Source organism: Blastomonas sp. 34TW, from assembly GCF_059803595.1.
Window position 1 is genome coordinate 1 of record NZ_JAPFGW010000013.1, and the last position, 55238, is coordinate 55238.

General features: G+C 63.8%; 55 protein-coding genes and 2 tRNA genes (1 of these 57 running past the window's edge). 29 read left to right on the top strand and 28 right to left on the bottom strand.

Annotation, left to right across the window (positions count from 1 at the left end; all coding sequences use genetic code 11):
- Nucleotides 1-278 precede the first annotated feature (278 nt).
- Nucleotides 279-355: transfer RNA gene (locus OPU69_RS15575), tRNA-Met, on the top strand.
- A gap of 71 nt (nt 356-426) precedes the next feature.
- Here the strand turns inward: OPU69_RS15575 and OPU69_RS15580 are convergent.
- From OPU69_RS15580 to OPU69_RS15590, 3 genes are read right to left on the bottom strand one after another with little or no spacing between them, the layout of a single operon-like run.
- The gene (locus OPU69_RS15580) at nt 427-1083 is read right to left on the bottom strand and encodes a response regulator (protein ID WP_066043808.1); all 657 of its coding nucleotides are present in this window, start codon (nt 1081-1083) and stop codon (nt 427-429) included.
- 53 nt (nt 1084-1136) lie between these two features.
- Nucleotides 1137-3017, bottom strand: a complete 1881-nt coding sequence (locus tag OPU69_RS15585; protein ID WP_498512270.1) for a sensor histidine kinase — start codon at nt 3015-3017, stop codon at nt 1137-1139.
- The gene (locus OPU69_RS15590; protein WP_498512272.1) at nt 2993-3169 is read right to left on the bottom strand and encodes a hypothetical protein; all 177 of its coding nucleotides are present in this window, start codon (nt 3167-3169) and stop codon (nt 2993-2995) included. Before OPU69_RS15590 ends, OPU69_RS15585 begins: the two co-directional genes overlap by 25 nt.
- Nucleotides 3170-3185: 16 nt before the next feature.
- On the opposite strand from OPU69_RS15590, the gene OPU69_RS15595 reads away from it, so the two are divergent.
- From OPU69_RS15595 to OPU69_RS15625, 7 genes are all read left to right on the top strand, one after another.
- Nucleotides 3186-3569, top strand: coding sequence for a lysozyme inhibitor LprI family protein (locus OPU69_RS15595; RefSeq protein WP_156439003.1), 384 nt, complete (start codon nt 3186-3188; stop codon nt 3567-3569).
- A 10-nt stretch (nt 3570-3579) separates the two neighbouring features.
- Nucleotides 3580-4602 (top strand): DUF4424 family protein, encoded by a 1023-nt coding sequence (locus OPU69_RS15600; protein WP_498512274.1) that lies wholly within the window; start codon nt 3580-3582, stop codon nt 4600-4602.
- Between the two features lie 106 nt (nt 4603-4708).
- On the top strand, nt 4709-5026 hold the full coding sequence (locus OPU69_RS15605; RefSeq protein ID WP_498512276.1) for a hypothetical protein: 318 nt from the start codon (nt 4709-4711) through the stop codon (nt 5024-5026).
- A 17-nt stretch (nt 5027-5043) separates the two neighbouring features.
- Nucleotides 5044-5922, top strand: coding sequence for a hypothetical protein (locus OPU69_RS15610; protein ID WP_498512278.1), 879 nt, complete (start codon nt 5044-5046; stop codon nt 5920-5922).
- A gap of 122 nt (nt 5923-6044) precedes the next feature.
- The gene (locus OPU69_RS15615; protein WP_066043830.1) at nt 6045-6446 is read left to right on the top strand and encodes a copper resistance protein CopC; all 402 of its coding nucleotides are present in this window, start codon (nt 6045-6047) and stop codon (nt 6444-6446) included.
- Complete coding sequence (locus OPU69_RS15620) at nt 6446-6886, top strand: copper resistance CopC family protein (protein WP_498512280.1); 441 nt, start codon at nt 6446-6448, stop codon at nt 6884-6886. The genes OPU69_RS15615 and OPU69_RS15620 overlap by 1 nt, the downstream gene beginning before the upstream one ends.
- Nucleotides 6883-7278 (top strand): lysozyme inhibitor LprI family protein, encoded by a 396-nt coding sequence (locus OPU69_RS15625; RefSeq protein WP_498512282.1) that lies wholly within the window; start codon nt 6883-6885, stop codon nt 7276-7278. Before OPU69_RS15620 ends, OPU69_RS15625 begins: the two co-directional genes overlap by 4 nt.
- 461 nt (nt 7279-7739) lie before the next feature.
- On the opposite strand, the gene OPU69_RS15630 is transcribed toward OPU69_RS15625, so the two are convergent.
- Both OPU69_RS15630 and OPU69_RS15635 read right to left on the bottom strand, forming a co-directional pair.
- Nucleotides 7740-9125 carry an MFS transporter gene (locus tag OPU69_RS15630; RefSeq protein WP_498512284.1) on the bottom strand — a complete coding sequence of 462 codons (1386 nt, stop codon included), beginning with the start codon at nt 9123-9125 and terminating at the stop codon, nt 7740-7742.
- Complete coding sequence (locus OPU69_RS15635; RefSeq protein ID WP_498512286.1) at nt 9122-9859, bottom strand: hypothetical protein; 738 nt, start codon at nt 9857-9859, stop codon at nt 9122-9124. The genes OPU69_RS15630 and OPU69_RS15635 overlap by 4 nt, the downstream gene beginning before the upstream one ends.
- Before the next feature lie 270 nt (nt 9860-10129).
- Here OPU69_RS15635 and OPU69_RS15640 point away from each other — a divergent pair, with 270 nt between their 5' ends.
- The 3 genes from OPU69_RS15640 (at nt 10130) to OPU69_RS15650 (ending at nt 13458) form a co-directional block, all read left to right on the top strand.
- Nucleotides 10130-10513, top strand: coding sequence for a hypothetical protein (locus tag OPU69_RS15640; RefSeq protein ID WP_066043852.1), 384 nt, complete (start codon nt 10130-10132; stop codon nt 10511-10513).
- A gap of 35 nt (nt 10514-10548) precedes the next feature.
- Nucleotides 10549-12402 (top strand): M23 family metallopeptidase, encoded by a 1854-nt coding sequence (locus tag OPU69_RS15645; RefSeq protein ID WP_498512288.1) that lies wholly within the window; start codon nt 10549-10551, stop codon nt 12400-12402.
- 138 nt (nt 12403-12540) lie between these two features.
- Entirely contained in the window at nt 12541-13458 is a 918-nt protein-coding gene (locus OPU69_RS15650) for a hypothetical protein (protein WP_498512290.1), read from the top strand.
- A gap of 50 nt (nt 13459-13508) precedes the next feature.
- On the opposite strand, the gene OPU69_RS15655 is transcribed toward OPU69_RS15650, so the two are convergent.
- Together OPU69_RS15655 and OPU69_RS15660 are read right to left on the bottom strand one after the other, a co-directional pair.
- Nucleotides 13509-13853, bottom strand: a complete 345-nt coding sequence (locus OPU69_RS15655; protein WP_081096871.1) for an Arm DNA-binding domain-containing protein — start codon at nt 13851-13853, stop codon at nt 13509-13511.
- A 154-nt stretch (nt 13854-14007) separates the two neighbouring features.
- Nucleotides 14008-14097: transfer RNA gene (locus OPU69_RS15660), tRNA-Ser, on the bottom strand.
- A gap of 204 nt (nt 14098-14301) precedes the next feature.
- On the opposite strand from OPU69_RS15660, the gene OPU69_RS15665 reads away from it, so the two are divergent.
- The 10 genes from OPU69_RS15665 to mazG are packed head-to-tail and all read left to right on the top strand — an operon-like array spanning nt 14302 to nt 24018.
- On the top strand, nt 14302-15399 hold the full coding sequence (locus OPU69_RS15665) for a lytic murein transglycosylase (RefSeq protein ID WP_498512292.1): 1098 nt from the start codon (nt 14302-14304) through the stop codon (nt 15397-15399).
- A 25-nt stretch (nt 15400-15424) separates the two neighbouring features.
- Nucleotides 15425-16552, top strand: a complete 1128-nt coding sequence (locus OPU69_RS15670) for a septal ring lytic transglycosylase RlpA family protein (protein ID WP_498512294.1) — start codon at nt 15425-15427, stop codon at nt 16550-16552.
- Between the two features lie 57 nt (nt 16553-16609).
- Nucleotides 16610-17755 (top strand): D-alanyl-D-alanine carboxypeptidase family protein, encoded by a 1146-nt coding sequence (locus OPU69_RS15675; RefSeq protein ID WP_498512296.1) that lies wholly within the window; start codon nt 16610-16612, stop codon nt 17753-17755.
- A gap of 6 nt (nt 17756-17761) precedes the next feature.
- Nucleotides 17762-18388 carry a dTMP kinase gene (tmk, locus tag OPU69_RS15680; protein ID WP_060979103.1) on the top strand — a complete coding sequence of 209 codons (627 nt, stop codon included), beginning with the start codon at nt 17762-17764 and terminating at the stop codon, nt 18386-18388.
- 4 nt (nt 18389-18392) lie between these two features.
- Nucleotides 18393-19403 carry a DNA polymerase III delta subunit-related protein gene (locus tag OPU69_RS15685; protein ID WP_498512299.1) on the top strand — a complete coding sequence of 337 codons (1011 nt, stop codon included), beginning with the start codon at nt 18393-18395 and terminating at the stop codon, nt 19401-19403.
- A 47-nt stretch (nt 19404-19450) separates the two neighbouring features.
- The gene (gene metG, locus OPU69_RS15690) at nt 19451-21013 is read left to right on the top strand and encodes a methionine--tRNA ligase (RefSeq protein ID WP_498512301.1); all 1563 of its coding nucleotides are present in this window, start codon (nt 19451-19453) and stop codon (nt 21011-21013) included.
- Nucleotides 21013-21792 (top strand): TatD family hydrolase, encoded by a 780-nt coding sequence (locus tag OPU69_RS15695; RefSeq protein ID WP_498512303.1) that lies wholly within the window; start codon nt 21013-21015, stop codon nt 21790-21792. Before metG ends, OPU69_RS15695 begins: the two co-directional genes overlap by 1 nt.
- Nucleotides 21789-22568, top strand: a complete 780-nt coding sequence (locus tag OPU69_RS15700) for an MBL fold metallo-hydrolase (protein ID WP_060979107.1) — start codon at nt 21789-21791, stop codon at nt 22566-22568. Before OPU69_RS15695 ends, OPU69_RS15700 begins: the two co-directional genes overlap by 4 nt.
- A complete protein-coding gene (locus tag OPU69_RS15705) occupies nt 22565-23179 on the top strand; it encodes a retropepsin-like aspartic protease family protein (RefSeq protein WP_060979108.1) in 615 nt (204 codons plus the stop codon). The genes OPU69_RS15700 and OPU69_RS15705 overlap by 4 nt, the downstream gene beginning before the upstream one ends.
- Before the next feature lie 44 nt (nt 23180-23223).
- On the top strand, nt 23224-24018 hold the full coding sequence (gene mazG, locus OPU69_RS15710) for a nucleoside triphosphate pyrophosphohydrolase (RefSeq protein ID WP_060979133.1): 795 nt from the start codon (nt 23224-23226) through the stop codon (nt 24016-24018).
- Here the strand turns inward: mazG and hflX are convergent.
- The 7 genes from hflX to dusB all read right to left on the bottom strand — a co-directional run bounded on the left by hflX (nt 24013) and on the right by dusB (nt 33311).
- Nucleotides 24013-25320, bottom strand: a complete 1308-nt coding sequence (gene hflX / locus OPU69_RS15715; RefSeq protein ID WP_498512306.1) for a GTPase HflX — start codon at nt 25318-25320, stop codon at nt 24013-24015. The two genes, mazG and hflX, sit on opposite strands and share 6 nt — an antisense overlap.
- A 39-nt stretch (nt 25321-25359) precedes the next feature.
- Complete coding sequence (gene hfq / locus OPU69_RS15720; RefSeq protein WP_269454097.1) at nt 25360-25890, bottom strand: RNA chaperone Hfq; 531 nt, start codon at nt 25888-25890, stop codon at nt 25360-25362.
- Nucleotides 25891-26021: 131 nt separating this feature from the next.
- Entirely contained in the window at nt 26022-27386 is a 1365-nt protein-coding gene (ntrX, locus tag OPU69_RS15725; protein ID WP_060979110.1) for a nitrogen assimilation response regulator NtrX, read from the bottom strand.
- 2 nt (nt 27387-27388) lie between these two features.
- On the bottom strand, nt 27389-29650 hold the full coding sequence (locus OPU69_RS15730) for a sensor histidine kinase (RefSeq protein WP_498512309.1): 2262 nt from the start codon (nt 29648-29650) through the stop codon (nt 27389-27391).
- A gap of 147 nt (nt 29651-29797) precedes the next feature.
- Nucleotides 29798-31213 carry a sigma-54-dependent transcriptional regulator gene (locus OPU69_RS15735; RefSeq protein WP_060979112.1) on the bottom strand — a complete coding sequence of 472 codons (1416 nt, stop codon included), beginning with the start codon at nt 31211-31213 and terminating at the stop codon, nt 29798-29800.
- A gap of 5 nt (nt 31214-31218) precedes the next feature.
- Nucleotides 31219-32304 (bottom strand): two-component system sensor histidine kinase NtrB, encoded by a 1086-nt coding sequence (locus tag OPU69_RS15740; protein ID WP_060979113.1) that lies wholly within the window; start codon nt 32302-32304, stop codon nt 31219-31221.
- Nucleotides 32304-33311 carry a tRNA dihydrouridine synthase DusB gene (gene dusB / locus OPU69_RS15745; RefSeq protein ID WP_498512312.1) on the bottom strand — a complete coding sequence of 336 codons (1008 nt, stop codon included), beginning with the start codon at nt 33309-33311 and terminating at the stop codon, nt 32304-32306. Before dusB ends, OPU69_RS15740 begins: the two co-directional genes overlap by 1 nt.
- An 87-nt stretch (nt 33312-33398) precedes the next feature.
- Between dusB and OPU69_RS15750 the strand changes: the two genes are divergently transcribed.
- From OPU69_RS15750 to OPU69_RS15760, 3 genes are read left to right on the top strand one after another with little or no spacing between them, the layout of a single operon-like run.
- Nucleotides 33399-34613 (top strand): bifunctional 2-C-methyl-D-erythritol 4-phosphate cytidylyltransferase/2-C-methyl-D-erythritol 2,4-cyclodiphosphate synthase, encoded by a 1215-nt coding sequence (locus OPU69_RS15750; RefSeq protein WP_498512314.1) that lies wholly within the window; start codon nt 33399-33401, stop codon nt 34611-34613.
- Complete coding sequence (locus OPU69_RS15755) at nt 34610-35164, top strand: hypothetical protein (RefSeq protein ID WP_498512316.1); 555 nt, start codon at nt 34610-34612, stop codon at nt 35162-35164. The genes OPU69_RS15750 and OPU69_RS15755 overlap by 4 nt, the downstream gene beginning before the upstream one ends.
- A complete protein-coding gene (locus OPU69_RS15760) occupies nt 35161-35664 on the top strand; it encodes a CinA family protein (RefSeq protein WP_060979117.1) in 504 nt (167 codons plus the stop codon). The genes OPU69_RS15755 and OPU69_RS15760 overlap by 4 nt, the downstream gene beginning before the upstream one ends.
- On the opposite strand, the gene OPU69_RS15765 is transcribed toward OPU69_RS15760, so the two are convergent.
- On the bottom strand, nt 35622-36086 hold the full coding sequence (locus OPU69_RS15765; protein WP_116968511.1) for a type II toxin-antitoxin system RatA family toxin: 465 nt from the start codon (nt 36084-36086) through the stop codon (nt 35622-35624). The two genes, OPU69_RS15760 and OPU69_RS15765, sit on opposite strands and share 43 nt — an antisense overlap.
- A gap of 7 nt (nt 36087-36093) precedes the next feature.
- Nucleotides 36094-37035, bottom strand: coding sequence for a lipoyl synthase (lipA, locus tag OPU69_RS15770; protein ID WP_060979119.1), 942 nt, complete (start codon nt 37033-37035; stop codon nt 36094-36096).
- Between the two features lie 94 nt (nt 37036-37129).
- On the opposite strand from lipA, the gene OPU69_RS15775 reads away from it, so the two are divergent.
- Nucleotides 37130-37750, top strand: a complete 621-nt coding sequence (locus OPU69_RS15775) for a pyridoxamine 5'-phosphate oxidase family protein (protein WP_498512319.1) — start codon at nt 37130-37132, stop codon at nt 37748-37750.
- Nucleotides 37751-37788: 38 nt separating this feature from the next.
- Nucleotides 37789-38547, top strand: a complete 759-nt coding sequence (locus OPU69_RS15780; protein WP_060979121.1) for an NYN domain-containing protein — start codon at nt 37789-37791, stop codon at nt 38545-38547.
- A 3-nt stretch (nt 38548-38550) separates the two neighbouring features.
- On the opposite strand, the gene guaA is transcribed toward OPU69_RS15780, so the two are convergent.
- The 3 genes from guaA to OPU69_RS15795 form a co-directional block, all read right to left on the bottom strand.
- On the bottom strand, nt 38551-40116 hold the full coding sequence (guaA, locus tag OPU69_RS15785) for a glutamine-hydrolyzing GMP synthase (RefSeq protein ID WP_498512322.1): 1566 nt from the start codon (nt 40114-40116) through the stop codon (nt 38551-38553).
- 33 nt (nt 40117-40149) lie between these two features.
- Complete coding sequence (locus OPU69_RS15790; RefSeq protein ID WP_498512324.1) at nt 40150-41709, bottom strand: class I adenylate-forming enzyme family protein; 1560 nt, start codon at nt 41707-41709, stop codon at nt 40150-40152.
- A gap of 102 nt (nt 41710-41811) precedes the next feature.
- Nucleotides 41812-42342, bottom strand: coding sequence for a hypothetical protein (locus tag OPU69_RS15795; RefSeq protein WP_498512326.1), 531 nt, complete (start codon nt 42340-42342; stop codon nt 41812-41814).
- Nucleotides 42343-42495: 153 nt separating this feature from the next.
- On the opposite strand from OPU69_RS15795, the gene gyrB reads away from it, so the two are divergent.
- Nucleotides 42496-45009 (top strand): DNA topoisomerase (ATP-hydrolyzing) subunit B, encoded by a 2514-nt coding sequence (gyrB, locus tag OPU69_RS15800; RefSeq protein ID WP_498512328.1) that lies wholly within the window; start codon nt 42496-42498, stop codon nt 45007-45009.
- 16 nt (nt 45010-45025) lie between these two features.
- Nucleotides 45026-45493, top strand: a complete 468-nt coding sequence (locus OPU69_RS15805; protein ID WP_498512330.1) for an NUDIX domain-containing protein — start codon at nt 45026-45028, stop codon at nt 45491-45493.
- On the opposite strand, the gene dinB is transcribed toward OPU69_RS15805, so the two are convergent.
- Nucleotides 45494-46594: a DNA polymerase IV gene (gene dinB / locus OPU69_RS15810; RefSeq protein WP_498512332.1), complete on the bottom strand. Its 1101-nt coding sequence runs from the start codon at nt 46592-46594 to the stop codon at nt 45494-45496.
- A 91-nt stretch (nt 46595-46685) separates the two neighbouring features.
- Between dinB and OPU69_RS15815 the strand changes: the two genes are divergently transcribed.
- Nucleotides 46686-47939 carry a multidrug effflux MFS transporter gene (locus OPU69_RS15815; protein ID WP_066114828.1) on the top strand — a complete coding sequence of 418 codons (1254 nt, stop codon included), beginning with the start codon at nt 46686-46688 and terminating at the stop codon, nt 47937-47939.
- 60 nt (nt 47940-47999) lie between these two features.
- On the opposite strand, the gene OPU69_RS15820 is transcribed toward OPU69_RS15815, so the two are convergent.
- The 8 genes from OPU69_RS15820 to OPU69_RS15855 all read right to left on the bottom strand — a co-directional run.
- Nucleotides 48000-49547, bottom strand: a complete 1548-nt coding sequence (locus tag OPU69_RS15820) for an amino acid permease (protein WP_060979127.1) — start codon at nt 49545-49547, stop codon at nt 48000-48002.
- Between the two features lie 140 nt (nt 49548-49687).
- Nucleotides 49688-51241 (bottom strand): pentapeptide repeat-containing protein, encoded by a 1554-nt coding sequence (locus OPU69_RS15825; protein WP_498512335.1) that lies wholly within the window; start codon nt 51239-51241, stop codon nt 49688-49690.
- A 67-nt stretch (nt 51242-51308) separates the two neighbouring features.
- Nucleotides 51309-51689 (bottom strand): histidine triad nucleotide-binding protein, encoded by a 381-nt coding sequence (locus OPU69_RS15830; RefSeq protein WP_060979136.1) that lies wholly within the window; start codon nt 51687-51689, stop codon nt 51309-51311.
- 5 nt (nt 51690-51694) lie between these two features.
- On the bottom strand, nt 51695-52018 hold the full coding sequence (locus OPU69_RS15835; protein ID WP_060979129.1) for a phosphoribosyl-ATP diphosphatase: 324 nt from the start codon (nt 52016-52018) through the stop codon (nt 51695-51697).
- A 43-nt stretch (nt 52019-52061) separates the two neighbouring features.
- Nucleotides 52062-52322, bottom strand: coding sequence for a hypothetical protein (locus OPU69_RS15840; RefSeq protein ID WP_060979130.1), 261 nt, complete (start codon nt 52320-52322; stop codon nt 52062-52064).
- Nucleotides 52323-52786: 464 nt separating this feature from the next.
- Nucleotides 52787-53812, bottom strand: coding sequence for a DNA adenine methylase (locus tag OPU69_RS15845; protein ID WP_498512338.1), 1026 nt, complete (start codon nt 53810-53812; stop codon nt 52787-52789).
- A 106-nt stretch (nt 53813-53918) separates the two neighbouring features.
- Nucleotides 53919-55133: a phage head morphogenesis protein gene (locus tag OPU69_RS15850; RefSeq protein WP_498512340.1), complete on the bottom strand. Its 1215-nt coding sequence runs from the start codon at nt 55131-55133 to the stop codon at nt 53919-53921.
- Nucleotides 55126-55238, bottom strand: the 3' end of a protein-coding gene (locus OPU69_RS15855; RefSeq protein WP_498512342.1) for a hypothetical protein. 166 nt of this gene lie beyond the right edge of the window; only the last 113 of its 279 coding nucleotides appear in the window; the start codon falls outside the window, past its right edge; it ends in the stop codon at nt 55126-55128. Before OPU69_RS15855 ends, OPU69_RS15850 begins: the two co-directional genes overlap by 8 nt.

Below are 55238 nucleotides of genomic sequence, written 5' to 3' on the forward strand. Positions count from 1 at the left end.
AACCTGACTGCGCCGATGGTACTACCGCTTAAGCGTTGGAAGAGTAGGGCGTCGCCAGGCATTGAAGCCGGTGCGCAGGAGCAAAAAACCCATCACAATGTTCAAAACAACCGCCCAAGGGTCAATCCCAGGGCGGTTTTTTGGCCTCTATGGCCCGCGTCTCTCGCAAAAGACGCACATTACTGGCGCGGGATGGAGCAGCCCGCCACCGGATCGCCAACAAGCGATCCGGCAAAACAAATCGCTCCGGGCTGCAAACCAAGCAGCCCCATTGGTGGCGCGGGATGGAGCAGCCCGGTAGCTCGTCAGGCTCATAACCTGAAGGTCGCAGGTTCAAATCCTGCTCCCGCAACCAATAATCAATGCCTCGCAAAAGCCCGCCCTTCCGGCGGGTTTTTTGCTTTTGAAGGGCCGCTGCTGCCGCGTTCAGACCTGGCCCGATCGAAATGCTTCCCGAATGGCTTCGCTGCGCGAGTTCACCTCGAGCTTGCGATAGATCGACTTTACATGCGTTCCGACCGTATGCGGCGAAATGCCCAGCGTTCTGGCGGCCTGCTTGTAGCTTTCCCCTCTGGCAAAGGCCTGAAGCAATTCGGTTTCGCGTTGCGAGAGCCGACTTTCCGTTGCAACGATGCCGATCGGCTCCGGATCTGCGCGCAGGAAGCCAAGCAGATAGATCGCAGCTGCAGGACTGACGGGGGCCCCGCCTTCGAGCGTCGCTGCAATCCCGTCGAGGATGACCTGCGGACTGCTGTCCTTGAGCAGATAGCCGTCCGCGCCCGCCATAATAGCTTTTACTACTGTTTCGCGATCGCCAAAGGTGCTGATTATCAGCGCCTTGGCCCCCGCGTGCTGCTTGATCTTCGGCACCAGATCATAACCCAGCCCGTCGGGCAGCCCGATGTCGAGCAGGAACAGATCGGGTGACTGGTCGATCAAGGCATCCGCACTGGCGATGTCCGGCGCCATGCCAAGGATCTGAAAGCCTGGCTCCATCGCGATGATGCCCTGGAAATACTGGCGCACCATCGGGTCGTCCTCGACGATGGCGATCCTTGCGGAGGGGCGTTCGGTCTCGGTCATGGGGTCTTATTGCCCGAAATCGAAGCGATGCGAAGATACCATGCTATGGGATGTCATTCCGCCGCCTGGGCCAGGCGAAGGGGGAGCGTGAGGGTGATGCGCGTGCCCGTGCCGTTCGTTCCGGGCTCCACCATGACCTCGCCCTGCACCGATGCGGCACGCAAGCGCATGTTGGTGAGGCCGCGTCCCGCTTGACCCCGGGTGGTGATGCCTTTGCCATCGTCTTCAATCTGCAGCACCAGCCGGCCGTCCGATACGACCGCATTCACTGCGATACGGCTGCATTCGGCATGCTTGAGCGCGTTGGTGACTGCCTCTTGCAGCACGCGGAAAATCTGCAGAACATCGCGCGGTCCGAAATCGGACAGCGTTGCGATGGCGGGGTCTTCCTGCCAGTCGAAAGCGATGCCGGTGGTCTCGATCCGGGGCTGTACCCGCGCCTTGAAGGTTGCGAGGGCCGCGCTCAGCGACTCCCCGACCGAATCCATCGAATCCACCATCAGCCGCATCTCGTCGATCACAGATTGCAGACCTTCGGCGACGACCGCTGGTTCGGCGATGCCGACGCGCGCGGAGAGCATGATCGACATCAGCTGGCTGCCGAGGCCATCATGCAGATCGCGCATGATGCGGCTGCGTTCGCCCTGCACGGCAGCTTCCGCCTCGCGCTGGCGCAACAGCGCTGCGGTTGCCTCCAGCTCGGCTTCCTTGCTGGCGATCCGGGCATCCAGCAGCGCATTGGCATGTTCGAGCCGGCGCGAGAGCATCCGCGCGCGGCGGACGATTCCCAGCAGCAGCAGCACCGCGAGCGCCAGAATGCCCAAGGGCGCGATATTGAGTGACAGCGGGCTGATCTGCAAACTGCCGATCAGGTCCGAGATGCTGATCGCGGGTATGAGCATGACAACGGCGGCATCGGGGATCAACGCTCGTCCTTCGACCCTGACTCCGCGCACCACACAGGACAGGATGGCGATATTGGCAAACAGCACCACCAGCAATTCGTTGAGGTTGCGGATGGCGAGCGGCATGCCATCGGTCGTGATCGCGGCCGCGAGGTTGATGAAGGCGAAGATCGCTGAACAGGTGACGAGCGCCCGGTCATAGCGTGGTCCGCCAGGGAACCAGCGGTCGGCCAGCGCAACCAGGCCGGCGAAAGTTGCCAGCAGCGTCATCTGCCCGGCTGCGCCATATATCGGCTCGCTCGAGGGCGTGAGGATATCGACCTGCCACAGACCACCCAGCGCCATGCCGGCAAAAGCCAGGGCGGCGGCATAGGCTTCCTGGCGATAGGGCGAGCGGGCTGCTGCCATGAGACAGGACGCGGCCCCGAAAAGCCCGACCACCATCAACCCCACCGAAGGGAACAGGCTTTGCAGCCTCCACTGGCGAATCGCGATATCGATCGCGCCGGGAGGTGCGGCAATGATCGACCCCAGAAACGCACGGCAGCATTCGCGGCGAACCTCTACCGCGATGCTGTTGCGGCCCGGCTTGAGAAAACCTGGCGGCACGACCCATTTGCCGCCCAGCCTTCCCGCGCGCCAGGCCGGCGAATCTGCCATCGGAATGGCCTGACCGTTGACCCAGAGACTCGCCCAGCGATTGTAGCGCGGCACGAACACGACGAGGCCCTGTTCGGGCTGGTCGATCAATGGACGCGCAACAAAGCGGGTAACGCGGCCCTGGCCCAGATAGTAATTCGGTCGGCCTTCGACCCTGCTGCGCTTGCCATCGGTCTCGACCATCAGGATATCGGTAAGCCGGTTCTGTTCGAAGACCGGATCGATGACCGGTGGCCGTATCAGCAGCGCCAGGCCCCAGAACAGAATCTGGACGAAGGCGATCGCCGCGATCAGCCGAATGCCATATCCCCGCGCTCTATCGCTTGTCCGCAGCCCGGCAACGCTTATCGACATACCATCCATCTGCATGATTTCGCCCTGCCGCAAAGCCAGGCGGCTGAAAAGAGGCCAAAACCGCCGGACTGACCAGATATGGCACCATGAATGCGCGACTGCTTTTCCTGGTGCGCGGCATTACCCTCATCGCGCAGACGCGAGCGAGTATCGAGGATGATGAACATGCATGGATTTTCAAAAATGCGGATGGCGTTGCTGGCTCTGCCGGCGCTAGCGCTGGTGGGCACCGCCCAGGCGCAGGTCAGGGCCATCCCGCCGCGCAAGGTGGCACCCAGTTTCGATTGCGCCAAGGCCCGAGCAGGGACCATCGATCTGGTGATCTGCCAGGATCGCGAGCTATCGATCCTCGACCGCACGATGGGGCTGGATTACGAGCGCGCCAAGTTGCAGACACCGCCTGTGGAGAAGAGCAAGCTTTTGCGCGAGCAGCGCGAATTCATCGCCAACCGCAATCTGTGCATGAAGCGCAAGGCGGACCGCCAGCCGTGCATCGCCTTTGCCTATGAATCGCGCATTGAGCGGCTTGGCGAATGGATCGACCGTTCTGCCTGGCTGGGCGAATGAGGAGGAAGACATGAAACGCGCAACCCTGTCGGCGATGACGCTGGCGGTGCTGGCTCCGCTGCCCGCGGCGGCCAACGATACCCAGGCCAATGTCACCATGGGCGGGCTGATCTTCGAACCCAATGATCAGGTCAGCATGGACAGCGAGGACCTGTTTCTGTCGCTCGATCAGGTGCGTGTCCGCTACACCTATACGAATCATGGCGATAAGCCCGTCACGCTGCTGGTGGCGTTTCCGCTGCCCGATGTGCCGCTGGAAGGCGCTGATCCCGAATGGGTCGAAGCTGCCTATCCCGATCTTGACCTCATCGATATGAAGACGCTGGTCAATGGCAAGCCAGCTGGCCTGATGCGCATCGATATCGCCAAGGTGAACGGCAAGGATGTCGACAAGCGGCTGAAGGAACTCGGCTGGCCGGTGGTGCACTGGAAGGACCCGGACTTCGCCGCGCGGCTCAATGCGCTGTCTGCTGACGACAAGTCGGCGCTGGTGGCCGAAGGGCTGCTCACCACCGAATTCGTGACCGAAGGCGATGTGCGGCCTGCCTGGACCGTGTCGACCAGCTTCGTGCGCACCCAGACATTCCCGCCCGGCGTCCCGATCACGGTGGAGCATAGCTATTCGCCGATGCAGGGCGGCACTGTCGGCAGCGCCCTCGGACGCGATTCGCGCGATAGTGGACGGCTTCACCCGGACAGCGAATATGTCTCCAAATATTGCGTCGATGACGCGTTCCTGCGCGGTTTCGATCGCAAGCGCTATCTGCCTTCGGGCAAGGAGAACGAGCTTGTCTTCCCGATCGAGAACTGGATCGGATACGCGCTTGCTCCGGGAGCGAACTGGAAAGGGCCGATCAAGCGGTTCCGTCTGACGGTCGACAAGGGCGAGCCTGATCGCCTGGTCAGCCTGTGCATGGACGGGATCAAAAAGGTGAGTCCGACGCGGTTCGAGGTAATCAAGACCGATTACGAGCCGACTCGCGATCTCGATCTGCTGTTCGTAACCTTTGCGCCAATCGAAGGCGGACAATAGCTCGATCGCATCCCATGATATGGGAGCCATCATCCATGGGATGCCGCGTCGCAGCGGCCGCCTCTATCCCTGTTGCCAGTGAAATGCACGGCAACAGGAGTAGACGATGCCCAAGTCCCAGAACCGCAAGAAACTGCTGGTCAGCGCAGGTCTGTCGCTCGCCAATCTGGCGCTGATCGGCACCATGGCGGTCGCGGCGATCAATATGCCCGCGCAGGCGCAGGGCCAGAATCGCGAGACGGTGGTAAAGCCCACCCGCGCCGTTGCCTGCCCCTCGGGCTGGCGCACGCCTGATGGCGATACCGCGCTGTGCGAACCGATGGGCACGCTGGCCCCCAAGATCTACGCCAAGAAGGAAAAGGAAAGCTGCGCGGACGGGTATTACGAGGTCTACCGCCTCTGGTGCTCCACCAAGAAGCCGTGATCGAGGGGCGCACACGCATGTTTCGCAAGATTTTCGCTGCGGCCAGCGCGGTCGCACTCGCAACCTCGGGCATCGTCATCCCTGCGCCGCTGATGGCGCAGACGGGACCGGCGCAGATCGGCACCGCATTCAATGGCAGCTGCCCGGGAGGCTATTCCAGGGGTTCGACGATGGGCAAAAGCGCCGACCTCTGCTATGCTGACAACAGCAAGCCACCGATGGTCCACAAGAAGGGCAGCGTCAGCGATGCTTGCCCAAGCGGAATGCGCCCCGAAGGCGTCAGCAGCTATTGGTGCACCAATGCGCCCGAAGCGCGGGGCTGGTCGGCTGAAGCGAACCTTTCCAAAGCTTCACGGCTGACCAAGCCTTCCCCCGATGTGCGCTGCCCCACGGGCTGGGCATCGGCCAAGGACCTCAAGACCTGCTATACCACGCTCGACAATCCGCCCGCTACCCGGCTGAGCAAGGGCAAGCCCTGCGCCGCGAACGAGATGGACGAATGGGGCGTGTGGTGCACCGGCGACATTTCGGGCGTTACCTATGCCCACGCCGATGGCCATGGCAGCAAGGATTTCAACGAGGTCTACCTGTATCGCCAGCTCAACGGCGGCGACTGGGAATCGATGAAATGCTGCCTCTCTCCCGCTGCCGAGGCCTATTACGCCGCCAATGGCAAGGGCGCGAAGCCGCAGGCCGCGAGCATGGACGGCCCCGGCGACTACACTTCCGCCGCCGATGACGAGGCGCGCGCCCGAGCGATCATGGGTGGCTCGGCCAGCCCGTGCGGTTCGGCTGCCGGAGCGGCGGCGGGCGGTGCGGTCGCAGGCCAGGGCGGCGCGGTACTCGGTTCGCTGCTCGGCGGGCTTGGCAAGAAGAAGAAAAAGGGCGGCTGCTGAACGGCAGTTCCGACCCAAGGCCCACGGCCTCCCGCGTTCATGCGACCCGTCGCGGGAGGCCGCACCCCAGGGTGTGCGGGGCGATGCTTCGCACACCCACCCCTTTCAACTGGAGAATTGCCATGATCAAGGCGCGAAGCATTTTCACCGCCGCCATGCTGGCCTGCGCAATGCCTTTTGCCGTTCCGGCGGCTGCGCAGCCCGCACCCGAGCTGGTTTTCGCCTTGCCCATGAAGGACGGGATGGAAACCGAGCCCGTGTCGCAGGTGCAGCTCACCTTCAATACCGACGTGATCGTCAGCCATGTCGATGTCGAGACGCCGGATGGCACCAAGCTGGTGCTGTTCGATGTCGTGGCCAACAATGGCGAAGGTCAGACCGGCATGGTGTTCAGCTATGACCTGCCGGTGCCGATCGTCGTGCCGGGCCAGTATTTCATAAACTATGTCGCCGAAGTGAACCGCTCGGACGGCACGATGGACACCGTATCCGCCTTTTCCTCCTTCACGATCCTGGAACCGTAATGCATGCTGTTCTGACCTGGGCCGTCCTGGCTGCGGCGCTGGCGAGCGCAGCTCCAGCCTATGCTGCCGATAAGCGGGATGCCCGCGCGATGCTGGTCGCGTCGACACCGGCCAATGACAGCGTGCTGGACGCCGTCCCGCAGCAGATCGAGATGACATTTGCCGAACCCGCAGAGGTGCTCAGCGTCACGTTGCGTCTTCCCGACGACAGCGAAGTGAGCGCCGAGCCCGACGATACCTCCAGATCCGGCAAGGCCAGGCAGTTCCGCTTCCGTGTTCCCGAGATGCCCAATTTGCCGGGGAACTACAGCATTTCCTATCTGCTGGTGTCGAACAGTTTCAAATCGCTCAACGGCTTCATCCACTTCCGCATACCGGGACTGCAAGAGCCGGAAAATCCCGCACAACCAGAGCAAAGCACGGAAGATGAGACAGAATGACCTTCCTTGGAATCCAGAACCATGCCGCTGCGTTCGCCATGGGCGCTGCAGCCATCGTTGCGTCGTCATTCGCCGCGCAAGCCGAGGTCCCCGAGAAAATCACGTCGCCGAGCTTCAGCTGCGCCAAGGCCAAGCCCGGCACGATCGACAAGGTGATCTGCGCAAGCGGCGAGCTTTCCACCCTCGATCGCGAAATGGCGCAAAGCTACGAGCGTGCCAAGGCCGCGATCCCGCGAGCGGTATGGACCCAGTTCCTCGCCGAACAGCGCGCCTTCATCGCCAGCCGCAACCAGTGCATGGGCGGCAAGGAAAAGCGGCACGCCTGCATCGCCTTTGCCTATGAGGCGCGCATCCTGCGGCTGGAGGAATGGATCGACGGATCGGCCTATTGATGGCATTTCCTGCATCGGGTCCATCCCGGCTCAGAGGGCGCAGCGTTTCCCTGATCGAGACAACCTAGTTTCCCGACGATGCGCCCCTCATTCGATCGGTTTGAGCTTTGCGATTGGTAGGATTTGGCAGAAGCGGTCCCCCACTTTCGCCGCTAAGAACTTCTGAAGCTGGGTCGGCAGCTGCCGTTGGCGACGGCTAGATCGGGGGGCCCTTTCTTGCCGGTCCTTACTCGGCATCCGTCATTCGGTGACAGAAATCATTCACACTTTTGGACTCAAACACACTCTAAATCACATGGCTAGCCGATTTTGGGGGACGCAATTGGGGGTAAATTTGGAAGCAACTCTAAAAAAAGCTCATTAAATTAATTGCTTAAGGTCCTTTCGAGGTCCAGTAAGCGACTCCAACATCCACACACGACACGGAAACAAACCACAGCTTGCCGCCAGCCCAAGGTGCATCACGATCGCGGTGCGCGCTTGCCGGGCTGGCGTATCTGTCCCCTCCGTTTGCGTAGTATCGTCACAAGCCTTGCGTGGTTTTTCGCGTCGAGGGGGTAAGTGCCGATGATGATGTACGCAACCGCGATGAAGGCTGCAGGCACAAGGGTCATGATGGCCTTGAGATATCCCGTCGTCGCGGGGGTCTGCTCCACATTGGACTGATACCCGATCATATCGAGCAGCAGTCCGGCCATCGCTACAGCGACCCCATAGGCGGTCTTCTGCGCGAAGCTCATGATGCCAAAGGTTGGCGCTTCGATGCGTTTGCGACATCGGACCTCGCCATATTCCACTGTATCGGGCAAGGCCGACCAGAAGCTCAGATAACCGGCCGCCGCACCTATGGCGGAAACCGTCACGAGCGCGATCACCACCCATACCGTCTCGAATGGATTGATGAAGAGCAGCAGGGAACCCGTGATCGAACACAGTGCACCGGTTCGCCATACAAACCGTTTCGACGTGCGGATGGTCAGCATGGCCCACAAGGGCGCAGATACCAGGATCGTGAGCGAATTGGCGGCAAAGGCAAGACCCACGGCCGCCTCGTTCCCGAGCGTGTACTTGAAGTAGTAGACGAGCGTCTTGCTGCTGATGACGCCGCCCAGTGTAGCGCACATGGTGGCGGCTAGCACGATCAGGAACGGCCTGTTGCGGCGCAGCACTTTGAAAGTCTCGCGCAACGACACGCGCGCCGTCACTTCGGGTGGCCTTGTCTCTCTCACGAAACAGCCGACTCCCAGCAGGAAAGGCAGCGAAAGCCAGCCGTAAATGGCTGCTGTCAGAAAGAACCCCCTGGCCTCATCGCCCGCGCCCAGCAGCGGCACCAGTTTCAACGTCGAATAACCGACGATGGCGCTGCCGATGGTGGCGAGCGAGATGCGCCAGGCGGACAAGGCGCTGCGCTCGAGCGAGGAGTCCGTGATGCTCGATGCCAGCGCGCTGTAAGGGATGTTGGCGATCGTGTAGGCCGTGCGGAACAGGACCTGCATGGCGAGCGCATAGGCAATCAGCGCGGTGCCTTGCAGACCTGGGGCATGGAAGAGCAGCATCAGCGACAAGCACAAGGGTATCGCGCCGCCAATGATGAAAGGCCGGTAGCTGCCCCACCGCGTGCGGGTTCGCTGGGCAATGAGGCCCATCAGCGGATCGGTGACGGCATCCCACAGCATGGCAGCCAGAAACACGAGGCCTGCGGCACTCGCCGAAATCCCGAGGACATCGGTGTAATAGTACAAGATGTAGAGACTGACCGTGGTCCAATAGAAATTGAAGCCAAGATCGCCGCTGCCATAAAGCGCCGCACGCCAACGCCGCGCGCTGTCCGGTTCACCTGTGGTCATCCGGCGAAAACCAGCTCGACACCGGAATCATCCACAAGATCGAGCTGCGCCGCGAACGGGTGCAGGCTCGCGATCCGGAACTCGGCCGCGCTGGGTCCGAAGAATGTCTTGAATTCGATGGGAAGCCGCGCGGAACTTGGTTTGGCTACCTGCACAGCGCCGTTCTCGTGTACGAGGATTATCTCCGACGACCGCGAGATGATCGAACCGAACGGTCGCCAAAGGCCGTCTGCGTTGGACTTGCGGCGATAGGCGATGTGATAGGCGCGTGGCCAGCGACGATGCTCGTCGTCAAGTCCGCCCAGTCGGAAGGTGACATAGGAATTGATCACCGCTTGCGCATCGTGTTCGAATTCCTGGGCCGACCATCCCTTGCCGTAATGCTGCTGCGTCAGCTGATTGTCGGGCCAGTGCTGCGCCGGACGCATCAGCCGGGTGAGCGAGCGGAAGCCGCCGACGTTTAGGCCGGCCAGCATTATCGCCTGCCGGAAGCGCCCTAAGTGCCGGGCAACGCTGCTACGCTCGAAGTCGATCAGTGCGATCGGATCGGCATCCAGCGCGCCAAAGAATGCGAAGAAGGCATTCTCGTTCTTGGGCATGCCATCAGCGAGCCATTTGTAGACTGTCTTCACGCTGCGCGATTGCAGACCCGGCTCCCCCCCGTTCTGGCGCGCGGCCCATTCCTCGACGAAATTCTCGATCCCGCCGAACTGCTCCTTGAACAGCAGGCGCACCTGACCCGTATCGACAAAAAATCGCAACTCAGCCCCCTTGCTTGCAGAAACCACTTCTTCACGAGTTAGGTTTGCTCTGCAACATGCCGCTTTCTCGGTTTTTTCGACAAAATTGAGAAAAGCGCCTTCAAGCCCAAGTTATACCTGTTTCGCCGAGTCTTTCCAGACCGGCGTCGGAGGGTGGACTGCCAGTGCTTTGGCTTTTTCATAAAGCGGACTGTGTCGCGCGTTCGCCCTCAACTGCGAAACAATAGTGAAGGGGATCATCGCGTGGACCAGATCAAGAAATATGTCGCCGCCGGGCCGTCTTTTGTCATTCTCTACCTGCTGCTGATGTTCCCGACCTACGTGCTGCCCTATTTCGGTTCGAACTCGGCCGTGGTGAATGCGGGCCTTGCCGCTGCCGATGCGGCTGCGGGCGGCGGTAACGGGTTCAATATCCTGATGTTCGCGCATCTGGCCTGCCTCGGCGGCATGGTGCTGATCACCTGGTTGCGCGGCGCGGTGGTCGGCAAAAGCTGGCTGGTGACGTTTCCGGTTCTGGCAGCCGTGTTCGACATGGTGCCGGGTCTCAACTGGATTCCGCTGATCCCCACCGCCATGCACCTGTCGGCGATCATCGTCGGCGTATCCTCGCAACCCGTTACCGATTGAGGTTGCGGTCCGCTTTCGTGGGGCAGGAGATACCGATGCTGCGCAAGATTTACCCGTTGGCGTTGCTCGGCGGCGGCGTCGTCATCGCTGCTGCTCCGGGTGCGGCCCAGAGCGACCAGTTGCTGCAAGCCACGGACATCGTTCCGAACGGCCGGATCGGGGTCTATGCGCACGGCACCTATCCTTCCGAAGGCGACCGCACCCATGCCGGTGTCGACATCCCCGCCCCATGCAAGACCTCCGGGGTGCTTGCTTGGCGCGAGGGTGTCGTCATCGATCTGATCGACAGCAAGAAAGACCGGAATTTCAAGAGTCTCGGGTTCATGCTGATCATCGATCACGGGATTGTGAACCAGCTCGGCAAGCGGACGTTCTCGTCCTATTTCCACCTCAACGAGGCTCCGCAGCGTTCGGACGGCCGACCGCTGGCGATCAACGACAAGGTGGCCAAGGCCGAGCAGATCGGCCGGGTCGGAGAGACCGGGGCCGCGCAAGGTTGCCACCTGCATTTCGAGCTGCGCCACTTTTCCAGCCGCTTCAGCCCTGACTGGCTGAACATCTACGGTCCGGGCGACCGGCGCTCGTCGACGGAGTTTCTGCGCGACTGGACCGATCCCTATCTCAAGATTGTTGCGCCCCGTCAGGCGGGCGGCACTGGTCGGGCAGGCCCGCTGGTCAGCGTCCGCGTCACTTCGGCCGCGCGCGAACGCAACAAGCCGACAGCAACCGAATCCACGATTCTGCGGACCCTGCCGGCGGGCACGATCATCGAGGGCGCATGGGTGCCCGGTACCGATGGCAAGAGCCGCTGGCTGCAGACAGCGACCGGCGGGTTTGTCTGGGACGGCAATCTTGCATCCGAGCTGGCGGCCCCGCCGCCGACGGTTGCCGCAGTGCCGGCAAGAGAGGGTTTTCTGCGCGATCACGATCTGTCGGGAACGCCCGTGAAGGGCAGCCTGCGGTTCGCAGAGCCGCTCAGACTGCTTGCTGATACCACGACGTGCAGCAAGGAGCAGAATGCGGTGGTCAAAAAGCTGTCCCGGCCGCGGGCCCGCTGCCTGGGCGCGGTCATCGCTCCGGGGCATGATGCCATCGTGGCGGAAAACTGGCTGATTTCAGAAGACCGGCCCGGCCTGTACCAATTGATCTGGAAGGGTGTCGCGGTGGGCGACATTGCTGCGGTCAGCGGCGGGGCGATGTCTGCCTTCGAAGATCTGTCCGGCAATCTCGTGATTGTGTCGTCAGAGGCTCGCGACCGAGCCAAGTCGGCCACTCTGCCTTATGTCCTCTACCGGATCGAGGGCGGGCGGCTTGTGGCGAAGACCTCGCAAGGGTTCGCCAAGGGTGATAGCCTGCTCGACCGCAACCGGCGCGACTTCATCGCCGCAGCCGAAACGGCCCGCCTCGCGCGTGTCGCAGAGGAACAGCGCCGCGAAGCCGCGCGCAATGCAGCTGCCGCCAGCGCCGCGCAAGCCCCGCCGCAACAGGCAGCGGGAAGCGTCAAGAGCAACAATCCCAACTGCCAGTTCGCCCGCTGGTCCGGTGTTATCGACAATATCGGCGACATGTTCCTGTGCGACGAGGCCCGCGCGATCGATTTCTTCGCACGCGGCGCACAGGTGCGGTTCAAGCCATCCAGCATCGCCTTCAACAACGGCAAGTACATTGCCACGATGCGCATGACCGCATCGGATGTGCAGCGATCGAATGAACGGATGCAGCGCAACTTCAACTGGGGCGACTGGATGAACGTGACCCAGAACATTGCCTCGCCCACCACGATCATCTGCCGTTTTGCCGGCCCGACAATCCGCAGCGGCGAACAGCGCGTCGTCAGCGCCACGCTGGAAAGCTACAGCAAGGGGCAAGTGGTGCTCAATTGTTCGTGACCCCGCGCCAACCCTTGATCACATCCGAGGCAGTTCATCATGCGCCGATACAGACTTGCTCGTAATGTTGCGCCCACGTCCCTCGGCCTACTGGTCTTAGGCTGCAATGCTCCCGGCCCTCCGGTCGACGATGTGCAGATGGCAGTCGAGGCGTCGGTGCCCGATTATTCGGTGTCGGATATTTCCTGCAAGAACTTCGAGGCGGAAGGCCAGGCTGGGATGGGCCGTACAAGCTGCGCCGGCAATCTGGCGCTGAGAGCTGATCTTTTCGATGAACTCGACTTCGATCAGATCGCCGCCCAGCTTGCCGGAGCGGGCATTCCGCAGGAGGGCACGGGCTTCTTCTTCAACCGTCATCGCACCAGGGTGATAGGCAAGGTCGCCGAGGCTGGTTCGCCGACCCCCTTCACAGCAGAATGTTCTTTCCGCGAACAGGTCGATGACTGGCGGGTGGAGTGTCGGCCCGAATTCGCTCCTGTTCGCGGTCGCCAGATCGCGTTCTTCGATCAGCCCTACGTGATCGACGGTTCGCCCGAGCATGGCCAGTTCCTCAAGGATGCCAAGGCTGACTTCGATGACTGGAACAATGAATATCTGGCGCTCAGCAGGCAGATCGAGGCCTTTTTCACGAAGGGGAACGTCATCGTTGCCTACAAGGCGTGGAAGACCCCCAACCCTGTCTTCCAGGCCCCGCTCACGGAAAGTTTTGCATGGCAGGGCAAGCCCGGCTTTCTCGGTCATGCAGCGAACTTCTCGTTCCAGCTGAAATACAAGGTCCTCCAGCCCGCGTTCATGGAAACAGGGGGCAGACAATCCTTTTGCGGCCATCGCAAAGGCACCCCGCCGGATGATTTGCTGGTCACCGGCGTGATCTACACCCGCCGGGAAAGCGAAGCGGCGACGAAAGGACGTTTCGGGGCCCGGCTGCAGATCGCCGATCGCGGTTCGGGCAACAGCTTTTCAAGCTGCAACAATTTCGAATGGAACGGGGAAATCTGGCAGTATCGCTGGATACTCGGCAAGCTGGATATGGAGCTCAAGTCCGTTAAACCCTGACAGCGTCGACGGGACTGATCTGCTCGTCGGAGGCGCCGCTTGCCAGGCGATTAGCAAGCGCCATTGGGGAGAATGCCGACCGTCCTCGCCAACTGGTGCAGCGCGGGCGGCGAAACCGGCTCGCATTTCGCGCCGGGTGATGTCTTGCGCGAAATGTGGCGACAATGGGCATAAAACTTACCCCGCAGGCAAACTTCGTTCAATGCACGTGTCCGGCCCTCGTCCCTCTCGGAATCACGAGGCGCACGTCCCCTCGCGTGGGACAAATGCCGGTATTTGAGACGCCAACTCTTCCCGCCTTTTGGTGTTACAAACAGATAGAGCCCGCCTGAATCAGACAGCTTGTAGGACCGGTCTCTAGCGGCTGCAGCTAGCGCGGCATTGTCTGTCAGCATCAATACCCTAAACGCTCTGAGTCGACACCAATCTACCCCCGAAAGCTGATGGCAAAGGACGGATGGATAGGGACGGTGCCGGTCGATAATCGACGACAAATCGCTAAAAAAACAATGATTAAAGGAAGGCGGCGGACGATCGCAAAACACGATATGGCGGAAGAGGTGGGATTCGAACCCACGGAGAGCTTGCACCCTCGCCGGTTTTCAAGACCGGTTCCTTAAACCACTCGGACACTCTTCCACGGGCAGCGCCGGGCGCGCCAGTGCGGGCCCGGTGTGCGGCGCGGTTGTTAGCCGAGGTGGTAAAATCTGGAAAGCGAAACTTGCTGGCGGCATGCGCGCGTGGTTGAGCGCCGGTCAAGCGTGGCCATGGCGGGATGGGTGCATGATCTGTGCCCTTTCCCCCGCACCGGCTTGGTGGCACAACCGCCCCTGGGAGTATCGCATGAAATTCAATATCGTACACACGGCTGCCGTGCGCGCATGCGCCGTCATCAGCACCGCCGCCCTGCTCGCCTGCGGCAGTCCCAGCACGGCGCAGCGCGAGATCGTCCAGCCCTTGCCGGGCGCGGAGGCGCAGGCGGCACAGACCCAGGGTTTCCGGCGCTATCTCGACAGTGTCGCCACCCGCGCGCGGCGCGAGGGCGTGTCGCAGCGGACGATCGATGCTGTGCTGCCGACGCTGAGCTTCGACGAAAGCGTGGCCGCGCTCGATCGCCGTTTCGCGCCGACTCCCCCCGGGCAGAGTTTCCCCTCATTCGGTCCCGAAATGGCCAAGCGCATCAACGCCGCGAAGATTCGCCAGGGCCAGCAGGTCTATGCCGACGAAGCTGCCCGGCTGGTCGCGATCGAACAGAAGACCGGGGTGCCGGCCTCGATCATGGTCGCGATCTTCGGGCATGAGACCAACTACGGCACGCTGCTGGGCAAGACCGACCTGCCGCGCGCGCTGGCGACGCTGGCTTATGAAGGGCGCAGGCGCGACCTGTTCGAGGGCGAGCTGATCGCGGTGCTCAAGATGGTCGATCTCGGCGTGCCACGCGCGGTACTGCGCGGCAGCTATGCCGGTGCTTTCGGCTATCCGCAGTTTCTGCCCTCGGTCTATCTCAAGCTTGCAAAGGACGGGGATGGCGACGGCAAGGCGGAAATCTGGTCGAGCCGTGCGGATGCCTTTGCCTCGATCGCCAATTACATGGTCGCGGCCGGCTGGCAGCGCGGCGAACCCTGGGGCTTTGCCGTCTCGATTCCTTCCACGATCAATCCGGCGGCCATTGCCAATCGTGAGACCGTGACAAAATGTGCACGTGCCATCGAACGGCACAGTGAATGGAAGACGCTGCGTGAATGGAAGGCGCTGGGCGTGGTGCCGCGCGGCGGCGTGTGGCCCGGCGACGACAGGATAAAGGCCTCGCTGCTGATCACGCCGGGGCTCGATGCGCAGGGCTATCTTCTGACGCGCAATCATCGGGCGATCCTCGATTATAATTGCTCCAATTACTATGCGATGTCGGTAGGATTGCTGGCGGACGGCGTGCGCAATTGAGCGGCCGGGCAAAGGGGGAAGCGGGATGAGGAACTGGATGATCGCCGGGGCAGGGCTTAGCCTCGCGTTGACCGGCTGCGGCGGGGGCAGCACCGTCACGCGCAGCCTCGAGACCGCGCCGCCCAAAATCGCAGGCGGTGTCACCGACTATCCGGTGAAGCTGGGCGAGCCGTATCAGCTCGGCGGCATCACTTACACGCCTTCCGACGCCTTCAATTATGACGAAACCGGCTATGCCAGCTGGTACGGGCAGGAGCTGAACGGGCGCAGCACCGCCAATGGCGAAACGTTCAATCCCGAAGCGATCAGCGGCGCGCATCGCACATTGCCGCTGCCGAGCTATGTCGAGGTAACCGCACTCGACACCGGCAAGACCATCCTGGTCCGGCTCAACGATCGCGGACCCGTGGCGCCCGAGCGTCTGCTCGATCTGTCGCAGGGCGCAGCGCGCCAGCTGGGTGTGCTGGGGCAGGGCTCCTTTGCGGTGCGCGTACGACGGGTCAATCCGCCCGAGGCCGAGCGCGCGAGGCTGCGCCAGGGCCAGGAAGTCGCGGCGCGAATGGATACGCCCGAATCGCTACTGGTGCCGCTGCGCCGCAAGCTCGACGGCAAGCCGAAGCCCGCCAATCTGGCGACGATCCCGGCGGCAGAGGCCGCGCCGGCAGCGGCCGTGGCAGACGCAGACGCCAAGCCCAGCCCTGAGGGCAAGCCTGTTCCGGCCGCCCCTATCCCGGCAGCAGCGGCGAAGCCTGCCGCCAAACCCGCGGCCAAACTCCCGCCGCCGACTCCCCGCATGCAAGGCGGCGACCGCTTCATCGTCGAAGGCGAAAATGGGGGCAGGGGCGGCCGGCCGCAGATGGCCGAGAACAGCACCGGCGACAATCGCGCGACGCTCGCCCCCGCGCGTGCGGCGCCCCCAGCAGCGGCGTCGGCCGGCTCCTATTTCGTCCAGGTCGCATCCTTCTCTTCCAAGGCGCGGGCTGACGAACTGGCGAAGCGGATCGGCGCCAAGACCGTCGCGAGCGCCGATGGCAAGCTGTTTCGTGTCCGCTATGGACCCTATCCTGATGCAAATGCCGCGCAGCAGGGGGTTACACTGGCCAGGCGGAAAGGCTATCAGGGAGTACAGATTCAGCAGGACTCCGGTCGCTGACACAGACGGGCCAGTCAAAGGCCTGCGTCCCTGCAACACGCACACCATGGATAACGCATGAAAACCCCGATTCTCGGTCTTACCTTGTTTTCGCTGCTCGCGATGCCGCTGGCAGCTGCTGCCCCCTCTTATGTCTCCGAAGCCCCCATCGCCTATATGACCGACCTGTCGTCGGGGGCGGTGCTGTTTTCCCGCGATGCCGACAAGCAGATTCCGCCCGCCTCGATGGCCAAGATGATGACGGTCTATGTCGCGTTCGACCTGATCAAGAAGGGTGAGCTGAAGCTCGACCAGACACTGCCGGTCTCCGCCGAAACCTGGAAGAAATGGAATAACCAGGGGTCGAGCATGTTCCTGGCGGTCGGCAGCAAGGTCACGGTGGCCGACCTGCTCGATGGCATCGTCACGCTGTCGGGCAATGATGCCTGTGTCGTGCTCGCCGAAGGCATTGCCGGGTCCGAAGAGGCGTTCGTCGACATGATGAACAAGAAGGCGAAGGAAATCGGCCTTGCCAACAGCCGCTTCGGCAACAGCAACGGCTGGCCCGATGAGGGGGTGACCCAGGTGACCGCGCGCGATCTGGCGACGCTCGCCACCGCGACGATCCGCAATCACCCCAAGCTGTACAAGCGCTTCTATTCGAAGGGCAGCTTCACCTGGAACGGCATCACCCAGCCCAATCGCGATCCACTGCTCGGCAAGGTGGCCGGAGCCGATGGCCTGAAGACCGGGCATACCGACGAGGCGGGCTATGGCTTTACCGGCTCGGCTGAACAGAATGGCCGCCGTCTGGTCATGGTCGTCGCAGGTCTCGATAGTTTCAACGGGCGGGTCGATGAATCGGTCCGCTTCATGAACTGGGGCTTCAAGGCGTGGAAGTCGGTGCCGCTGTTCACCAAGGGCAAGACCGTCGATACCGCACCGGTGCAGCAGGGCAGCGCGCGCGAATTGCCACTCGTCGCGCCGCGCGATCTGGCGCTGACGCTGCCGCGCACCGCGGATACCGACAAGGTCTCGCTCAAGGTCGTCTATCAGGGCCCGCTCAAGGCGCCGATCGCCAAGGGCCAGCAGGTCGCGAGCCTGATCGTGTCCGCCCCCGACATGCAGCGCCAGGTGATGCCGCTGGTGGCGGGTGAAGCGGTCGAGGAGGCAGGCTTTTTCGGACGCATCTGGGCCGGTATCCTGTCCTTCTTCGGCGCCTGACCGGCGATGCGGGGGCGCTTCATCTCGATCGAAGGCGGCGAGGCGGTGGGAAAGTCCACCCAGATTCGCCTGCTCGCCGATTGGGTGAGGCGCGAGGGCCGCGAGATCACGCTGACGCGCGAACCCGGCGGCACCGACAGCGCCGAGGCGATCCGCAAGCTGCTGCTAGAGGGCGGGGCGGACCGCTGGAACGCGCGGAGCGAAGCCTTGCTCTTTGCCGCAGCGCGCGCCGACCACGTCGCAAGGCTGATCCGCCCGGCGGTCGAGGCGGGGGGATGGGTGATTTCCGACCGGTTCATCGATAGCAGCCGTGCCTATCAGGGCGTCGCGGGCGGCCTGGGTGACGAGGCGATCCTCTCGCTGCACCGGTTCGGGTCGGAAGGCTATCTGCCCGACTGCACGATCCTGCTCGAACTGCCTGCGGAAGAGGCCGCGCGGCGCGCCATGGCCCGTGACGGCGCGAACAGCGACCGGATCGGTGGGCGCGATGCCGCATATCATGCCAGGGTCGTTGCAGCTTTCCGCAGCTTTGCCGAGGCCGAGCCGCAACGGTTTCGCATCATCGACGCCAGCGGTCCGAGCGAGCAGGTGCATGCGCGCATCGTCGCCGCCCTGCAGCCGCTGATGGCATGACGTCATGAAGGCGTCTACCGCACATTGGAAAGGCCATGCCGAGCCGGAAACGACGCTGCTGCGCGCGTTTCAGGCGCGGCGGCTGCACCATGGCTGGCTGCTCGCCGGGCCCGAAGGGATCGGCAAGCGCAGCTTCGCGCTCGCAGCCGCCGCGCATCTGCTGACGCGCTCGCCCGATCATCGGGTCGACCATTTTGATGGCGATATGGATAGCCCGTCGGGGCGACTGCTGCTGCAGGACAAGCACCCTGACTGCCATTACATCACACTGGGACCCAAGGATGACAAGGAGGCGCGCAAGGCCGAGGACGGCAAGCCGTTCGAGACCGCGCGCAACATCAAGGTCGACCAGATCCGGTCCTTGCAGAAGCGGCTCACCGTCCGCCCCAGTCTGGCCGACCGCCGCGTGATCATCTTCGACTCCGCCGACCTGATGGAGCGCAACGCGGCCAATGCGCTGCTCAAGAGCCTGGAGGAGCCGCCTGCGGACACGGTCTTCCTGCTGATCGCGCACAATCCGGGTCGCTTGCTGCCGACGATCCGTTCACGCTGCCTGGTGCTCGACTTTCCCGCGCTCGACGATGCCGAAATGGCCGATGCGTTGCGCGCCGCGCGGCCCGAATTGCCCGAGAGCGAGATTGCGGCGCTGGTGCGGCTGGGCCAGGGCGCGCCGGGGCAGGCGCTGAGCTTTGCCGGGCTCGACATGGCGAAGATAGACGCGCTGCTCAGCGAGATTGCCGATCATGGCGACGGCACGCATCGGGCGCGGCTGGCACTGGGCACGCTGGTGGCGAACAAGGCCAATCGCGACCGGTTTCAGGCGCTGCTCGCCTATGCGCCGCGCTTCGCGGCCCGGCGCATTCGCGATCTGCGCGACGAGCGGCTGCCGGGCGCGATCGCGGCCTGGCAGGAGATCGGCGCGCTCGCCTCGCGCGCGGTGGTGCTCAATCTCGATGCCTCGGCGGTGGCGTTCCAAATTGGCAGCTTGCTGGCACGGCTGGCCCCGCCTAGATAGGCGCTCATAACCCGCCAACCTCACAAGAAACGGCAGACAACACCGCCATGGGCGAACCTTATTATATCACCACCGCGATCAGCTATCCCAACGGTCGCCCGCATATCGGCCATGCCTATGAGGCGATCGCCGCAGACGTTATCGCGCGCTTTCAGCGGCTGATGGGGCGCGACGTGCGCTTCCAGACCGGCACCGACGTGCACGGCCTCAAGATGCTGCAAAAGGCGCGTGAGCTGGACACCACGCCACGTGCTCTGGCGGACGAGATGTCGCAATATTTCAAGCAGATGTGCGACAGACTTGACGTCAGCTATGATCGCTTCATTCAGACGTCTGAGGACGATCATCATCGCGCCAGCCAGGCGATCTGGCAGGCGATGGAGGCCAATGGCGACCTGTATCTCGACCGCTACGAAGGCTGGTATTCGGTCCGCGACGAGGCCTATTATGGCGAGGACGAGCTGGTCGATGACGGGCAGGGGGGCAAGGTCTCTCCGCAGGGCACGCCGGTCGAATGGACGGTCGAGGAAAGCTGGTTCTTCCGGCTCGATGCCTATCAGGACAAGCTGCTCGCGCTGTACGAGGAGCATCCCGAATTCCTCCAGCCCGACAGCCGCCGCAACGAGATCGTCAGCTTCGTCAAATCGGGCCTGCGCCCGCTCTCGGTTTCGCGCACCAGCTTCGACTGGGGCGTCAAGGTGCCGGGCAGCGACGGGCATGTCATGTACGTATGGGTCGATGCGCTGACCAATTATCTGACCGGGCTTGGTTATCCCGATGCGGGCAATCCGCTGATGAAATACTGGCCGGCGGACCTGCACCTGATCGGCAAGGATATCGTGCGCTTCCACGCGGTCTATTGGCCCGCCTTCCTGATGAGCGCCGGGATTGCGGTGCCCAAGCAGGTATTCGGTCATGGCTTTCTGCTCAACAAGGGCGAGAAGATGTCGAAATCTCTCGGCAATGTCGTCGATCCGATGGCATTGGCCGACGCGTTCGGGGTCGATCAGCTGCGCTACTTCCTGCTGCGCGAAGTCAGCTTCGGCCAGGATGGCAGCTATTCGCCCGAGGCCATCGCGCAGCGCGCCAATGCCGATCTTGCCAACAGCTTCGGCAATCTCGCACAGCGGATCTTGAGCTTCATCGCCAAGAATCTCGATGGCGCCCTTCCGGCGGTGCACGGTCACTCGCCCGCGGACATGGCACTGTTCGCGACGCTGGAAGAGGCGCTCCAGCGTGATCTGCCCAGAGCGTTCGGCGAGCTGGCACTGTCGCAGGGGCTGGAAGCGTGGATGCGCGCGGTGTTCGCGTGCAATGCCTATGTCGACGAACAGGCCCCCTGGGCGCTGAAGAAGACCGATCCGGAACGCATGCAGACCGTTCTCGCGACGCTCTATATTGCCATCGCACAGCTTGCGATCGCGATTTCGCCGGTGATCCCCGGCAGCGCCAAGGCACTGCTCGATCATATGGGCGTGCCCGATGACGCGCGCAGCATCGCTGGCATGGGCACGCACTGGTACTCGTCGCTCGCCGAAAGCGATTTCGCGATCGCTACGCCCAAGCCGCTGTTCCCGCGCATCGAACTGCCGGCGGAAGACGCCGCCTGATGCTCGTCGATTCGCACTGCCACCTCAATTACAAGGGCATGGCCGAGCAGCAGGCGGTGCTGCTCGAACGTGCGCGCGCCTCTGGTGTCACGGCCATGCTCAACATCTCGACCCGCGCCAGCGAATGGAATGACGTGACCGCCACCGCGCATCGCGAGGCCGATGTCTGGGCGAGTATCGGCATCCATCCGCACGAGGCTGACGCGCATCCTGACATGGACACGGCCCGTCTGGTGGAACGCGCAGCGAGCGATGAGCGCGTGATCGGGATCGGGGAGACCGGGCTCGATTATTATTACGACAAATCCGATCGCGACGAGCAGCGCCGCTGTTTCCGCGCGCATATCGCCGCATCGCGCCAGACCGGCCTGCCGCTGATCATCCATACCCGCGATGCCGAGGACGATACGGCAGCGATCCTGGCTGAGGAAATGGGGAAGGGGGCCTTCCCCGCCCTGATCCACTGCTTCACCGCCAGCGCCGATTTTGCCGCCAAGGTGCTCGCCATGGGCTTGTCGATCTCGATCTCGGGCATTGTCACGTTCAAGAATGCCAAGGATTTGGCTGCCGTTGCTAAGGACATTCCTGCAGACCGGTTGCTGGTGGAAACCGACGCACCGTTCCTGGCGCCCGTTCCGCACCGCGGCAAGCAGGGCGAGCCGGCCTTTGTCGCCGACACCGCCCGCTTCCTCGCGGAGCTGCGCGGCGAGAGCTATGAGCATCTGTGCGAGAACACCTCGCGCAATTTCTATGCGCTGTTCAGCCGGGCGCGTCCGTGAAGGCGATCCTGCTCGGCTGCGGTACCTCGGGCGGAGTGCCGCGCATCGGCAATGACTGGGGTGCCTGCGACCCGTCCAATCCGCGCAATTGCCGGTCGCGTGTCTCGATCATCATCGAGCATGATGGCCAGCGCATCCTGGTCGATACGTCGCCCGATCTTCGTCACCAGCTGCTGCGCGAACATATAGGCGCGCTCGATGCGGTCATCTGGACGCATGATCATGCCGATCATACGCACGGGATCGACGATCTGCGCGCGCTGTTTCACCGCACGCGCCAGCCGATCGCGGGCTTTGCCAAAGACTATACGCTGCAGAGCCTTGTCACCCGTTTCGACTATGTTTTCGAAGGAGGTGACGGTTATCCTGCCACCGTTTCGGCAGCCGCACTCGGCGACGAACAGGCGATCTGCGGGCTGACCGTGCGCACGGTCGATCAGCCGCACGGACCGGTGCTGTCGACCGGGCTGCGCTTCGACCTGCACGATCAGTCGATCGTCTATGCCACCGATTTCAGCCATGTCACCGACGAGATGGTTGCGCTCTATACCGGTTGCGATCTGCTGATCACCGATTGCCTGCGGCACGAAAAGCACCCGACGCATGCCAGCCTGCCGATGGCGCTTGACCTGGCGGAGCGATGCGGCGCGCGGCACACGGTGCTGACGCATATGGACAAGACGCTGGATTATGCCGCGCTCTGCCTGGAGCTGCCCGAAGGCGTCGAGCCAGGTTTTGACGGGCTGGTCGTCGATCTGGCCCGGATCGCGGCATGAGCGAGGGCGATACCGCCAGCCTGGTCTACAGCCTGATGCTGCTGGTCCTGGTCGGCAGCGCGCTGATCTCGCGAGCGCTGCCCATCGGCCAGACGATCAAGATGGCCTTGGCCTGGATCGGCATTTTCGCGCTGATCTTTTTGTTGGTGAGCTTTCGCCCCGAAATGAAGCTGATCTGGCAGCGCATCACCGGCGAGCTGGGGCTCGCCAGCGAACCGGAGATCACGGGCGAGCCAATGACCTTGCGCAAGAGCGAGGACGGCCATTTCTGGGTTAGCGCCGAAGTCAACGGGCGTCCTATGCGGTTCATGGTCGATAGCGGCGCGACGTTCACCGCGATCTCGGCCGAGGCGGCCCAGGCTGCCGGGGTCGCACCGAGCGGTTTGGGCCTCAAGACCGTGATCGATACCGCCAACGGCATGGTCGAGGCGGACCGCGCGACAATCGCGGACCTGCGCGTCGGGTCGCTGGCGATGCGCGGTCATGACGTGCTGATTTCGGACGGGCTCGGCGAGACCAATCTGCTCGGCATGAACTTTCTGTCGGAGCTGGAAAGCTGGCGCGTCGAGGGGAGCAGCATGATATTGGTGCCGCGCCAGCACAGCCACTGAATGCCAGTTAATTTAACATAATATATATTATCGGACTTATGCTCATGACCGACCAGACCGTTCCGTCCAGCGCTTCCCCCCAATCGTCGGTGCCTCTCGACCGGTTGGTGGCGATCATGGCGCGGCTGCGCGACAAGGAGCACGGTTGTCCCTGGGATATCGAGCAGACGTTCGAGACGATTGCGCCGTACACGATCGAGGAAGCCTATGAGGTTTCCGATGCCATCGCGCGCGCCGATATGGCCGCGCTCAAGGACGAGCTTGGCGATCTGCTGCTGCAGGTCGTGTTCCACAGCCGCATGGCCGAGGAAGCCGGGCATTTCTCGGTCGCCGATGTGATCGCCTCGATCAGCGACAAGATGGTGCGGCGGCATCCGCACATCTTCGCAGACCAGTCGGTCGAGAACTGGGACTGGGAAGCGATCAAGGCCGAGGAGCGCAGCAGAGGCGGTGCGGAGAGCGCGATGGATGGCGTCGCGCTGGCGCTGCCCGCATTGATGCGCGCGCAGAAGCTGCAGAAGCGCGCCGCGCGCACCGGGTTCGACTGGCCCGATGTCATGGGTGCGATCGAGAAGATCGGCGAGGAGATCGAGGAACTGCTCGATGCCGAGACCGAGGCCGACAGGACCGAGGAAGCCGGAGACCTGTTGTTCGCTGCGGTCAATGCGGTCCGCCACATGGGCGTCAGCGCCGAGGATGCGCTGCGCGCCGCCAACGCCAAGTTCGAACGCCGCTTCCGCGCGATGGAAGCGATCGCTGGCGACGGCTTTGCCGAGCTTTCGCTCGATGACAAGGAAGCCGTGTGGCAGCGCGCCAAGCAGGGCGAGAACAAGCTATAGCGCCTGGAATCGCCCCCAGTCCTTGTCCGACAGGCGCACTGAAAGCGCCAGATCATCCCCCTGCTCGCGGCTGTCGAGTACCTCGCCATGCTGGTGCAGCCAGGCGATACGTTGGCCGTCATGGCGCGGCAAGGTCACGTCGTGCACACGGTGACCGATGACCAGCGCCTGCGATGCTGCGCGCAGCAGTTCGGAAACGCCTTCACCGGTCAGCGCCGACATCGGGCAGACCGTTCGGTCGCGCGGCGCGGTGGCGATCAGCCGGTCGCGGGTTTCCTCGTCCAGGACATCCCATTTGTTCCATGCCTCGATCAGCGGCACGGCAAGCCCCTCGCCCGCCAGCACCGGATCGAGTTCCATTCCGAGATCGGCGAGGATCGTCTCGACCGACTGCGCCTGCATGCCTGCCTCGGGATGCGACATGTCGCGGACATGGATGATGAGATCGGCCGAGAGCACCTCTTCGAGCGTCGCGCGGAAGGCAGCGACCAGCTCGGTCGGAAGGTCCGAGACGAAGCCCACGGTATCGGACAGGATAACCTTCTCGACCCCGTCGAGCCGGATCGCGCGCATCGTCGGATCGAGCGTCGCGAACAGCAGATCTTCGGCCATCACGCCGGCATTGGTCAGCCGGTTGAACAACGTCGATTTGCCCGCATTGGTATAGCCGACCAGCGCGACGACCGGCCAGGGCGCCTTTTGTCGCCGTTCGCGATGCAGCCCGCGCGTGCGCTTGACCTGTTCGAGTTCGCGGCGCAGCTTGGCCATCCGGTCGCGGATCATCCGGCGGTCAGCCTCGATCTGCGTTTCGCCGGGGCCGCCGAGAAAGCCGAAACCGCCGCGCTGGCGCTCGAGATGGGTCCAGCTGCGCACCAGCCGCCCTGCCTGATAATCCAGATGCGCCAGTTCGACCTGCAAGCGGCCTTCGGCCGTCGCGGCGCGCTCGCCGAAGATTTCGAGGATCAGGCCGGTGCGGTCGATGACCTTGACCTTGAGCCGTTCCTCCAGATTGCGCTGCTGGATCGCGGACAGGCTTCCATCGACGATCAGCAGTTCGGCCTTCTCGTCCTCCAGGCTGTGCGCGATGATCTCGACCTGACCGCCGCCGAACAGCGTGGCGGGCCGGGCGGTGCGGATGCGGAAGGCATGAGCGGCGCACACCTGGATGCCGATGGCGAGCGCCAGCCCCCTCGCCTCGTCCAGACGAGCGTCAGCATCCACGGAGCCGCGGCGGCCAAGATCGGGATAGGCAATCACGGCGCGGGCACCGCGCGCGAATTCAAGGGTCTGCGGGTCGGTCAAATGTCAAATCTATCCTTGTCCGCCCCGCAGTCCACGAGGTCAGTCATCATCGCCTTCGGCATCGCCCCAGTCGCCGGTCAGGTCGATCGGCGCATTGGGCTGCACGGTCGAAACCGCATGCTTGTAGGCCAGCTGCGCCATGCCTTCGCGTTCCAGCAGCATGCAGAACAGGTCATAGGCGGCGACCTTGCCCTGCAGCATCACGCCGTTAATCAGGAACATGGTTACCGGAACGCCTGTTTCCTGCACGGTGCGCAGGAACACTTCCTGAAGGTTGCGGTTCTTCGCGCTCTTGGCACCCATCAGCCCGGCAAACATGCCCAGGTCAATCGGCTGGGCCGGCATCACGGTGGAAATCGCATGCTTGTAGACCAGCTGCGATTGGCCGTCGCGGCGGAGCATCACCGAGAAATTGTCGAACCAGGTGACGATGCCCTGCAGTTTCACGCCCTTGACTAGGAACATGGTCACGGGAATTTTCGATTTTCTCAGGGAGTTGAGGAAAACATCCTGAATGTTCTGAGCCTTTTCGGTCATTTTTGACCCCCGGTCTTGGTGGCGACGTTGCACCACAGTTTATGAAAAGCCGGTGCGACACATCCCGACCCGGCTGCGCTTGGAGGACGCCCGATATACATAGTGCGTATGCTGCAATGCGCCAATGGCCTGTTTGCGGCTATTTGCGGTTTCTCGCGCGGATTCTAGCGGTCGTGCAGCCCCAGGAGCTTGAGCTTGCGGTGCAACGCCGATCGCTCCATGCCAATGAACTCGGCCGTCTTCGAGATGTTGCCCGAGAACCGCCGGATCTGGATCTTGAGATATTCGCGCTCGAAGCTCTCGCGCGCCTCGCGCAGCGGCACCCCCATCAGGCTGGAAATCCCGGCAGCGCGGCCGCCGTCGCCCTGCACCAGCTCGGGCGGCAGCATGTCGACATCGATCCGCGCCAGCCGTCCGCGCGGCGCCAGAATGATCGTCCGCTCGATGACGTTGCGCAGCTGGCGCACATTGCCCGGCCAGTTATAGCTCTGCAGCGCCGCCATCGCCTCGCTGCTCGTCTCGGGCGGGGTGATCCCGTGCTCGCTGGCAAAGCGGGCGACATAATGTTCGACCAGCGCGGGAATGTCGTCGCGGCGGTCGGTCAGCGCCGGGATTTCCACCGGCACTACATTGAGCCGATAGAACAGGTCCTCGCGAAAACGCCCTTCGGCAATCTCGTTCTCCAGATTGCGCGAGGTGGCAGAGACGAAGCGCACATCGACCTTGATCGGCCGCGTCGAACCGACGCGCGAAAAGCTCTGATCGGTCAGCACGCGCAGGATCTTGGCCTGGGTGGACTCGGGCATGTCCGCGACCTCGTCGAGAAACAGCGTGCCGCCATGCGCGCGCTCGAGCAGACCGGGCGTGGCGAGCTTGCCCTGGTCCTCCTCGCCGAACAGCTCCTGCTCGAACCGGTCGGGGGTCATCCGCGCCGAGTTGACCGTGATGAACGGGCCCGACGAACGCGCGCTCCAGCTGTGCAGCAGCCGCGCGGCTACCTCCTTGCCGACGCCCGCCGGGCCAGTAATCAAAAGGCGACTGCCGCTATTGGCAACGCGCTTGAGTGTGGCGCGCACGGTGTTGATCGCGCTCGAATTGCCGGTCAGCTCGTCCGAGATGCCCAGCTTCTCGCGCAGCTGCGCATTCTCGCGGCGCAGCCTTGCGGTCTCGGTGCCGCGCGAGACCATGTGGATGAGCCGCTCGGCCTCGAACGGCTTTTCGATAAAGTCCATCGCCCCGCGCGAAATGGCGGACACCGCCGTGTCGATATTGCCATGGCCGGAAAAGATGATCACCGGCAGATCCGCGTCGCGCGCCTTGATCTCGTCGAGCAGTTCGAGCCCGTCGAGCTTGCTGCCCTTGAGCCAGACATCGAGCAGCACCAGCGAAGGGCGGCGCTCATCGATCGCGGCCAGCGCCTCGTCGCTGCCGCCAGCGGTACGGCAGAGATAGCCTTCGTCCTCCAGCACGCCAGAGACCAGCTCGCGGATGTCGCGCTCGTCATCGACGATGAGAATTTCCAGGGGCATGTTCAATTGCTTTCCTTGTCCTGCGCGGTCGGGCTCAGCTCGGCCCGGGCCCGGGCCGGTCGCGAAGTCATGGTGGTCATCTTTTCGGTGCCGGAACGCTGATCGTCCGAAGCAGGATCCTGCAGCGCGCCGGCCTGGAGCAGTACCGTATCCATGCGGATCGTCACCCGCGTGCCGCCCTGATCATTGGGTTCGAACGACAGTTCGCCATAATGCTCCTCGACGATCTTCTTGACGATAGCGAGGCCCAGGCCCGTGCCCTTTTCCCGCGTCGTCATATAGGGTTCGACAATACGGTCCCGGTCTGCGGGCAGGCCGATGCCGTTATCGTCGAGCGTGAGCACGAGATACGGTTCCTGACGGAACACGGTTGCGGTGACGGCGCCCGAATAGTCCTGCTCGATCTGCTGCCGCGCCTCGATCGCCTCGACGGCGTTCTTCAGGATGTTGGTGACGGCCTGGCCGATCTGACGACGGTCGCAGCACAGATCGCTGCCCTCGTGCGCGCCTTCCGCGGCGAAGCGGATCGCCGGGTGCGCGACCTCCTGCAGGAAGATCGCCTGGCGAACGAGGTCGAAGAAATTCTCCTCGCGGAACACCGGCTTGGGCATGCGCGCGAAGGACGAGAACTCGTCGACCATGTTGCGCAGGTCGCCGACCTGACGGACTATGGTGTCGGTCAGCTGGCCGAAGGTCGCATCGTCCTCGCTCACCTTGCTGGCATAGCGGCGCTTGAGCCGTTCGGCGGCGAGCTGGATCGGGGTCAGCGGGTTCTTGATCTCGTGCGCGATCCTGCGCGCGACATCCGACCAAGCTGCCTGGCGCTGGTCGACCAGCTGCTGGGTAATGTCCTCGAAGGTGATGACGATGCCATAGGGCTCGCGTACCACGCGGACCGCCAGGGTGAGCAGATCGTTCTCGCGCGAATACTGGATCACCGCCTTTTCGGTCCCCTCGCCCACCAGCCGGGCAAAGGGCGGCGCGATGTCGGAAAGCGTGCAGCCCAGGCAGTGCGCGACCTCGGTTTGCAGCAGCCGCTGCGCGGTGCTGTTCATCAGCCGCACTACGCCCATCGGATCGACCGAGATGACGCCGGCGCTGACCGATTCCAGCACCGCCTCGGTAAAGGCGCGGCGATCGTCGAGCTGGCTGTTCGCGCGGATCAGTGCCGAGGTTTGCTCGGCAAGGCGGCTCGCCATACGGTTGAAGGCGCGTCCCAGCACGCCGACCTCGTCGGTACGGTTGGCGGTATCGACGCGGATGGCGAAATTGCCGGTGCTGATGTCGCGTGCGGCCCCGGCCATGTCGGTCAGCGGACGCACCATCCGGTCGGCGAACTTGAGCGCCGCCCAGAGCGCTACTGCAACGAGCAGCAGCGAGACAAAGAACAGCGCGATGTTGAACTGGACCTGCAGGTTCTGCGAGCGCGAGAACAGCGCCTTGTAATCGGTCAGCACCGTCTGCGCGCGTTCCCACTGGCTGAGCGCCAGCTGGTTCGAGGCGCGCGCGACATAGAGGTAGATCTTGGCCTGGCGATCGATCGGCGTCACCACCTCGATCCGGTCGGCCTCGGCCGAGACGACGGCGGTCTCGCCCTTGTCGAGCTGGCGGATTATCGCCGGGCTGACGCGGTCGGACGAGGTGCGATTGTCGGGATCGACGATCGCGGCGGTGCGCAGAACGCCATCTGCGCCTACCTCGACGATCGCCGACTCGTTCATCTTGCGCCCGGCGACCTGGAAGACATAGGCCTCGGCGAATTCGGGGCTGTCGATCCGCGTCTGCTGCAGATATTGGCGCAGGTCGCTCGCCATCGCGACGGTCTCGGCAGAGACGTCGCGACGCCCTTCCTCGTAATAGCCGCGCGCCAGATCGTTGGCATTTTCCAGCATCGTGCGCGCGCGTTCGGAAAACCAGAACTCGACGCCATATTGGAACAGCAGCGAGGTGATCACGACGACCAGCAGCATCGGGATCGACGAGATCAGTGAGAACAGCGCGACGAAGCGGACGTGGAGCTGGCCGGTGCCCTGCTCTCCGCTGGCATTGGCGCGGCTGATCGCGACACGCCGTCCGATCAGCGCGAGCAGCGCCATCGCAGGCACCAGATTGGCGACGAGCAACGTTGCGGTGACCGGTGCGGGCACCATCGCCTCGCGGCCCTGATAGCTGCTCACCAGCCACCAGGACAGGCCGAGCATCCCGATCAGCAACAGCACGCAGCCGATCTCGAGCGCAGGAAACAGGCTGCCTCGGCGCATCATCACCGCAAACCGGCGGGTCAGACGACTCTTTCTGTTGGGAAGCTGTGCGGCAGACGCGGGCATAGTGTTCAGTTTACAACAGTTGCGTTGCCGGAATACAAGAGCTTTCAGCACATGCGGGGGATATCACCGCATTTGGCAACCGTTTCAGCGCAGCTCGCCGTTTGCCATGCCATGCTCTACCAGTTTCTTGCGCAGCGTATTGCGGTTGATGCCCAGCACCGCCGCAGCCTTGACCTGATTGCCATCGCAGCGGCGCATGATCGCCTGGAGTAGCGGAATCTCGAAGGCCGCCAGCGCCTTGTCGTAGACGGCGCCGTTTTCCGGCCGCTCGGTCAGCAGGAAGCGGCTCACCGCCTGTTCGAAATCGCTTTCCTCGCGGCGCATCTCACCGGTGCCGAGCGCGGGTTCGTCGAAGATGCTGCCCAGCGCATCGGCAGTGATCAGGTCGTCGCGACTCATGATGACCGCGCGGAAGACGAGGTTGCGCAGCTCGCGGACGTTGCCGCGCCAGTTGCGCCGCTGCATCGCCGCGATGGCGCTGTCGTCGAAGCTGCGCCGGGGCAGCCCCTCCTGCACTGCCAGCGCCAAGAAATGGTCGACCAGTGCGGGAATGTCGCTCAACCGGTCGCGCAGCGGCGGCAGGTCGATCGGCACGACATTGATGCGGTAATAAAGGTCCTCGCGGAACAGCCCTGCCTCGATCAGCGGGCCGAAGGGCTTGTTGGTCGCCGCCACGAAGCGCACATCGAGTTCGATCTCGCGATGACCGCCGACCCGGGTGATGCGGCCCGTCTGGAGTGTACGCAGCAGCCGCGTCTGCGCCTGCATCGGCATGTCGCCGATCTCGTCGAGGAATAATGTGCCGCCATGGGCTTGCTCGAACTTGCCGATCGACTGGGCGACGGCACCGGTGAACGCGCCCTTTTCATGCCCGAACAGCTCGGATTCGATGAGTTCGGCCGGGATCGCGGCCATGTTCACCGCGACGAACGGCCCCTGCTTGCGATGGCCGAGCTGGTGGATCGCCTCGGCCACCAGTTCCTTGCCGGTGCCGGATTCGCCCAGGATCAGTACCGACAGGTCGTTGCGCAACACGCGCGTGATCATGCGGTACACGTTCTGCATCGGCGCGCTGCGCCCGACCAGCGGCAGCCCGCTATCGGCGGGGTCGGCATCAGCGTTGCCCGATATGTCACCGGAGCGCGCGATCGCCTGGAGGACGGCGCGGATCAGCTCGTCGAGATCGAAAGGCTTGGGGAAATATTCGTACGCCCCTGCTTCGCTCGCCCGCACTGCGGTGTCGAGCGTGTTCTGAGCCGAAAGCACGATGACCGGCGTGTCGGGCTGGCGTTCGAGCACGTTGCCCAGAGTCGCGATGCCGTCGCCGTCCTCGAGCATCACATCGGTCAGGATCGCGGCATAGCGCTTGTTCGCGACCAGCGCGTTGCGGCGCGCGATCGAGGTGCAATGGTCGACGCTGCAGCCTTCGGCCTCGAGCGCGGCCATGATCACCTGGCTGATCGCGCGGTCGTCTTCGACCAGCAGAATCGATTTGGCCATATGCGTCAGCCCTCTTGCGGTGCCAATGGCAGGAACAGGCGGAAATGCGTGAGCCCTGCCGCCGAATCCCGATCGTGCACGATCCGCCCGTTCATGTCGCGTACCAGCTTCTGCACCAGTGCGAGGCCCAGCCCCTGTCCGGTCTTCTTGGTGGTGACGAAGGGGGAGAAGATATCCTCGGCGATATCGGTATCGATGCCGGGCCCATTGTCGGTCACGCGGATCTCGACGGGCAGCCGGATATAGCGATCGTCGCGCGACAGGCGCAGCCGAACCCCGCTGACGAACTTGGTGGTGAGGGTAATGCAGGCATCGTTCTGCCCCTCCATCGCCTCGCGCGCGTTGGTGATGAGATTGAGCAGGATCTGAACCAGATTGTCGGAATCGGCGAGCACGGGCGGGATCGAGGGATCGAACCGCTCGACAATGCGCACGGTGTCGGGATGCGCGGTCTCGACGATCTCGCGCACGCGCCCCAGCGGTTCGTAGATATTGCACGGCTTCATCGGCGCGGCGGTGCGGCGGGTGAGCGATTGCATCTGGTCGATCAGCAGCGCGATGCGATCCACCTCTGCGGTGATCAGGCCGGAGAGCCTGCGCCCTGCCCCGTCGAGCTGGCGCTCGATCAGCTGCGCTGCGCCCTTGATCGCCGCGAGCGGGTTCTTGATCTCGTGCGCCAGGATGTCGGGACCGCGCACGGCAAAGCCTTCGGTACCCACTTCGCTGTCGAACAGCGGCGATCCTGCACCCGATTCATTCAATACCAGCAGCTGCCAGCCTTCGCCCTGCCCCACCGGGCTCAGTGAGATATCCACCTTGCGCACGCTGGTGCGGCCGATGTGTACGCGCATGCCGTGCGCCGCCAAATTGGTATCTGGCTGATTGAGCGCAGCGCCGATCCGGGCATCGTCGAACTGCAGGAACTCGGACAGCGGACGCCCGACCAGACGGCGCGCGCTCTGTTCGAGCATGTTTTCCGCCGCCGCATTGGCCGCTGCAATCGTCCGGTCTGCGTGCAGCATCAGCACGGCCATCGGCAGGCTCTGCAGCTGCGCGGCGGCGTCCGGCGCCAGACCGGAAAGCGGCTCCATCAGGCGGCGGCGCGGCGCAGCCAGGGGCGGTAGAAGTCGCCAAGCATGGCGAGGACCTGGTCGGGATTGTCGAGCGTGTTCATCTTGTTGCGAAGGTCCGCCGAGCCGGGCAGGCCCTTGGTATACCAGCCCAGATGCTTGCGCGCCATCTTGACGCCCGTCTCGGCCCCGTAATGCTCGAGCATCGCGTGATAATGCTCGACGATTACACCGTATTGCTCGTCCAGATCGGGATCGGGCAGCGTCTCGCCGGTGCGCAGCGCGTGCATCACCTGGCCGAGCAGCCAGGGCTTGCCATAGGCACCGCGCCCGATCATCACGCCGTCTGCGCCGCTCAATTCCAGCGCCTTGCGCGCGTCGTCGATGCTGCAGATATCGCCATTGACGATCACCGGCAGCTTCACCGCCGCCTTCACCTTGGCGACAAACGCCCAGTCGGCGCTGCCCTTGTACATCTGGTTGCGGGTACGCCCGTGCACCGTGATCATCTTCGCGCCCAGATCTTCTGCGATGCGCGCGAGCTCGGGCGCGTTGAGGCTGTCATGGCACCAGCCCATGCGCATCTTGACCGTGACCGGCACCTTGACCGCATTGACCGTGGCCTCGATCAGCTTCGCCGCGAGCGGCAGGTCGCGCATCAGCGCCGATCCGGCATCGCCATTGACCACCTTCTTGACCGGGCAGCCCATGTTGATGTCGATGATCGCCGCCCCGCGATCCTCGTTGAGCTTGGCCGCTTCTGCCATTTCCTTGGGGCCGCATCCGGCGAGCTGCATCGACACCGGTTCCTCGACCGGGTGCCAGGCCGCCTTTTGCAGCGACTGGCGCGTCTCGCGGATCATCGCCTGGCTCGCGATCATCTCGGTGACGTTGAGGCCCGAGCCATAGCGGCGCACCAGCGTGCGGAAGGGCATGTCGGTCACGCCGGTCATCGGCGCGAGCAGCACCGGCTCGTCGATCTGGAGCGGGCCGATCTGGATCGGCTTGAGTGGAGGTTCTTGGGTCATGGGGATATGATGCCTAATATTTAGGCAGCGCACATAATCGCAAAGCCGCTGGCGAGCAAGCGGCACTTGGTCTATGCGCCCTGCCCGATGAACGATGCACCGTCCCTTGTGGGCCAGCCAGGCCTTCGCCGCACCGCGCTGATCGTCGCGGCAGGCAAGGGGCTGCGCGCCGGGGGCGATATTCCCAAGCAATATGCGCTGCACCAGGGCAAGCCGCTGCTGCGGCACAGCGTCGAGGCTTTTGCACGTTGGTCGCGCGAATGCGCCATCCTGGTGGTAATCGGCGAAGGGCAGCAAGCGCTGGCCGAGGCGGCGCTGGCAGGGCTTGATGATGTCAGCTTTGTCACCGGCGGTGCGGAGCGCAGCGATTCCGTCCGCGCCGGACTGATGGTGATCGCGGCGCAGGGCGGCAGCGACCGGGTGTTCATCCATGATGCCGCGCGCCCGCACCTGTCCGCTGCGGTGCTCGATCGGCTGGACGGGGCGCTGGACATGCAACCCGGCGCGGTGCCCGTGCTGCCCGTGGTCGACAGCCTTGCGCGCGGCGACTGCGGGTTGATGCAAGCTGCGGTCGATCGCGCGGGTCTGTGGCGCATTCAGACCCCGCAGGCCTTTCATTTCGATGCGCTTCTTGCGGCGCATCTCGCCTGGCCCCAAGGTGCGCTGGCGACTGATGATAGCCAGATCGCGCGCGCCGCCGGGCTAGACGTGGCGCTGGTCGAGGGCGATGAAGCGCTGAAGAAGATCACCTTTGCCGAGGATTTCGCAATGGATATTCCGCGCACCGCCACCATGCCCCGTACAGGCTTGGGCTATGACGTGCACCGCTTGGCGGCGGGCGAGGAGCTCTGGCTCGGCGGAATCCGGATCGAGCATGATCGCGGGCTGGTCGGGCACAGCGATGCCGATGTCGCGCTGCACGCCATTACCGATGCCCTGCTTGGCGCGATGGCACTGGGCGATATTGGCGAGCATTTTCCGCCGAGCGATCCGCAATGGCGCGGCGTGGACTCGGCGCGCTTCCTTGCGCATGCCGCCTCGCTGGTGCGCGGCAAGGGCGCCGAGATCGCCAATATCGACCTCACGATCATCTGCGAAGCGCCCAAGATCGGGCCGCACAAGCTGGCAATCCAAAGCCGCATCGCCGACATCCTGAAGCTCCACCCCGATCAGGTCGGGGTCAAGGCGACCACCACCGAGCGGCTCGGCTTTACCGGGCGTGGCGAGGGTATCGCCGCCCAGGCGGTCGCCACTGTCCTCGCCCCCTTCCCTTCTCCTTCAGCACAGGATGCCAGTGCATGACCCGCTTGCTTCGCCGCATGATGCCCAGCCTGACCGCGCTTGCGGTCACTGCCACGTTTGCCTGCCAGACTGCGCATGCCGCGCAGGTGGCCAAGTGCCTCACCCCGGCGGAAGCGGAGTCGGTGGCCGTCAGTGCGCTGCCCGACGCGCTCAGCAGTGCGCAGAAAGCCTGCGCTCCGCATCTCCCCGCGCGCTCGGCGCTGCGCAACGCAACCACCCGTATATCGCAGGTTTATCGTCCCGCAGCGGACAAGGCCTGGCCCAATGCCGGCCGCGCCTTCCTGTCGGCGGTCGAACTTCCACTCCCCGAGGGCACCAGCCCGGACGTGGTGCGGCCACTGTTGCTCGCGACGATCAGCGCGCTGGTCGAGCAGGAGATCAAGCCCGAGGATTGCGGTACGATCGACGAATTCTACTCGGCGCTCGAACCGCTCCCGCCGGAAAATGTCGGCAAGCTGCTGGTCGCATTTCTGAAACTTGGCGAGAGCGGAAAGAAGGCGGGACAGGCCAGGCCCACCCCATTCAAGATCTGCGAAGGTGAAAAGCAGTGACCAGCCTGTTCCCGCCTGCGCTGACCGATCTTGCTGCGCGCGTCGTCGCGGAAAATGCCGCTGCCGGCCGCAAGGTCGTGCTGGCCGAAAGCTGCACGGGAGGCCTCGTCTGCGCAGCGATCACCGAGATCCCCGGCAGCTCCGGCGTGCTCGAGCGTGGCTTCGTCACCTATTCGAACGAGGCCAAGATCGAGTCGCTCGGCGTCAGCGCGGAACTGATCGACACGTTCGGTGCGGTGTCGGTGGCGGTCGCTTGGGGCATGGCGCGCGGCGCGCTCAAGCATTCGGATGCCGATGTCGCGGTCGCGATCACCGGCATTGCCGGGCCGGGTGGCGGATCGGAAAGCAAGCCGGTGGGAACGGTGGTCTTCGCCTGCGCGCTGCGCGGTCAGAACGAGAATGACATCAGCGCCGAGCAGAAGAATTTCGATCCCTCGCTCAGCCGCTCCGAAATCCGTCAGGAAGCGGCGATGGTGGCGCTCGAACTGCTGCTGCCGTAAAGCTCGGCCGCGCGGGTCTCGAACGCGCTCACCATCTTGCGGAAGGCGCGGTCGAAATACTGTCCGGCGAGTGATTCGAACAACCGGTTCTTGAAGTTGAACGAGACATAGAAATCGACCGTGCAGCCGCCCTGCCCGTCGCTGGCGAACTGCCACACATTCTCGAGATTCTTCAGCGGCCCGTCGAGATATTCGACCTCGATCTTTTCACCCGGCTGCTTGCGCACGCGCGAGGTGAACTTCTCGCGCAGCTGCTTGAAGCCGACGACCATGTCGGCGACCATCTCGTGCGGACTATCCGACTTGACACGGGTCGCGATCACCCAGGGCAGAAATTCTGCATAGCGCGCGACATCGGCGACCAGATCGTACATCTGGTCGGGCCGGAAGGGCAGATGCCGGGTTTCGCGGTGCGAGGGCATGATCGCCTCAGCGCGCCGCCTGCTTGGCCAGCTTCGCCTCTCGCGCCGCGCGCATCTCGGCGAAATCTTCGCCGGCATGATAGCTGGAGCGCGTGAGCGGGCTTGATGCGACCTGCAGGAAGCCCTTGGCGCGCGCGATCGCGGCATAGGCATCGAACGCCTTGGGGGTGACGAAATCGATCACCTTGGCGTGGCGCGGCGTCGGCTGCAGATACTGGCCCATGGTGAGGAAATCGACATCGGCTGAGCGCATGTCGTCCATCACCTGGTGCACCTCGAGCCGTTCTTCGCCCAGGCCCAACATGATGCCCGACTTGGTGAAGATCGACGGGTCGAGCCTTTTCACCATCTCGAGCAGGCGCAGCGAGGCGTAATAGCGCGCGCCGGGGCGGATGGTCGGGTAGAGCCGGGGGACGGTTTCCAGATTGTGGTTGTACACATCGGGCCGCGCCGCGACGATCGCTTCGACCGCCGCCTCGTGCTTGTTGCGGAAATCGGGCGTGAGGATCTCGATCGTGGTGCTCGGCGTGGTGCGGCGCAGCGCCTCGATCACCTTGACGAACTGGCTCGCGCCGCCGTCAGCCAGGTCGTCGCGGTCGACCGAGGTGATGACGATATGCTCGAGGCCCATCTGCGCGGCGGCATCGGCGACATGCTGCGGTTCGTTCACATCGACCTTGCGCGGCATGCCGGTCTTGACGTTGCAGAAGGCGCAGGCGCGGGTGCAGACGTCGCCCAGGATCATCACCGTGGCGTGCTTCTTGGTCCAGCACTCGCCGATATTCGGGCAGGCCGCCTCTTCGCACACAGTATTGAGGTTGAGATCGCGCATCAGCTTGCGCGTCTCGTTGAACCCCTTGCTGGTTGGGGCCTTCACCCGGATCCAGTCGGGCTTGCGGACACGGGCCGGTCGGCCTTCGGGCGTCTCGATGGGCGTGATCTCGTTCATGCTGCGCGCTTTAGCGCAGGGGCAAGCGCACTTCCACTGGTAAAAGCTTGGGGTGAGACTAGATCGGCTTCTCGCAAGAAGAAGGGGTGCCGCGATGAATCCGCTGGATGAGGTGATCGACGATCTGGACGAGGTGCGCGCCGACATCTTCCGCCGTCTCGGGCGCGCCAGCAAGGACCGCCGCAGCGCGATGCACACGCCGGTGATCGGCACCGTCCGCGTCGATGGCACGCCCAGCCAGCGCGTCATGGTGCTCCGCGCGTTCGATCCGGCGACAGCAACGTTGCGCTTCCACACCGACTCCAGAGCTGCAAAGGTCGACGAGCTTGGCGATGGAGCGCCGATCTCGGTGCTCGCCTATGATCCGGGAGCGAAGCGCCAGTTCCGTCTGTCGGGCACCGGACGGATCGAGACGGACGGCGAAACGGCAGATAAGGCCTGGAACGACGCGACGCTGTTCGCGCGCCGGTGCTACCTCGCCGATCCCGCACCGGGCACGCTATCGGACATGCCGATATCGGGCCTGCCTGCCGATATCGAGGGCCGCAAGCCGGAGGACGATGCCGAAGTCGCCCCCGGCCGCGCAAATTTCGCGGTGCTGCTGGCCCAGATCGATACGATCGAATTCCTCCACCTCGCGCACACCGGCCATCGCCGCGCGATCTTCCGCTTGCAGCCGGATGGCAGCTGGCACGGCCAGTGGCTGGTGCCATGACCCGTTGCATTTGAGCGCGGCAGCGGCCACCGTCTGCCATGGCAAAAGAAACCCCCCCCAATATCGCCCTGCTGATCGATGCCGACAATGCCAGCCCGGCAGGCATCGACCCGGTGCTGACCGTGCTGGCCGAGCTGGGCACCGTGAATATCCGCCGGGCCTATGCGAATTGGCGCAAGCCCGCACTCAAAGGCTGGGCGGATATCGTCCACAAGTTCGGCATCGAGCCCCAGCAGCAGTTCGATCTGACCAAGGGCAAGAATGCGACCGACATGAAGATGACGATCGATGCGATGGACCTGCTGTTCCGGGGTCGGGTCGACGGGTTCGGGATCATGAGCTCGGACAGCGATTTCATGCCTCTTGCGCAGCGCATCCGGCAGGATGGTCTGCCGGTCTATGGCTTTGGGGGTGAAAAGACCCCCGAGGCGTTCAAGCAGGCCTGCACCCGCTTCATCGATGTCAACGCTCTGATCAAAGTGCAGAGCGCCGAAAAGAAAGCGGAAATCGCTGCGTCATCCAGGGCGCCGTCCAAGCCCGACCCGAAGCCTAGCGCGGGTGGCAGCCCCATCGACGATGATGTCATCAAGCTGCTGATCGACGCTTATCAGGCAAGCAAGCGCGACGAACGCGGCTTCGCCTCGCTGAGCGAGGTGGGCAAGCTGGCCGGCAATCGGTCCAGCTTCGACGTCCGAAACCACGGCTTTGCGCGACTGCTCGACATGTTCGAGGCTTCGCCGCAGTTCGTCACCGAGCGGCGCGACAATGGCGGGCTTTTCGTCAAGCGGCTGCGATAAGGTTCATTCCCACTCGATCGTGCCGGGCGGCTTCGAGGTGTAATCGTACACCACGCGGTTGATGCCCTTGACCTCGTTGATGATCCGCGTCGCGGTGCGCTGCAGGAAGCTGGCATCGAACGGATAGATGTCCGCGGTCATGCCGTCGGTGCTGGTGACAGCGCGCAGCGCGCAGACGCTGTCATAGGTGCGCCCGTCGCCCATCACGCCGACGGTTTTGACCGGCAGCAACACGGCAAAGGCCTGCCATATCGCGTCGTACAGGCCGGCATTGCGGATCTCGTCGAGATAGATCGCATCGGCCTTGCGCAGGATGTCGCAACGCTCGCGCGTCACCTCGCCGGGGATGCGGATGGCGAGGCCGGGGCCGGGGAACGGGTGGCGGCCGACGAACACGTCGGGCAGGCCAAGCTCACGGCCCAGCGCGCGCACCTCGTCCTTGAACAGCTCGCGCAGGGGCTCGACCAGCTTCATGTTCATGCGCTCAGGGAGCCCGCCGACATTGTGGTGGCTCTTGATTGTCACCGAAGGTCCGCCGGTGAACGAGACGCTCTCGATCACATCGGGATAGAGCGTGCCCTGCGCCAGGAACTCGGCCCCGCCGATCTTGCGCGCCTCGCTCTCGAACACGTCGATGAATGTCTTGCCGATGAACTTGCGCTTCTGTTCGGGGTCGGTGACCCCCGCCAGACCGCCCAGGAACAGCGCCTCGGCCTGCACATGCACCAGCGGGATATTGTAATGGCCCTTGAACAGGCTGACGACCTGATCGGCCTCGCCCATGCGCATCAGGCCGTGATCGACGAACACGCAGGTCAGCTGGTCACCGATCGCCTCGTGGATCAGCACCGCCGAAACCGCGCTGTCGACCCCGCCCGAAAGGCCGCAGATCACGCGCGAGCTGCCCACCTGCGCGCGGATTTCTGCGATCTTGGCAGCCTTGAACTCGGCCATCGACCAGTCGCCGCGGCAACCGCAGACGTGCCGCACGAAATTGGCGATCAGCTTGCCGCCATCGGGCGTGTGGACGACTTCGGGGTGGAACTGCATCGCGTAGAAGCAGCGCTCGTCATCGGCGATCACCGCATAGGGCGCGCCGGGCGAGGATGCGACGGAGCGGAAGCCCGGAGCGAGCGCGGTGACCTTGTCGCCATGGCTCATCCAGACCTGATGCGCCTCGCCTTCCTTCCACAGGCCGTCGAACAGTCGGCAGCGGTCGGTAATCTCGATGAACGCGCGGCCGAACTCGCCGCCCTTCTCGCCGCCGCCCTCGACCGTGCCGCCGAGCTGCTGCGTCATCACCTGCTGGCCATAGCAGATGCCCAGGATCGGCAGCCCCGAGTTGAGGATCGCCTCTGGTGCGCGCGGGCTGCCATCCTCGGTCACCGATGCAGGCCCGCCCGACAGGATGATGCCCTTGGGCTTCATCCGGTGGAACGCGGCCTCGGCGCTGCTGAACGGGGCAATCTCGCTATACACCCCCGCCTCGCGCACCCGGCGGGCGATAAGCTGCGTCACCTGGCTGCCGAAATCGACAATCAGCACGGATTCGTCATGGGCGATGGTCATGGATGAGCCGATAGTTTGGCTACCCGTTCGAGTCTAGCCTGCAGTCTCAGCCAGCATCGCGCGCAGGTCGGTTTTCAGGATCTTCCCGATATGGCTGCGCGGGAGTTCTTCGATCGGGTAGAGCGCGGACAGGCGCTGGGTCTTGCCGAGCTCGGCGTTCACGTCCGATAGCAGGGTGCCGAGGTCGAGCGTATGTCCCGGCGCGGCGACGACGAAGCCGACCGGTGTCTCGCCCCAGCGTTCGGACGGCATGCCGACCACGGCCGCGTCGGCGACGCCGGGCTGCTGCATCAGCACCTCTTCCAGGTCCTTGGGATAGATGTTGAAACCGCCCGAGATAATCATGTCCTTGGCGCGGCCGACGATCTGGACGAAGCCGTCCTCATCCATGATGCCGATATCGCCCATCCTGAACCATAGCTGGCCATCGGCGTCGCGCCATTCCATTTCGCGCGTCTTGTCGGGCTGGTTCTTGTAACCGCTCATCATCGTCGGTGATCGGCCCACCATCTCGCCCTTGGAGCCGGGGGGCAGCTCGTTGCCATTCTCGTCGATCACCTTGAGCTCGTGCCCCTTGACCGGCTGGCCGACGGTATGGAGCTTGTCGGGGAAATTGTGCGCCTGGAGCATGCAGACGACGCCGCCTTCGGTCATGCCGTAGATTTCGACCAGCCCGCCGGGGAAGCGGCGCAGCGCCTCGGCCTTGAGTTCGGCGCTGAACGGGGCGCTGGTGCAGAACTTGATCTGCATCGAGGACAGATCATGCGCATCGAATGCGGGATCGGAGAGCAGCCGCTGATACTGCACCGGCACCAGCATCGTGTGCGTCGCGCGCATTGCTTCTGCCGCCTTGAGCCATTGGCCGACATCGAACTTGCCCATCAATCGCGCGAGCCCACCATGCACCACGGTCGGCAGGAATACCGCCAGCGTGGTGTTCGAATAGAGCGGGGTCGAGAGGATCGAGCGCGCGTTCTCGCTGTAGATCGACTGGAAGCCCGCGACCGACTGCCGCCAGCGCATGGCGTGCGAATGGACGATGCCCTTGGGCGTGCCGGTGGTTCCGCTCGAATAGATGATGTTGAACGGATCGCCCGGTTCTGGCGGGGCGATGTCGAGGGCGGTGCCCTCCGCAGCCATCCAGCTGTCCATCGCTGGCGCATCGCCGTCAGCCGCATCGAGCATGATGTGGCGCGCACTGCCCAGATCGACACCGCTGGCGATCAGCTCTGCGCGTTTCTCACGGTCGATGAACAGATGGATCGCGCCCGAATCCGCCAGCATGTTGGCGAGCTGGCGCGGCGTCGCGCTGGTGGTGAGCGGCGCGGCACAGCCCCCGGCCCGGATCGCACCGAGATAGGCGAGCGCATAGGCGACCGACGTCGTGCCCAAAATCGCAACCGCCTGGCCACGCTGCAAGCCATCGGCGAGCAATTGTGCAGCGATACGATCAACGCGCGACGAAAGCTCGGCCCAAGCGATCTGGCTCGTCCCGTCATCAAGCGCAGGAGCGTCAGGGCGCTGCTGACCCCAGGCCGCGATGATGCCGGGCCAGTTGCCGAATTCCTGCTCAAGCTCTGCGCGAATATCCATGACATGCCTCTCCCACTGGCAGTTGCCCTGCCGCTGCGAAGACTATGCCGAGCGGCAGCGCGCGAGGAAAGAGGTTATCGTGAACGTCAAGTGCTGAGCGGGTCAGCGCGCGACCATCGCGACAAAGGTGCTCTCGACCCAGCCGCTCTGGCAAGGGCCGGCATAGGCGCGCTTGCCGCGCACGGGAGCGGTGACGCCGCAATCGACGCCCGGCGCGGATGGCGTTGCTTCAGCTTGGGTCGCTGGTGCAGTGGTGGGAGCCGCAGGCACCGGCTTGGTCCCGTCCTCGCTCGCCACCACGACCCCCAGCCATTGCTGGTCGAGGCTGCGGGTGCAGATGAAGACGTGCGCGTCCTCCGTCAGTTCGCCGATCTGCTTGGCATCGTCGAACGGTGCATCGCGTACCGCCAACTTGCCGCCGCGCAGATTGCCCACGCGTCCGCGGCCCTGACAGGCGGCAAAGCGCGTTCCGCCCTCGCCGATATTGACCGCGCGCGCGGTCGGGCTGGGCTCGGCTGCATCAAGCCGCTCGCCCGCCTGCACGCCGCCGGGAGCGCGCTTCTGCGCAGGCTCGGGATCGGCGCAACCGGCGAGCGTCAGGGCGATGGCGAGGGGCAGCAGGGCAGCTTTCATGGTCTCTTGCTAAAGCCTTCGCAGTCCGCATTCAAGCAAGCTGCGTCGAGCCCATGGATGCGGGAAAGATGCCTGCCTGGGCGTGATCGAAAATATGTGCAAAACCGACCGGTAATGCTTGGGTTTCGGCGGGCGCGCGGCTATGGCAAATTCATGACAGATACCAGCAATACCCCCACCGAAAACAACCAGAACCCCGCCAACACCAACAGCTATGGCGCAGACTCGATCAAGGTTCTCAAGGGCCTCGACGCCGTGCGCAAGCGCCCCGGCATGTATATTGGCGATACCGATGACGGTTCGGGCCTGCACCACATGGTGTTCGAGGTGTCGGACAATGCGATCGACGAGGCACTGGCCGGGCATTGCGACCGCGTGCTGATCACGCTCAACCCCGACAATTCGGTGACGGTCGAGGATAACGGCCGCGGCATCCCCACCGGCATCCATCCCGAAGAGGGTATTTCGGCCGCCGAGGTCATCATGACCCAGCTGCACGCGGGCGGAAAATTCGAGAACACCAGCGACGACAATGCCTATAAGGTATCCGGCGGTCTGCATGGCGTCGGCGTCAGCGTCGTCAATGCGCTGTCCGAATGGCTCGAGCTGCGCATCTGGCGCGACGGGCAGGAGCACTGGATGCGCTTCCGCCATGGCGATGCCGAAGCGCCGCTGGCGGTGATGGGCCCTGCCCCCGACGGCAAGAAGGGCACGCAGGTCACCTTCCTGTTCTCTGGCGAGACGTTCAAGAACGTGCAGGAATATGATTTCGAGAAGCTCGAGCATCGTTATCGCGAACTCGCCTTCCTCAATTCGGGCGTGCGCATCGTGCTGCGCGACGAACGCCATGCCGAGGCCAAGGAGCACGACCTCTATTACGAAGGCGGCATTGCTGCGTTCGTCAAATGGCTCGACCGCAACAAGCAGCCGCTGATGCCCGATCCCATTGCGATCTCGGGTTCGCGCGACGATGTCACCATCGACGTCGCGCTCGAATGGAATGACAGCTATTACGAAAACGTCCTGTGCTTCACCAATAACATCCCGCAGCGCGACGGCGGCACGCACCTTGCGGCTTTCCGCGCGGCGCTGACGCGCACGCTCAACGGCTATGCGGAGAAGTCGGGGCTGCTCAAGAAGGAGAAAGTCTCGCTCACCGGCGATGACATGCGCGAGGGACTGACCGCGATCGTTTCGGTCAAGCTGCCAGATCCCAAGTTCAGCTCGCAGACCAAGGACAAGCTGGTCAGCTCCGAAGTGCGCCAGCCGCTCGAGAGCCTGATGGCCGACAAGATGGCCGAGTGGCTGGAAGAAAACCCCGCGCACGCCAAGGCGATCGTCGCCAAGATCATCGATGCCGCAGCCGCGCGCGAAGCCGCCCGCAAGGCGCGCGAGCTCACCCGGCGCAAGGGCGCGATGGACATTGCCTCGCTGCCGGGCAAGCTTGCCGACTGCCAGGAGCGCGACCCTGCCAAGTCCGAGCTGTTCCTGGTCGAGGGTGACTCGGCAGGCGGATCGGCCAAGCAGGGCCGCGACCGGCATTATCAGGCGATCCTTCCGCTGCGCGGCAAGATCCTCAACGTCGAGCGCGCGCGCTTTGACCGGATCATCTCGTCCAAGGAGGTCGGCACGCTGATCCAGGCGATGGGCACCGGCATCCGCGACGATTTCAACCTTGAAAAGCTGCGCTATCACAAGATCGTCATCATGACCGACGCAGACGTCGACGGCGCGCATATCCGCACGCTGCTGCTGACCTTCTTCCACCGGCAGATCCCGGAGATCATCCGCGCCGGGCATTTGTACATCGCGCAGCCGCCGCTCTACAAGGTGAGCAAGGGCAAGAGCGAGGTGTACCTCAAGGACAATGACGCGCTCGACCAGTATCTGGTCGATGCCGGGCTGCAGGGCCGCGTGCTCGAAACAATTGGCGGGGCCCGCGGCGGCGAGGATCTGCGCGAACTGATCGAGCATGCCCGCCGGATGAAGAGCCTGATGACCTATATCCCGCGGCGCTACGATCCGCTGATCGTCGAAGGGCTCGCGCTGGCCGGCGCGCTGACGCCCGACATGCCGCAGGGCGATCGCCAGGCAGCGGTCGAGAAGGCCGCGCAGTGGATGGGCGGAGCCGATCCCGAAGCACGCTGGCAGGGCGAGATTTCGGCCGAGGGCGGCTATCACCTGCAGCGCTTCTGGCGCGGAGTGACCGACCATCATGTCGTCGATCTCGCGTTCCTCAACAGCGCCGAGGCGCGCAAGCTCCACCGCGTCGCGGGCGAGTTTGCGGATGTCTATCTGAACCCAAGCCGCTTGGTAAAGGCCAGCTCGGCCGCAGCTTCGAACGCCGAGACGGGCGAGGACGATGCCGAAGAAGCGGTGGTCGCCACCGGTCTCGTCATCAACCGCCCTTCTGCGCTGCTCGATGCGATCCTCGCGGCCGGGCGCAAGGGGCTGGCGGTGCAGCGCTACAAGGGCCTGGGCGAGATGAACGCCGAGCAGCTATGGGAAACCACGCTCGATCCCAACCACCGTTCGCTGCTGCAGGTGAAGGTCGAGGATGCCGATGTGACGGACGAGGTGTTCACCCAGCTGATGGGCGATGTCGTCGAGCCGCGGCGCGACTTCATTCAGGAAAATGCGCTGAACGTCGCCAATCTGGACGTCTGAGGTTCGGAGCGGCGGCATGACCCCGCTCCGCCTTGGCTATATCGTTGCGCACCGGGTGCGCCTGTTCTTCCGGCGTGCGTTCCAGATCAGGACGCGCGGTGTGAAGGCCGTCGTGCTGCGGGGCCGCGAGGTGCTGCTGATCCGGCACAGCTATGTCGCCACCGACCGGTACATGCTGCCGGGCGGCGGCGTCGGGCGGAAGGAAACGGCGCTGGAAGCGGGTATCCGCGAGGCGCTGGAGGAAACCGGATGCCGTCTCGACAAGGTGCGCGTGCACGGCGAGTTCCTTTCGAACAGCGAAGGCTTCCCCGATCATATCACCGTCATCGTCGGTGAAACCCGCGATGACCCCAGGCCCGATGCGGGGGAACTCCTGGAGGCGCGGTTCTTCCCGCTCGATGCGCTGCCAGATGCTCTCACCGCTGCTTCGCGGCGCAGGGTCATCGAGATACGCGAAGGGCTGCCCCCTCCGGGCGAATGGTAATCAGGCGAAGGGCAGTTCGGGCTGGCGCTCATCCTGCGGGTCCTCGTCTCCCGCGCGCGAAAGGCCCGAGAGCGTCAGCCCGAGAAGGCGCACGCCATTGTGCAGGGGCAGGATCTGATCGACCAGCGATTGGCCGATCTGCCCGAACATCGCCCTGCCCTCGACCGGCTGGGGCAAGGTGCGCGCGCGGGTGATGGTGTGGAAATCGGCGAACCGTGCCTTCAGGGTCACCGTCCGCCCCTGGCCTTCGGCGCGTTCGACCCGCTCCCAGACGATATCCGCGACATTCTCGAGCGCGGCGCGCAGCCCGTCTTCGGTCCAGATATCCTCGCCATAGGTGCGCTCGCCGCCGATCGACTTGCGGATGCGGTCGGGACGGACCGGGCGATTGTCGATACCGCGCGCCGCGCCAAATAGATAGCTGCCCCAGCTGCCGAAATGCTGGAGCAGCCATTGTTCCGACTTGGCCGCCAGGTCGGCGCCGGTGACGATGCCAAGCGCCGCCATCTTCTCGGCGGTGCGCGGGCCGACCCCGTGGAAGCGCTTGACCGGCAATGCGGCGACGAAGCCCGGCCCCTGTTCGGGGCGGATGACGCACAGACCGTCGGGCTTGTTCTGGTCGCTCGCCAGCTTGGCGATGAACTTGTTGTACGACACGCCCGCGCTGGCCGTCAGCCCGGTCTCGCGGGCAATATCGGCGCGGATCATCTCGGCAATATGGGTGGCCGAAGCGATCGCCTGCTTGTTGGCGGTGACGTCGAGATAGGCCTCGTCGAGCGAGAGCGGTTCGATCTGATCGGTATGCTTGGCGAAGATATCGCGGATTTGGCGCGAGACCGATTGGTACACATCGAAGCGCGGCTTGACGAAGACCAGATCGGGGCATCGTCGCTGTGCGGTCACCGAAGGCATGGCCGATCGCACGCCGAATGCCCTTGCCTCATAGCTGGCCGCTGCCACCACCCCGCGCCGCGACGAACCACCCACCGCCACGGGAAGCCCGCGCAGCGCCGGATTGTCGCGCTGCTCCACGCTCGCGAAAAAGGCATCCATGTCGATATGGATGATCTTGCGCGAAAGGGGATCGGCGGGGCCTTCCATGGGTTGAGGCAAAATAGAAATCGCGCGTGCGGTTGGCAATCACCGTCCCGAAGCCCATTATGATGCGATGCACAATGAAAAGACCTTGAAGATGGCGACGTCTGCAATTCCGAGCGAAACCGGCACTTTCCCGATGGGAACGCGCGAACTGGTGGCGATGATGGCCGCGCTGATGGCGCTGAATGCGCTGGCGATCGATTCGATCCTGCCGGCCTTTCCCGCGCTGGGCGCCGCCTTTGATGTCGCGAGCGCCAACGACCGTCAGTTCGTGATCAGCAGCTATCTGATGGGCATGGGGATAGGTTCGCTGTTCTACGGTCCCATCGGCGACCAGGTCGGACGCAAGCCGGTGCTGCTCGGCTCCCTGGTCTTCTACGTCATCTTCGGCGGGGCCTGTGCCTTTGCGCCTGATTTCCAGACATTGCTCCTGCTGCGCTTTGCCCAGGGCTTTGCGGCTGCGGCCATGGGCGTGCTGGTGGTATCGGTCATCCGCGACATCTTCTCTGGCGACCGGATGGCCAGCTTCATGTCGATCATCTTCATCGTGTTCATGGCGGTGCCGGTGCTCGCGCCGACCGTAGGGCAGCTGATCCTCTATTTCGCGCAGTGGCAGTTCATCTTCATCCTGCTGTCGGTGATGGGCAGCGCGGTCGCCATCTGGGTCTGGCTGCGCCTGCCCGAGACGCTGCGGCCCGAAAATGTCATCCCCATCCGGCTCGACACGATCGGCAGCACCTGGTTCCAGGTGATCTTCAACCGCCAGGGCTTTGGCTATGTTGCCGGTGCAGGTCTCCTCGTTGGGGCCATGTTCGGCTTTCTCAACAGCTCGCAACAGGTCTTTGCCGACGTGTTCGATGCCGAAGCCATCTTCCCCTATGCCTTTGCCGCCGTGGCAGGCGCGATGGCGGTGTCGAACTTCTTCAACAGCAGGATCGTCGAGCGCTTCGGTGCGCGACGGGTGTCGCATTCGGCGCTGATGGCGTTTCTGGTGCTTTCGCTGCTGCAGATCGCCGCTGCCAATGTGCCGGGCGAGCCGATGGCGCTCTTTCTGGTGATCGTCGCGCTCAACATGGCGATGGTCGGATTTATCGGCGCGAATTTCAGCTCGATTGCCATGGAGCCGTTTGGCGCAATGGCGGGCGCTGCTTCGTCGTTCCAGATGGCGTTTCGCACGGTGCTAGGCGCAGGCATCGGCGCGATTGTCGGTCAGGCGTTTGACGGCACGACGCTGCCCATGGCCGTCGGCTTTTTCAGCTGCGGCGTCGCCGCTCTGGTTGTGATCCTCTGGGCGGAAAAAGGCAGGCTGTTCCGTCGTCCCGGCACTTGCCCCAAATCGCCGATGTAAGGCTCACAGCCCGAGCCCAAAGAAAAACCCCGGCGGATCGCGCCGGGGTTTTCTTTTGCATCAATGCGAGACGACGCCCGGATCATCCTCGGGCACCTCGACGATGCCCTTGCCCAGATGGCTCGCTTTGTAGCCATAGAGGTAATAGATCACCAGGCCGATTGCGCCCCAGGCGGGCAGCACGATCATCGCCTCGAACGGCAGGTTGAGGAACAGGAAGATGCAGCCCGCAATCGTCGCCGGGCCGACCAGCCACAGCATCGGCGTGCGGAACAGGCGTTCGCGGTTCGGATCGGTCTTGCGCAGCATCATCACCGCGATCGCCACCATCATGAACGCATAGAGCGTCCCGGCATTGGCGATATCGGCGAGCTGACCCACCGGCAGAAAGGCCGCGGCAAAGGCGACGATGCCGCCGGTGATCGCGGTCACCACATAGGGCGTCTTCCACTTGGGGTGAATCTTCGACAGGCCTTCGGGCAGCAGGCCGTCACGCGCCATCACGAAGAAGATGCGGGTCTGGCCGAACAGCAGGATCAGGATCACCGAAGGCAGCGCCACGAATGCCGCGATGCCCAGCATGTTGCCCACTGCGCTGAAACCGATCTCGCGCAGCACATGCGCCAGCGCCTCGTTCGAGCAGACCAGCATCTCGGCATATTGCGGCAGCGCGCACTGGCGTGCGAGCTCTTCCGACCCTGCGGGGAACGGAATGCCGTTGGGGCCGAGGATCGGCTGACCACCGATGGTGCCGACGGCACCGGCGGCAACGAGAATGTAGAAAATGGTGCAGAAACCGAGGCTGCCGATCAGGCCGATCGGCACGTTGCGCTGCGGGTTCTTGGTCTCCTCGGCCGCAGTCGAGACCGCGTCGAAGCCGACATAGGCGAAGAAGATGGTGGCTGCAGCACCCACCGCGCCGATGCCCGATCCGAAACCGCCGAAAATACCGGCGGGCAGGAACGGGTTGAAGTTCGCCATCTCGGTCTTGGGGACCGTCAGCACGATGAATGCCGTGAGCGCGGTCACCTTAATGGCGACGAGCACCGCGTTGACCTTGGCCGATTCACTGGTGCCGATCATCAACAGCCAGGTGACCAGCAGCGCGATGACGATCGCGGGCAGATTGACGAAACCGCCAGGAGCACCGCCCAGCCAGAGCGGTCCTGCGGTGAGATAGGTCGGCAGCGTTATGCCGAAAAACTCGTTCAATATCGTCCCGGTGAAATAGCCGGACCACCCGACCGACACCGCGCTCGCCGCGACCGCATATTCGAGGACAAGGGCCCATCCGACCGTCCAGGCGAGCAGCTCGCCCATGACGGAATAGGTATAGGTGTAGGCAGAGCCCGCGACAGGGATCATCGCGGCGATTTCGGCATAGCAGAGCGCCGCGACGATGCAGATCAGGCCGGCAATCGCGAAGGCCAGCATCAGGCCGGGGCCGGCCTTCTGGGCGCCGGCCGAGGTCAGCACGAAAATACCGGTACCGATCACGCAGCCGATGCCGAACAGGGTCAGCTGAAACCAACCCAGGGTCGGATGCAGCGACTTCTTCTTGGCTGTCGCCAGAATGGCGTCCAGCGGTTTGACACGCGCAAATTTCATGATGTTCTTGATTTCCCACCCTTGGCGAGCCTGTAGCCAGCCGGTTGCGTCCCGGGGTTATCCCCCTGTGGCGCACAGGATTAGCGGCTTTTCACGCGGTGGCAACCGGGTTATAACCCATCTGTCGCATCGCGGGCCGGTCATTGCTCGCTTGCGGCCCGTTCGGCATAGCTTTTTAGAATATCCGCAGGCAGCGCGATCCGCCGCATCGGTCCGAACGACGCGCGCGCGCCGCAGCTGGCATAATCCGCCGAGCCCTCGGCCTCTTCTCCATAGGGATGGCCGTCGGCGAAGATGCGCAGCCAGTCGCCGTCGATCTGCATCACCCTGATGCGCCGATTGCTCTCGCTGTCTCGCACGCTGTACCAGCCGGTCAGCGGATCAAGGCTCAACCCGCTCGCGCCCAGGGTGCATGTGTGCGCATTCGCGCCGACGGATTCGCCACTCGCATCGTAGCCACCGTCGGGCCGACGTTCGACATAGGCATAGCCCATCGATGCCTGTGCCAGCAGCGGAGCCAGCCGCGCGAACAAAGCTGTCCGCCGCATCGCTTCGCTCACCGGGAGTTCGTCATCGATGAACAGGGCCGCCTCGCCCGGCTTTAGCCAATTGCTCTCGCCCAAAGCTCCCAGCAATTGCCCCTGTCGCCTGGCATAGGCATTGCGCAGGCAGTCGGAAGGAAACTCCTCGCTCATGCAGCCGTCGCGCTGCTTGAGCCATTGCCGTTGCTCTGCGACCAAGCCCGGGTTCGCCTTGCGCGCCTGAGCAAAGGTGCGCGCGAGCAGCCGGTCGGCATCGGCCAGATCGCGATTGTCGGGCAGGCAGATGGTCCTTTCGGCAACACTTGTTGCCTTGCTGCAATCAAAGGAAGGGTCGCGCACGGCCGGATCGGCAATGGCGACGTCATCCGTCAGGGATTGGGCCTCTGCAGCAGTCAGCTCCAGCCGGTTGTCACCGCCTACGAGCACGAGGGGGTGACTGATCACCAGGCCCTTCAGGCTTGCGAGCTGCGCCGGCGACATTTCGGTCCGATCGAGTATGGCATCCTCCAGCGCGATATCTCTCAGCCCGTAGCGATGAAAGCTGCTGAGCTTCGCCCGCGTGAGATTGGCGCCGCGCGCCGACATCGTCTTGTCGCTGCCATAAAGCGGGCAACCATCAGACAGGGTAATGCCGCACGAAAAATCGAAGCGAGAGAGGTTCGCGCCGTCAAGGTTCAGGCCATCGATGCTCCCTTCGAACCAGCCTCCTTCCAGCTTCCCGCCGCTGAGATCGGCCTTCATCGCCTGCACGTCGGTGAGATTAGCGTCGCGAAGCAGGATGCCGGGAGCCTTGATGCCGACGAGCGAGGCACCTGTCAGGTTGGACTTGATGAAGCCAATGCCAGGCGCGCGCGCGTCATCCCATTGGCTACGTTGCAGGTCAGCCTCGACAAAGCACGCGTTGGTGAGTGAGAGCCGACGAAAATCCCAACCGGCGAACTTGCCGCCCTGAACGATCGCGCCCTTGCCGACTGCCTTTTCCAGATCCGCCGGGCTGTGCAGTGTGGTGCCGTCCACGGTGGCAGTACCGGCTTGCGGCTCCGTCTCGCCCCACAGGTCGCCGAGCATCGTCTCGCACGGCACACTGGCTTGAGCCAGGGCGGGCGCGGTCATGCACCCGGCGGCGCACAGCACGGCCAGAGATCGCAGCATCTTGATCCTCCCTCACGCCCGCTTGAGCCAGACTAGACCCATGGCGCAGGCTTGAGAAGAGGCGATGTCAGCCGCGCATCAGCATCGGGCCGAGCGGCTTTCCGGCGAACAGGTGCACATGAAGGTGCGGCACCTCCTGATGTGCATCCAGCCCGATATTGGCGAGCAGCCGGTAACCCGGCTCGACCAATCCGAGCATCCGCGCCACCTCGCCGACGCCGCGGACGAACGCCGCGATCTGCTCGTCGGTGCCGCGCGCGGAAAAATCGTCCCAGCTCACGAAAGGTGCCTTGGGGATCACCAGCACATGCGTCGGCGCCTGCGGGTTGATGTCCTTGAAGGCGAGGATGTGATCATCCTCGTGCACCTTGGTGCAGGGAATTTCGCCGCGCAGGATCTTCGCGAAGATGTTCTGGTCGTCATAAGGCAGCGTGGGATCGATCGGCATGCTCTTCACTCCTTGGGACGGGACAGCTTTTCGGTAATGCCGGACGTGCCTTCGCGCGCATCGAGCTCGGCAAGCACATCGGCCCAGGTCAGGCCCATATCGGCGAGCAAGACCAGCAGGTGAAAGATCAGGTCGGCGCTTTCGCTGACCACACCCCTGGCGTCGCCCTGGATCGCGGCGATCACCGCCTCGACCGCTTCCTCGCCGATCTTCTGGGCGATCCGCGGGCGGCCGCGCGCGGTCAGCTTGGCCACATAGCTGCTGTCGGGCGATGCCTTGCGGCGCTCTGCGATGACGGCTTCGAGCCTTGCGATGATCGGGTCTGCCATATCTCGACGCTCTGCGACGGAGGCGGGCGTGCGTCAAGCGCGCTCAGCGCTTTGGCGGGCCCTTGCGGTTGCGACCGGCCGCCCAGCGTCCGACCAGCAAGCCGATAATGCCCATGCATAGCAATCCGACGCTGCCCGGTTCGGTAATCTCGATCCAGCTGCGGATGCCTTCGGCGCGGGTCAGCCCGTCGAGCGTGATCCGGCTCAGCGGACTGGCCTCCAGCGGCGTGGCCAGGGAAATGCCAGGCAGGATGACGGCGATGCGGCGCACGACCTTCAACCTTTCGCTTATGCCGGGTTTCATTCCGAGACACTTCATGCCTGATGGTTAAGCAAGCGCTTTGCCAGATGTCGCAAGCGCCCGGAAACAGGCGCGTCCACTGGTTAACGCCCCACCCGCAACGGGCGCAACTGTCAAGCGTGCCGACAACCGGCTGGCTGCATGTGACTGGCCATAAATACGGGTGGCGGGATCAGCGGGACATTTTGGGCCTTGCCGGGACGCGGGGCCGCAGAAATCCGGGCATCTCGGCAATTTGAGCCACGCTGGAGGGCCTTCGGGCATTTTTGGCCAGCGCAGACGCCATCGGGCACCAATCGCCCTCTGAAACCCGCAGAAATCCGTTAGGCTACCCAGCGATGTGCGAGAGAAAGGGATTCGAGCGCGCACCTGGTGGAAAGCCCGATGGTACCGGGTTTCTTGCCATATCAGGCATCGGCTCTCTCGCACGTTCTCTCGCACGCTCTCTCGCACGGTATTTTGGCCAATTATGGCCCGGTGATGATCAGCTCGTTGACCGGCTTCTGGCGATCGCCTCCGCCGACCGAATAAGCCGTCGCCGCGTCTTCGATCGTGAAGCCAGCAAAGATCGATCGGACTTCGGGGGTGTCGTTGAGGCTCAGAATGAACCGCCCCTTGAGCTGCCCCAGCAGGATATTCATTTTCGTGAATTGTGAGCGATCGAAGAGCGGCGCGCCAGTGCCGTCCCTGCCATAGTCGTTCTCGCATCCAAAGTATGGCGGGTCGAGGTAGAACAGCATGCCAGGCCGGTCATAGCGGCAGATGAAATCCGCCCAGGGCAAACGCTCGATGACGACTGACGACAGCCGTTCATGGATCGCCTCAAGAATGCTGCCGAGCTTGGTCACGTCGAACCGGGCTGGGGTGTTGCGATCGACGCCGAAAGTGCGGCTGGCGACTTTCCCGCCGAACGTGAGCCGCTGGAGATAGAGGAAGCGCGCCGCGCGCTCGAGGTCGGTAAGCGTGGACGGATCGGTGGCCGCGAGCCGTTCGAACCCAGCGCGGGTCGTGAGCTGGAAGCGCAGCATGTCCATGAAGGCGACATAGTGGCGCTGGAGGATTCGGAAGAACGTCGCGACGTCCATCGACCAGTCGTTGATGAACTCGGCGCTCGGGCGCATGTCGCGGCGGAGGAAAATGCCTCCCATGCCGACAAACGGTTCGGCATATCCGGTATGCGGCGTGGCGCTGATGCGCGCCACGATGCGCTTGGCCAGCAGGCGCTTGCCACCGATATAGGCAGCGGGAGGATGGACGGGCTGCACCCGCGCCAGGCCTTGGACCTGAGCGGATTCGGGACTCGACTCTTGCATGATGTTCCTATTATGTTCCACCCGCTTGCATGCGAGTGGCGGGATGACCGGGTTATGGACCAGGTCGGTCATGGCGGGTCGTATCCGTCGGCTTGAGGCGTTGGCGCGCCTTTTCCCCCGCCCCTGCAGGGCGCTGGAAACTGGGTTGCAGGGCACGTGAAGCCCCGCGTCATTGATCATAAAGCTGGCCGGGTGTATGTGAGTGCCCGGTGCGCGAAACACGGTGATCCTGCCTGCCGTAGCACGGGCCGCAAGCCCGGAGCGCGTGTAAGGGAATCGGCAGTCCTTACCGCGCACCGAACCACTCCAGGATCGCAGCAAACCGGCTCACAAGCGACGAGACGTCATCGATCCGAAGGCGATGCATGCTCAGCACGTAGAGCTCGTCGCCTTCCTCGGTAGCCTTGACGGTGGCGTGCCACCATTGTCCATCCGATTCCCACAGCAACCGCACCTTACGATCGTCCTCGCGCAGTGCGTGAGCAGGATTGCTGATGATCTCCGGCAGCAGGCGATAATCGGCGATCGTGAGCTCGGCGTGGCGGCGCTTCTGCTTTTCCAACGTCTGCGGCGAGAAGCGCACCGTTCGGGCTGTCGCGCCGACAGCAGCCGCCTGGTCTGCCGTGAGCGCGGCGATTGGAAAAGGCTGATCGGGCAAGGCCGCAAACTGGTCGAACGCGGGATCCGCGACGATCTCGCGGATGGTCTGCTGCGCGGCATTTGTCAGCCCTGCCTGGGCAGCCTCCTCGACCGAGTCGAGTGCCTTGTCAGCGATCGCGCGCAGGTGCGCGGTGCCAGGATTGTAGCTGAAGCCGGGGTCGATGCCCTTGGGCACCATGATCGGATCGGTGCTACCGGCAGGATAGAAGCGCTCACGCGCAGATGGCGGGAGATCGGTCGTCACCTTCCATCCGCGCCGCTTCAGCATGCCATCGGAGACCTGCTCAGGAAGGCAGTTGCAGCCCCAGCCATTGGGCGGGAAATGCTCCTGCCACCAGGGGTGATCGACCGGCAGGATGATGCCGTGCCAGCTCAGATGGTCCTGGCGCGGCTTCTTGCGCGGATGATCCGACCGGTAGCGGAGATAAGGGAACAGTTCCTTCTGAGCCTGGAAACGCCGCCAGCGGCCTGCAGCTATGCTCATCCGGATGTTGGTGCGGTAGATCGTGCGGAGACGGCGATCATTTACGATGATGGTCTGGTCGGTGCCGGTGAGCGCCGGGTCGGAGACCTCGCCCCACCAGCCTGCGCGCTTCAGCTCCGGCAGGATGTTCGCCTTCCAGGTTTCGAACGTGCCGCCATCGCGGATCACCTTGTCGAGCGATTTCTGGACAGAGGCGAGCAAATCGAGCTTGGCGATCTTGGCCACGGTGAAGGCCCGCGAATGCTCCTCGTGCATCATCTCCGACCAGCGCACGGTCGGGCGCAGCTCCTGCCGCTCCTGCCAGACCCGAACGGTGTTCTCCGGGCTAAGATACATGGTTGGGCGAAGCTCAGGCATCAAAGGGGTTCCGCCCATCCGTCAGCTGCGACTGAGGCGCTGGCAATGCCAGCATAGCCTTGGCCTTTTTTGACGGTGCTTTCGCCCTTTCCTTCGCTCGGTGTT

What these genes read in the sequence shown, in the direction of transcription:
- OPU69_RS15735 (WP_060979112.1), bottom strand. Translation starts at nt 31,213, where the DNA reads ATGGCCAAATCGATTCTGCTGGTCGAAGACGACCGCGCGATCAGCCAG.
- OPU69_RS15595 (WP_156439003.1), top strand. Translation starts at nt 3,186, where the DNA reads ATGCGGATGGCGTTGCTGGCTCTGCCGGCGCTAGCGCTGGTGGGCACC.
- OPU69_RS15840 (WP_060979130.1), bottom strand. Translation starts at nt 52,322, where the DNA reads ATGAAACCCGGCATAAGCGAAAGGTTGAAGGTCGTGCGCCGCATCGCC.
- OPU69_RS15775 (WP_498512319.1), top strand. Translation starts at nt 37,130, where the DNA reads ATGAATCCGCTGGATGAGGTGATCGACGATCTGGACGAGGTGCGCGCC.
- OPU69_RS15655 (WP_081096871.1), bottom strand. Translation starts at nt 13,853, where the DNA reads ATGCTGACAGACAATGCCGCGCTAGCTGCAGCCGCTAGAGACCGGTCC.
- OPU69_RS15695 (WP_498512303.1), top strand. Translation starts at nt 21,013, where the DNA reads ATGCTCGTCGATTCGCACTGCCACCTCAATTACAAGGGCATGGCCGAG.
- tmk (WP_060979103.1), top strand. Translation starts at nt 17,762, where the DNA reads ATGCGGGGGCGCTTCATCTCGATCGAAGGCGGCGAGGCGGTGGGAAAG.
- OPU69_RS15815 (WP_066114828.1), top strand. Translation starts at nt 46,686, where the DNA reads ATGGCGACGTCTGCAATTCCGAGCGAAACCGGCACTTTCCCGATGGGA.
- OPU69_RS15835 (WP_060979129.1), bottom strand. Translation starts at nt 52,018, where the DNA reads ATGGCAGACCCGATCATCGCAAGGCTCGAAGCCGTCATCGCAGAGCGC.
- OPU69_RS15830 (WP_060979136.1), bottom strand. Translation starts at nt 51,689, where the DNA reads ATGCCGATCGATCCCACGCTGCCTTATGACGACCAGAACATCTTCGCG.
- OPU69_RS15605 (WP_498512276.1), top strand. Translation starts at nt 4,709, where the DNA reads ATGCCCAAGTCCCAGAACCGCAAGAAACTGCTGGTCAGCGCAGGTCTG.
- lipA (WP_060979119.1), bottom strand. Translation starts at nt 37,035, where the DNA reads ATGAACGAGATCACGCCCATCGAGACGCCCGAAGGCCGACCGGCCCGT.
- OPU69_RS15580 (WP_066043808.1), bottom strand. Translation starts at nt 1,083, where the DNA reads ATGACCGAGACCGAACGCCCCTCCGCAAGGATCGCCATCGTCGAGGAC.
- OPU69_RS15765 (WP_116968511.1), bottom strand. Translation starts at nt 36,086, where the DNA reads ATGCCCTCGCACCGCGAAACCCGGCATCTGCCCTTCCGGCCCGACCAG.
- OPU69_RS15685 (WP_498512299.1), top strand. Translation starts at nt 18,393, where the DNA reads ATGAAGGCGTCTACCGCACATTGGAAAGGCCATGCCGAGCCGGAAACG.
- OPU69_RS15610 (WP_498512278.1), top strand. Translation starts at nt 5,044, where the DNA reads ATGTTTCGCAAGATTTTCGCTGCGGCCAGCGCGGTCGCACTCGCAACC.
- OPU69_RS15600 (WP_498512274.1), top strand. Translation starts at nt 3,580, where the DNA reads ATGAAACGCGCAACCCTGTCGGCGATGACGCTGGCGGTGCTGGCTCCG.
- OPU69_RS15790 (WP_498512324.1), bottom strand. Translation starts at nt 41,709, where the DNA reads ATGGATATTCGCGCAGAGCTTGAGCAGGAATTCGGCAACTGGCCCGGC.
- OPU69_RS15590 (WP_498512272.1), bottom strand. Translation starts at nt 3,169, where the DNA reads ATGTTCATCATCCTCGATACTCGCTCGCGTCTGCGCGATGAGGGTAAT.
- OPU69_RS15850 (WP_498512340.1), bottom strand. Translation starts at nt 55,133, where the DNA reads ATGCCTGAGCTTCGCCCAACCATGTATCTTAGCCCGGAGAACACCGTT.
- metG (WP_498512301.1), top strand. Translation starts at nt 19,451, where the DNA reads ATGGGCGAACCTTATTATATCACCACCGCGATCAGCTATCCCAACGGT.
- ntrX (WP_060979110.1), bottom strand. Translation starts at nt 27,386, where the DNA reads ATGCCCCTGGAAATTCTCATCGTCGATGACGAGCGCGACATCCGCGAG.
- OPU69_RS15670 (WP_498512294.1), top strand. Translation starts at nt 15,425, where the DNA reads ATGAGGAACTGGATGATCGCCGGGGCAGGGCTTAGCCTCGCGTTGACC.
- OPU69_RS15820 (WP_060979127.1), bottom strand. Translation starts at nt 49,547, where the DNA reads ATGAAATTTGCGCGTGTCAAACCGCTGGACGCCATTCTGGCGACAGCC.
- OPU69_RS15780 (WP_060979121.1), top strand. Translation starts at nt 37,789, where the DNA reads ATGGCAAAAGAAACCCCCCCCAATATCGCCCTGCTGATCGATGCCGAC.
- OPU69_RS15730 (WP_498512309.1), bottom strand. Translation starts at nt 29,650, where the DNA reads ATGATGCGCCGAGGCAGCCTGTTTCCTGCGCTCGAGATCGGCTGCGTG.
- mazG (WP_060979133.1), top strand. Translation starts at nt 23,224, where the DNA reads ATGACCGACCAGACCGTTCCGTCCAGCGCTTCCCCCCAATCGTCGGTG.
- OPU69_RS15620 (WP_498512280.1), top strand. Translation starts at nt 6,446, where the DNA reads ATGCATGCTGTTCTGACCTGGGCCGTCCTGGCTGCGGCGCTGGCGAGC.
- OPU69_RS15805 (WP_498512330.1), top strand. Translation starts at nt 45,026, where the DNA reads ATGACCCCGCTCCGCCTTGGCTATATCGTTGCGCACCGGGTGCGCCTG.
- OPU69_RS15585 (WP_498512270.1), bottom strand. Translation starts at nt 3,017, where the DNA reads ATGCAGATGGATGGTATGTCGATAAGCGTTGCCGGGCTGCGGACAAGC.
- OPU69_RS15795 (WP_498512326.1), bottom strand. Translation starts at nt 42,342, where the DNA reads ATGAAAGCTGCCCTGCTGCCCCTCGCCATCGCCCTGACGCTCGCCGGT.
- OPU69_RS15675 (WP_498512296.1), top strand. Translation starts at nt 16,610, where the DNA reads ATGAAAACCCCGATTCTCGGTCTTACCTTGTTTTCGCTGCTCGCGATG.
- dinB (WP_498512332.1), bottom strand. Translation starts at nt 46,594, where the DNA reads ATGGAAGGCCCCGCCGATCCCCTTTCGCGCAAGATCATCCATATCGAC.
- OPU69_RS15825 (WP_498512335.1), bottom strand. Translation starts at nt 51,241, where the DNA reads ATGCTGCGATCTCTGGCCGTGCTGTGCGCCGCCGGGTGCATGACCGCG.
- OPU69_RS15750 (WP_498512314.1), top strand. Translation starts at nt 33,399, where the DNA reads ATGAACGATGCACCGTCCCTTGTGGGCCAGCCAGGCCTTCGCCGCACC.
- OPU69_RS15845 (WP_498512338.1), bottom strand. Translation starts at nt 53,812, where the DNA reads ATGATCAATGACGCGGGGCTTCACGTGCCCTGCAACCCAGTTTCCAGC.
- OPU69_RS15615 (WP_066043830.1), top strand. Translation starts at nt 6,045, where the DNA reads ATGATCAAGGCGCGAAGCATTTTCACCGCCGCCATGCTGGCCTGCGCA.
- OPU69_RS15740 (WP_060979113.1), bottom strand. Translation starts at nt 32,304, where the DNA reads ATGGAGCCGCTTTCCGGTCTGGCGCCGGACGCCGCCGCGCAGCTGCAG.
- dusB (WP_498512312.1), bottom strand. Translation starts at nt 33,311, where the DNA reads ATGACCCAAGAACCTCCACTCAAGCCGATCCAGATCGGCCCGCTCCAG.
- guaA (WP_498512322.1), bottom strand. Translation starts at nt 40,116, where the DNA reads ATGACCATCGCCCATGACGAATCCGTGCTGATTGTCGATTTCGGCAGC.
- OPU69_RS15625 (WP_498512282.1), top strand. Translation starts at nt 6,883, where the DNA reads ATGACCTTCCTTGGAATCCAGAACCATGCCGCTGCGTTCGCCATGGGC.
- gyrB (WP_498512328.1), top strand. Translation starts at nt 42,496, where the DNA reads ATGACAGATACCAGCAATACCCCCACCGAAAACAACCAGAACCCCGCC.
- OPU69_RS15665 (WP_498512292.1), top strand. Translation starts at nt 14,302, where the DNA reads ATGAAATTCAATATCGTACACACGGCTGCCGTGCGCGCATGCGCCGTC.
- OPU69_RS15650 (WP_498512290.1), top strand. Translation starts at nt 12,541, where the DNA reads ATGGCAGTCGAGGCGTCGGTGCCCGATTATTCGGTGTCGGATATTTCC.
- OPU69_RS15645 (WP_498512288.1), top strand. Translation starts at nt 10,549, where the DNA reads ATGCTGCGCAAGATTTACCCGTTGGCGTTGCTCGGCGGCGGCGTCGTC.
- OPU69_RS15630 (WP_498512284.1), bottom strand. Translation starts at nt 9,125, where the DNA reads ATGACCACAGGTGAACCGGACAGCGCGCGGCGTTGGCGTGCGGCGCTT.
- OPU69_RS15705 (WP_060979108.1), top strand. Translation starts at nt 22,565, where the DNA reads ATGAGCGAGGGCGATACCGCCAGCCTGGTCTACAGCCTGATGCTGCTG.
- OPU69_RS15755 (WP_498512316.1), top strand. Translation starts at nt 34,610, where the DNA reads ATGACCCGCTTGCTTCGCCGCATGATGCCCAGCCTGACCGCGCTTGCG.